At 46.9% G+C, this 57,671-nt stretch carries 51 protein-coding genes and 1 pseudogene (1 of these 52 cut by a window edge); 33 read left to right on the forward strand and 19 right to left on the reverse strand.

From position 1 onward, the window contains the following. Positions 1–295 carry the 3' portion of a DUF2301 domain-containing membrane protein gene (locus tag UF05_RS07270; protein ID WP_029832773.1) on the forward strand. 257 nt of this gene lie to the left of the window's left edge, so only the last 295 of its 552 coding nucleotides appear in the window; its start codon lies off the left edge, out of view; it ends in the stop codon at positions 293–295. A gap of 35 nt (positions 296–330) precedes the next feature. Here UF05_RS07270 and UF05_RS07275 read toward each other — a convergent pair whose 3' ends face one another. The 5 genes from UF05_RS07275 to UF05_RS07295 all read right to left on the reverse strand — a co-directional run bounded on the left by UF05_RS07275 (position 331) and on the right by UF05_RS07295 (position 5,374). Further along, entirely contained in the window at positions 331–1,233 is a 903-nt protein-coding gene (locus UF05_RS07275; RefSeq protein ID WP_045546075.1) for a hydroxymethylglutaryl-CoA lyase, read from the reverse strand. Further along, positions 1,230–2,075, reverse strand: coding sequence for an enoyl-CoA hydratase-related protein (locus UF05_RS07280; protein WP_045546074.1), 846 nt, complete (start codon positions 2,073–2,075; stop codon positions 1,230–1,232). The genes UF05_RS07275 and UF05_RS07280 overlap by 4 nt, the downstream gene beginning before the upstream one ends. A 37-nt stretch (positions 2,076–2,112) precedes the next feature. After that, the gene (locus UF05_RS07285; RefSeq protein ID WP_045546073.1) at positions 2,113–3,717 is read right to left on the reverse strand and encodes a carboxyl transferase domain-containing protein; all 1,605 of its coding nucleotides are present in this window, start codon (positions 3,715–3,717) and stop codon (positions 2,113–2,115) included. A 34-nt stretch (positions 3,718–3,751) separates the two neighbouring features. Beyond that, entirely contained in the window at positions 3,752–4,921 is a 1,170-nt protein-coding gene (locus UF05_RS07290; protein WP_020842258.1) for an isovaleryl-CoA dehydrogenase, read from the reverse strand. A 78-nt stretch (positions 4,922–4,999) separates the two neighbouring features. Further along, the gene (locus UF05_RS07295; protein ID WP_005455792.1) at positions 5,000–5,374 is read right to left on the reverse strand and encodes a MerR family transcriptional regulator; all 375 of its coding nucleotides are present in this window, start codon (positions 5,372–5,374) and stop codon (positions 5,000–5,002) included. A gap of 258 nt (positions 5,375–5,632) precedes the next feature. Here UF05_RS07295 and UF05_RS07300 point away from each other — a divergent pair, with 258 nt between their 5' ends. The 19 genes and pseudogenes from UF05_RS07300 to UF05_RS07390 all read left to right on the forward strand — a co-directional run bounded on the left by UF05_RS07300 (position 5,633) and on the right by UF05_RS07390 (position 26,202). Continuing rightward, positions 5,633–6,859, forward strand: a complete 1,227-nt coding sequence (locus tag UF05_RS07300; RefSeq protein WP_045546072.1) for a thiolase family protein — start codon at positions 5,633–5,635, stop codon at positions 6,857–6,859. A gap of 29 nt (positions 6,860–6,888) precedes the next feature. Continuing rightward, positions 6,889–8,382: a CoA-acylating methylmalonate-semialdehyde dehydrogenase gene (locus tag UF05_RS07305; protein ID WP_045546071.1), complete on the forward strand. Its 1,494-nt coding sequence runs from the start codon at positions 6,889–6,891 to the stop codon at positions 8,380–8,382. A gap of 20 nt (positions 8,383–8,402) precedes the next feature. After that, positions 8,403–9,557 (forward strand): acyl-CoA dehydrogenase family protein, encoded by a 1,155-nt coding sequence (locus UF05_RS07310; RefSeq protein WP_045546070.1) that lies wholly within the window; start codon positions 8,403–8,405, stop codon positions 9,555–9,557. A gap of 41 nt (positions 9,558–9,598) precedes the next feature. Next, complete coding sequence (locus UF05_RS07315) at positions 9,599–10,384, forward strand: enoyl-CoA hydratase (RefSeq protein WP_045546069.1); 786 nt, start codon at positions 9,599–9,601, stop codon at positions 10,382–10,384. A gap of 8 nt (positions 10,385–10,392) precedes the next feature. After that, positions 10,393–11,529 (forward strand): enoyl-CoA hydratase/isomerase family protein, encoded by a 1,137-nt coding sequence (locus UF05_RS07320; protein WP_025630952.1) that lies wholly within the window; start codon positions 10,393–10,395, stop codon positions 11,527–11,529. Positions 11,530–11,555: 26 nt separating this feature from the next. Beyond that, positions 11,556–12,458 (forward strand): 3-hydroxyisobutyrate dehydrogenase, encoded by a 903-nt coding sequence (gene mmsB, locus UF05_RS07325; RefSeq protein ID WP_045546068.1) that lies wholly within the window; start codon positions 11,556–11,558, stop codon positions 12,456–12,458. A gap of 75 nt (positions 12,459–12,533) precedes the next feature. Then, positions 12,534–13,292 (forward strand): SDR family oxidoreductase, encoded by a 759-nt coding sequence (locus tag UF05_RS07330; RefSeq protein ID WP_025630953.1) that lies wholly within the window; start codon positions 12,534–12,536, stop codon positions 13,290–13,292. A 640-nt stretch (positions 13,293–13,932) separates the two neighbouring features. Further along, a complete protein-coding gene (cyoA, locus tag UF05_RS07335; RefSeq protein WP_074534207.1) occupies positions 13,933–14,814 on the forward strand; it encodes a ubiquinol oxidase subunit II in 882 nt (293 codons plus the stop codon). Between the two features lie 4 nt (positions 14,815–14,818). Then, positions 14,819–16,855 carry a cytochrome o ubiquinol oxidase subunit I gene (cyoB, locus tag UF05_RS07340; RefSeq protein ID WP_005483356.1) on the forward strand — a complete coding sequence of 679 codons (2,037 nt, stop codon included), beginning with the start codon at positions 14,819–14,821 and terminating at the stop codon, positions 16,853–16,855. Next, entirely contained in the window at positions 16,845–17,447 is a 603-nt protein-coding gene (gene cyoC, locus UF05_RS07345) for a cytochrome o ubiquinol oxidase subunit III (RefSeq protein WP_020842250.1), read from the forward strand. The genes cyoB and cyoC overlap by 11 nt, the downstream gene beginning before the upstream one ends. Further along, positions 17,447–17,758 carry a cytochrome o ubiquinol oxidase subunit IV gene (gene cyoD, locus UF05_RS07350; RefSeq protein WP_020842249.1) on the forward strand — a complete coding sequence of 104 codons (312 nt, stop codon included), beginning with the start codon at positions 17,447–17,449 and terminating at the stop codon, positions 17,756–17,758. The genes cyoC and cyoD overlap by 1 nt, the downstream gene beginning before the upstream one ends. Next, entirely contained in the window at positions 17,719–18,633 is a 915-nt protein-coding gene (gene cyoE / locus UF05_RS07355) for a heme o synthase (protein ID WP_195157113.1), read from the forward strand. Before cyoD ends, cyoE begins: the two co-directional genes overlap by 40 nt. Positions 18,634–19,205: 572 nt before the next feature. After that, the gene (locus tag UF05_RS07360; RefSeq protein WP_025499713.1) at positions 19,206–20,309 is read left to right on the forward strand and encodes an NADH:flavin oxidoreductase; all 1,104 of its coding nucleotides are present in this window, start codon (positions 19,206–19,208) and stop codon (positions 20,307–20,309) included. Positions 20,310–20,809: 500 nt separating this feature from the next. Then, positions 20,810–22,195 carry an FAD-binding oxidoreductase gene (locus tag UF05_RS07365; protein WP_045546067.1) on the forward strand — a complete coding sequence of 462 codons (1,386 nt, stop codon included), beginning with the start codon at positions 20,810–20,812 and terminating at the stop codon, positions 22,193–22,195. 348 nt (positions 22,196–22,543) lie between these two features. After that, complete coding sequence (gene artP, locus UF05_RS07370) at positions 22,544–23,272, forward strand: arginine ABC transporter ATP-binding protein ArtP (protein WP_005483352.1); 729 nt, start codon at positions 22,544–22,546, stop codon at positions 23,270–23,272. An 88-nt stretch (positions 23,273–23,360) separates the two neighbouring features. Further along, positions 23,361–24,104 (forward strand): arginine ABC transporter substrate-binding protein, encoded by a 744-nt coding sequence (locus UF05_RS07375; protein ID WP_005483358.1) that lies wholly within the window; start codon positions 23,361–23,363, stop codon positions 24,102–24,104. A 1-nt stretch (position 24,105) separates the two neighbouring features. Further along, a complete protein-coding gene (gene artQ / locus UF05_RS07380) occupies positions 24,106–24,795 on the forward strand; it encodes an arginine ABC transporter permease ArtQ (protein ID WP_020835106.1) in 690 nt (229 codons plus the stop codon). After that, positions 24,792–25,460, forward strand: a complete 669-nt coding sequence (gene artM, locus UF05_RS07385) for an arginine ABC transporter permease ArtM (protein ID WP_020842245.1) — start codon at positions 24,792–24,794, stop codon at positions 25,458–25,460. Before artQ ends, artM begins: the two co-directional genes overlap by 4 nt. Before the next feature lie 170 nt (positions 25,461–25,630). Further along, a pseudogene (locus tag UF05_RS07390) lies at positions 25,631–26,202 on the forward strand (protocatechuate 3,4-dioxygenase). Positions 26,203–26,217: 15 nt separating this feature from the next. Here the strand turns inward: UF05_RS07390 and UF05_RS07395 are convergent. Further along, positions 26,218–27,051 carry a LysR family transcriptional regulator gene (locus UF05_RS07395; RefSeq protein WP_020835108.1) on the reverse strand — a complete coding sequence of 278 codons (834 nt, stop codon included), beginning with the start codon at positions 27,049–27,051 and terminating at the stop codon, positions 26,218–26,220. Positions 27,052–27,179: 128 nt separating this feature from the next. Between UF05_RS07395 and UF05_RS07400 the strand changes: the two genes are divergently transcribed. Further along, complete coding sequence (locus tag UF05_RS07400; RefSeq protein WP_031854676.1) at positions 27,180–27,827, forward strand: glutathione S-transferase family protein; 648 nt, start codon at positions 27,180–27,182, stop codon at positions 27,825–27,827. Between the two features lie 67 nt (positions 27,828–27,894). Here UF05_RS07400 and UF05_RS07405 read toward each other — a convergent pair whose 3' ends face one another. From UF05_RS07405 to pdhA, 4 genes are all read right to left on the reverse strand, one after another. Continuing rightward, positions 27,895–29,556, reverse strand: a complete 1,662-nt coding sequence (locus UF05_RS07405; RefSeq protein ID WP_045546065.1) for an electron transfer flavoprotein-ubiquinone oxidoreductase — start codon at positions 29,554–29,556, stop codon at positions 27,895–27,897. A gap of 234 nt (positions 29,557–29,790) precedes the next feature. Continuing rightward, on the reverse strand, positions 29,791–30,945 hold the full coding sequence (locus tag UF05_RS07410; RefSeq protein ID WP_021486956.1) for a dihydrolipoamide acetyltransferase family protein: 1,155 nt from the start codon (positions 30,943–30,945) through the stop codon (positions 29,791–29,793). Beyond that, positions 30,942–31,925 carry an alpha-ketoacid dehydrogenase subunit beta gene (locus tag UF05_RS07415; protein ID WP_031428989.1) on the reverse strand — a complete coding sequence of 328 codons (984 nt, stop codon included), beginning with the start codon at positions 31,923–31,925 and terminating at the stop codon, positions 30,942–30,944. Before UF05_RS07415 ends, UF05_RS07410 begins: the two co-directional genes overlap by 4 nt. Continuing rightward, positions 31,918–33,012: a pyruvate dehydrogenase (acetyl-transferring) E1 component subunit alpha gene (gene pdhA, locus UF05_RS07420; RefSeq protein WP_005483380.1), complete on the reverse strand. Its 1,095-nt coding sequence runs from the start codon at positions 33,010–33,012 to the stop codon at positions 31,918–31,920. Before pdhA ends, UF05_RS07415 begins: the two co-directional genes overlap by 8 nt. Before the next feature lie 685 nt (positions 33,013–33,697). Between pdhA and UF05_RS07425 the strand changes: the two genes are divergently transcribed. The 3 genes from UF05_RS07425 to yegD all read left to right on the forward strand — a co-directional run bounded on the left by UF05_RS07425 (position 33,698) and on the right by yegD (position 36,413). Then, positions 33,698–34,018: a DOPA 4,5-dioxygenase family protein gene (locus tag UF05_RS07425; protein WP_005455725.1), complete on the forward strand. Its 321-nt coding sequence runs from the start codon at positions 33,698–33,700 to the stop codon at positions 34,016–34,018. A 330-nt stretch (positions 34,019–34,348) separates the two neighbouring features. Continuing rightward, positions 34,349–34,975, forward strand: a complete 627-nt coding sequence (locus UF05_RS07430) for a hypothetical protein (protein WP_005483333.1) — start codon at positions 34,349–34,351, stop codon at positions 34,973–34,975. Between the two features lie 85 nt (positions 34,976–35,060). Beyond that, the gene (gene yegD / locus UF05_RS07435) at positions 35,061–36,413 is read left to right on the forward strand and encodes a molecular chaperone (RefSeq protein ID WP_045546064.1); all 1,353 of its coding nucleotides are present in this window, start codon (positions 35,061–35,063) and stop codon (positions 36,411–36,413) included. A 106-nt stretch (positions 36,414–36,519) separates the two neighbouring features. Here yegD and UF05_RS07440 read toward each other — a convergent pair whose 3' ends face one another. Beyond that, positions 36,520–36,993, reverse strand: a complete 474-nt coding sequence (locus UF05_RS07440) for a copper chaperone PCu(A)C (protein WP_029802989.1) — start codon at positions 36,991–36,993, stop codon at positions 36,520–36,522. Between the two features lie 90 nt (positions 36,994–37,083). Continuing rightward, complete coding sequence (locus UF05_RS07445) at positions 37,084–37,545, reverse strand: hypothetical protein (protein ID WP_029802990.1); 462 nt, start codon at positions 37,543–37,545, stop codon at positions 37,084–37,086. Positions 37,546–37,924: 379 nt separating this feature from the next. Here UF05_RS07445 and UF05_RS07450 point away from each other — a divergent pair, with 379 nt between their 5' ends. After that, positions 37,925–38,968: a hypothetical protein gene (locus tag UF05_RS07450; RefSeq protein WP_045546063.1), complete on the forward strand. Its 1,044-nt coding sequence runs from the start codon at positions 37,925–37,927 to the stop codon at positions 38,966–38,968. A gap of 96 nt (positions 38,969–39,064) precedes the next feature. Here UF05_RS07450 and UF05_RS07455 read toward each other — a convergent pair whose 3' ends face one another. Both UF05_RS07455 and UF05_RS07460 read right to left on the reverse strand, forming a co-directional pair. Continuing rightward, complete coding sequence (locus UF05_RS07455) at positions 39,065–39,361, reverse strand: hypothetical protein (protein WP_020842237.1); 297 nt, start codon at positions 39,359–39,361, stop codon at positions 39,065–39,067. Between the two features lie 158 nt (positions 39,362–39,519). Continuing rightward, positions 39,520–40,713, reverse strand: a complete 1,194-nt coding sequence (locus tag UF05_RS07460; RefSeq protein WP_045546062.1) for a DUF5666 domain-containing protein — start codon at positions 40,711–40,713, stop codon at positions 39,520–39,522. A 90-nt stretch (positions 40,714–40,803) separates the two neighbouring features. Here UF05_RS07460 and UF05_RS07465 point away from each other — a divergent pair, with 90 nt between their 5' ends. From UF05_RS07465 to UF05_RS07480, 4 genes are all read left to right on the forward strand, one after another. Then, positions 40,804–41,472: a response regulator transcription factor gene (locus UF05_RS07465; protein WP_005463721.1), complete on the forward strand. Its 669-nt coding sequence runs from the start codon at positions 40,804–40,806 to the stop codon at positions 41,470–41,472. Next, positions 41,444–42,685, forward strand: coding sequence for a sensor histidine kinase (locus UF05_RS07470; RefSeq protein WP_045546061.1), 1,242 nt, complete (start codon positions 41,444–41,446; stop codon positions 42,683–42,685). Before UF05_RS07465 ends, UF05_RS07470 begins: the two co-directional genes overlap by 29 nt. A 140-nt stretch (positions 42,686–42,825) precedes the next feature. Further along, a complete protein-coding gene (locus UF05_RS07475; protein ID WP_045546060.1) occupies positions 42,826–43,755 on the forward strand; it encodes an SRPBCC family protein in 930 nt (309 codons plus the stop codon). A 131-nt stretch (positions 43,756–43,886) separates the two neighbouring features. Further along, entirely contained in the window at positions 43,887–45,176 is a 1,290-nt protein-coding gene (locus tag UF05_RS07480; RefSeq protein WP_045546059.1) for an alkaline phosphatase, read from the forward strand. A 116-nt stretch (positions 45,177–45,292) separates the two neighbouring features. Here UF05_RS07480 and UF05_RS07485 read toward each other — a convergent pair whose 3' ends face one another. The 5 genes from UF05_RS07485 to UF05_RS07505 all read right to left on the reverse strand — a co-directional run bounded on the left by UF05_RS07485 (position 45,293) and on the right by UF05_RS07505 (position 51,985). Then, positions 45,293–45,748: a hypothetical protein gene (locus UF05_RS07485; protein WP_005463738.1), complete on the reverse strand. Its 456-nt coding sequence runs from the start codon at positions 45,746–45,748 to the stop codon at positions 45,293–45,295. A 12-nt stretch (positions 45,749–45,760) separates the two neighbouring features. Continuing rightward, positions 45,761–47,539 carry a S8 family peptidase gene (locus tag UF05_RS07490; protein WP_029856069.1) on the reverse strand — a complete coding sequence of 593 codons (1,779 nt, stop codon included), beginning with the start codon at positions 47,537–47,539 and terminating at the stop codon, positions 45,761–45,763. Between the two features lie 281 nt (positions 47,540–47,820). After that, on the reverse strand, positions 47,821–48,162 hold the full coding sequence (locus UF05_RS07495) for a hypothetical protein (protein WP_005463744.1): 342 nt from the start codon (positions 48,160–48,162) through the stop codon (positions 47,821–47,823). A gap of 28 nt (positions 48,163–48,190) precedes the next feature. Continuing rightward, the gene (locus UF05_RS07500; RefSeq protein WP_045546058.1) at positions 48,191–50,104 is read right to left on the reverse strand and encodes a tetratricopeptide repeat-containing diguanylate cyclase; all 1,914 of its coding nucleotides are present in this window, start codon (positions 50,102–50,104) and stop codon (positions 48,191–48,193) included. 624 nt (positions 50,105–50,728) lie between these two features. Continuing rightward, a complete protein-coding gene (locus UF05_RS07505) occupies positions 50,729–51,985 on the reverse strand; it encodes an aromatic amino acid transport family protein (protein WP_025536564.1) in 1,257 nt (418 codons plus the stop codon). A gap of 366 nt (positions 51,986–52,351) precedes the next feature. On the opposite strand from UF05_RS07505, the gene UF05_RS07510 reads away from it, so the two are divergent. From UF05_RS07510 to UF05_RS07525, 4 genes are all read left to right on the forward strand, one after another. Next, the gene (locus UF05_RS07510; protein ID WP_005499071.1) at positions 52,352–52,786 is read left to right on the forward strand and encodes a GNAT family N-acetyltransferase; all 435 of its coding nucleotides are present in this window, start codon (positions 52,352–52,354) and stop codon (positions 52,784–52,786) included. 307 nt (positions 52,787–53,093) lie between these two features. Continuing rightward, the gene (locus UF05_RS07515) at positions 53,094–55,757 is read left to right on the forward strand and encodes a nitrate reductase (RefSeq protein ID WP_045546057.1); all 2,664 of its coding nucleotides are present in this window, start codon (positions 53,094–53,096) and stop codon (positions 55,755–55,757) included. A 20-nt stretch (positions 55,758–55,777) separates the two neighbouring features. Next, a complete protein-coding gene (gene cobA, locus UF05_RS07520; protein ID WP_045546056.1) occupies positions 55,778–56,683 on the forward strand; it encodes a uroporphyrinogen-III C-methyltransferase in 906 nt (301 codons plus the stop codon). Next, entirely contained in the window at positions 56,680–57,633 is a 954-nt protein-coding gene (locus tag UF05_RS07525; protein ID WP_025551189.1) for a glycosyl transferase family protein, read from the forward strand. The genes cobA and UF05_RS07525 overlap by 4 nt, the downstream gene beginning before the upstream one ends. Positions 57,634–57,671 lie beyond the last annotated feature (38 nt).

Raw genomic sequence — 57,671 nt, forward strand, 5'->3', positions numbered from 1 at the left:
GGTGATCTTGATGGTCTGCGACCCGGAGTTAAATCGAGTGTGGCTCGCATTAGGCTTTATCTTTGTCACCTTTTCTGGGATTGCGTTGAAAGAGTCGTTCTGTTTCAAAGTCCTTGGCTTGAAATTGGTACCTATGCTGTTGGTTGTGACGACATTTGCGTTGTGGTTTGAACAGTCAACCATTGTTGCAATCTCTGCGCTTCTTGCGGGTTTGATCATGACCTACTTATCTATAGCAAAATGGCGCATGCCACTGCACTTTGATATCGGCATCAAAGCGAATTATGAAGTCTAACGGGCGGGTTAGTTGAGCCCGTCATGCAAAGTGCGTTATTCCATTCTATGACGTAATGTCTGTGAAACTTTCGATGTTGGTTGGCGTTGCAGTTCATCGCTTATCATCCATCCTGCTTTGGCTAACAGCTCCAAATCCACGCCAGTTTCAATGCCCAAGCCTTGGCATAAATACAACACGTCTTCTGTAGCAACATTGCCAGATGCACCATGTGCGTAAGGACACCCTCCCAATCCTGCGACACTGCTGTCTACCGTGTTGATGCCCATGCTTAAGGCCTGGTAGATATTTGCCAGCGCTTGTCCCCACGTATCATGAAAGTGTACGGCTAAACGTTGGCTTGGAATGCGTGCTAGCACCGATTCCAGCATTTCTTTTACACGATTAGGCGTACCGGTCCCGATCGTGTCGCCCAAGGACACCTCATAGCATCCCAACTCGATCAACGCTTGCGATATGTTGGCTACTTGTGTTGGAGATGTCGCCCCATCGTAAGGGCAATCGACGACGCACGATAGATATCCACGAACTGGAACATGGTACTTATCGGCCTGAACCATTAATGGCTCGAAGCGTTTCAAGCTCTCTGCAATTGAACAGTTTATATTATGCTGGCAAAAACCTTCAGAAGCCGAAGTGAAAATGGCGACCTGATTGGCGCCAGCATCTAAGGCTTGCTCTAACCCTTGGAGGTTGGGGGTGAGTGCCGAGTAAGTCACCAAGGCTCTTCGCGTGATATTTTGCATGACTTCTTTGGAATCTGCCATTTGCGGAACCCATTTGGGGGAGACAAATGAGCCTGCTTCGATGTGACTCAAACCCGTGTCAGAAAGCAAATCAATCAGCCGGATTTTAGTGCGAGTCGAAACTGGAGATTCATTTTGAAGTCCATCTCTAGGTCCAACTTCAACAATGTTTACGTTAGTAGGCAGTGTCATTCTTCCTCCGCATCAGGTTGATGGACCCAGCTCGGAGGCCGTTTTTCTAAGAAAGCTTGTAAACCGTCTTGCCCTTGAGGCGATACACGGATATCGGCGATCAATTGGCTGGTGTAGCGGATAAGCTGAGAATCAATGGGATTTTGGTGGCATTGTTCGCACAGTGCTTTCGCTTTTCTCATCGCATCTGGGCTATTGAGTAGCAAAGAAGCGACGACTTCGCTTACGCATGATTCAAGCTCGTCATCTTTTTTCACTTCATGCACGATGCCAAATTGTTGCGCTTTAACCGCAGGGATGACTTCACCACTGAGGATGTAACGACGTGCTTGTCGATTGCCCATCGCACGCATCACGTATGGGGCAATGGTGGCGGGCACCAATCCCAGTTTGACTTCACTCAAGCAAAACTGAGCGGAGTGGCTGGCGATAGCGATATCGCTGCAGCAAATTAGCCCCAATGCGCCACCAAAGGCTGAGCCTTGTACGACAGCGATGGTGGGTTGAGGGAAGGCATCCAACGTTTCCATTAAGCGAGCGAGGCTTTGTGCATCGACTAGGTTTTCTTTTCGGGTACTATTTGCCATCGATTGCATCCAAGCTAAGTCCGCACCAGAGGAAAAGTGTTTGCCATTACTGCGCAGCACTAAGCAACGCACATCGGTTCTTAGTGCAAGATAATCTAAGCGATGGATGATCAAATCAATCATGCAGGCATCAAAGGCATTGTGTTTCTTTGTCCGATTCAGCGTCAGCGTTGCAACACCAAATTCGTCAACCTGCCAAAGCATATCATTGTGTCGTTGAGCGTTTGGAACAATGCTTGGTTGTCTTTCCTGCATAATGATTTCCTTGTGAACGTTTATTTCAATTGCGCGGTTACATTCTAAAGATGCCAAATTCGCTATCAGGTATTGGCGCGTTGAGCGCGGCCATTAACGCTTGTGCAAGCACGTTTCGCGTCTCTTTGGGGTCAATGATGCCGTCGTCCCATAATCTTGCACTGGCAAAGTACGGATGCCCTTGGGTCTCATACAAGTCTATGATCGATTCTTTGAAAGTGTGTTCTTCTTGCTCGGACCATTCTTCGCCGCGACGTTGGTTTATCTCTTTGCGCACCTGAGTCAACACGCCAGCGGCTTGCTCTCCGCCCATTACGGAGATGCGTGCGTTTGGCCACATCCACATCATGGTTGGGTCATACGCTCGCCCGCACATGCCGTAGTTTCCTGCGCCGTAAGATCCGCCAATGATCACCGTGAATTTAGGCACATCAGCACACGCCACCGCCATCACCAGTTTTGCACCGTGTTTGGCGATGCCTTCTTCCTCGACCTTTTTGCCGACCATGAATCCGGTGATGTTTTGCAAAAAGAGTAGGGGCGTTTTGCGTTTGGCGCACAGTTCGATAAAGTGCGCCCCTTTTTGTGAGGAGTCAGAAAACAAAATGCCATTGTTCGCGACAATACCAAGCAACTGACCATGAATGCGCGCAAAGCCGCACACCAGCGTGCGTCCGTAGAGGGCTTTAAACTCATCGAAATCCGAATCATCGACGATACGCGCAATGATTTCACGTACATCAAACGACAAACGCAAATTGGCGTTGACGATACCGTACATTTCTTCCGCATCGTAACGTGGTGGTAAGATGGCACTGTCTGATTTCGGCGGCTTTGGACGGTTTGCGTTGGCAATCGCCTCGCGCGCTAAGTCTAAGGCGTGCTCATCGTTTTCGGCGTAATAATCCGCCACCCCCGATTTTCGACAATGCACATCTGCGCCGCCGAGTTCTTCACCAGTCACGATTTCGCCCGTTGCGGCTTTTACCAATGGTGGTCCCGCTAAAAAGATGGTGCCTTGTTCTTTCACCATTATCGACACGTCTGCCATTGCTGGGACATAAGCGCCGCCTGCGGTGCACAGCCCCATAACAACGGCGATTTGAGGAATGCCTTTGGCCGACATTCTGGCTTGGTTGAAGAAGATACGGCCGAAGTGATCTTTATCGGGAAAGACTTCAGATTGATGGGGGAGATTTGCGCCGCCAGAGTCGACAAGGTAGACACACGGTAGTTGGCAACGCTGAGCTATCTCTTGTGCTCGAAGGTGCTTTTTCACGGTGAGAGGATAATAGGTGCCGCCTTTGACCGAAGGATCGTTGGCAATCACCATGCATTGAACTCCTTCGATCATGCCGATGCCAGCCACGACACCCGCGCATGGGATGGATTCATCGTACACTTGCCAAGCGGCAAACTGACCGATTTCAAGGAAGTTGCTGCCATCATCGAGCAAATGTGAAATTCGTTCTCGAACCGGGAGTTTTCCTTTTTGTCGCTGATGAGCAATGGCACGTTCACCGCCACCGAGTTTGATGGTGGCGATGTCTTTTTGCAGCTTTTCAACCAGCATTTCCATCGCGGCTTGGTTAGAAAGAAACAGCTCGTCAGTTGGCTTGGTTTTGCTTTTTATGATGGCCATGATGACTTCCTTTTCCTAGCGAGTAAATCAGGAGCTAGCGTGATTCCTCAAACAATTCGCGCCCGATGAGCATTCGGCGAATTTCGGAGGTTCCTGCGCCAATTTCATACAGTTTTGCGTCACGCAGAAGGCGTCCGGTTGCGTATTCATTGATGTAGCCATTACCGCCGAGTAGCTGAATGGCGTCGAGCGCCATTTGTGTTGCCAATTCTGCGCTGTACAAAATCACCCCAGCGGCATCTTTGCGCGTGCATTCACCACGATCACAAGCCGCCGCGACGGTGTAGACGTACGCTTTGGCAGCATTCATACGTGAGTACATATCGGCCAATTTGCCCTGCACAAGCTGAAACTCGCCGATGGATTTGCCGAACTGTTTGCGCTCATGCACGTAGGGGACGACGATATCCATACACGCTTGCATAATGCCGAGTGGGCCAGCAGCTAAAACAACGCGCTCGTAATCAAGCCCACTCATCAATACTTCGACGCCAAAATTGAGTGCTCCGAGAATGTTTTCTCTAGGTACTTTGCAATTGTTGAAGACGAGCTCAGATGTGTTTGAGCCTCGCATTCCCAACTTATCGAGCTTTTGCGCGTCACTGAATCCGGTAAAACTGCGCTCCACGATAAACGCTGTGATCCCGCGCGATCCCGCATCAGCATCTGTTTTGGCGTACACCACGACCACGTCCGCATCGGGGCCGTTCGTGATCCACATTTTTGTGCCATTGAGTAAGAAGTGGTCGCCTTTGTCTTCGGCTTTTAGTTGCATGCTGACGACATCCGAACCCGAATTGACTTCGCTCATCGCCAGAGCGCCTATGTGCGAACCATCAACTAATTTAGGCAGATACTTTTCTCGTTGCGTTGGGGTGCCGTTTCGAAAGATTTGGTTTACGCAAAGATTGGAATGTGCGCCGTAGCTGAGCGCGACGGAGGCTGATGCTCGGCTTATCTCTTCCATTGCTACAACGTGGGCGAGATAGCCCATTTCAGCACCACCATATTCTTCGCTGACGGTCACGCCAAGCAAGCCCATTTCGCCAAGAAGTGGCCATAAATGGCTAGGAAACTGATTGTAATGGTCAATATCGGCGGCAATAGGAGCTATATGCTCACTCGCGAACGCATTGACGTGATCTCGGAGCATATCAATGGTTTCACCGAGCCCGAAATTCAGCGGGATGTAGCTCGTTTTCATAACGTCTCCCTGTTGCAGGTGTGTGACTGTGAAAATCGTGCACTGCTTGAGTGAGGGAAATTTGAGTTAGTGGCGTTGTTACTTTTCGTTGTTTTTTAGTGTTTGAAGGCAGCGTTCTTTTGCTGCATTGAGCTCGCCCATGACGACACCAATGTCATTTAACTGCTGTTGCAACACGGCTTGCTTTTCTTCAATGATATTGAGCATTTTGAGCAGCTGTTCATCCGTTTGTTGCATGTCGTAAAGTTCGAACAGTTCACGTATTTCTGCCAGCGAGAAGCCGAGCCGTTTCCCTCTAAGAATCAGTTTAAGTCGGATTTTGTCCCTACGCTGATAAACGCGCATATTGCCTTTTCGCTCTGGCTCAATCAGGCCGACGTCTTCATAAAATCGAATGCTGCGCGTCGTGATGTCGAACTCTTTGGCGAGATCACTGATTTTGTATTTTTCCATAACACACTTACCTCGAATAAAAATCCAGCTTCTCGAAATCTGACCATGACTGAATAAAAATTAGGTTGTTATCAATGTGTTTCTTTACCTCACTGTAAAGGCTAGTGCTATGCTTACGTAAACGTCAAGAAATCACAGTGCGATAATTTCGTTGCCGGATAAGGGATAGAGCTTCATCGTTTGAGGTGAGAAAACCTGAATAGGCAATTGTGGTGGGTAAGTTCGTACGCTGTGATACACCGTTAGGGAACGCGAATCATGGGAAACGACATTTGGATTGTCAGTGCGAAAAGAACGCCAATTGGGCGCTTTCAAGGGCTGTTGCAACCGTACTCCGCACCGCAGTTAGGCGCCTTTGCCATAAAAGCCGCGATGAAATCGCTGGGTGAAAACGTACTTTCTGAGACTGTAATTGATGAAGTGTTGATGGGCTGCGTACTACCAGCCGGATGCGGACAAGCGCCGGCTAGACAGGCAGCGCTCGGTGCGGGTTTTCCACCCAGTACAGGGTGCACAACCATCAATAAAGTTTGCGGTTCGGGAATGAAAAGCATCATGCTTGCTCATGACTTGATCAAAGCTGGCACCATTCGAACGGCTGTTGCTGGAGGTATGGAAAGTATGACGAATGCGCCCTATTTGTTGAAAGAGGCGCGCAATGGCATGCGATTAGGGCATCACTCCACTTACGATCACATGTTTCTCGATGGATTGCAGGATGCCTACGAAGGGCACTTGATGGGCGTCTATGCTCAGAAAATTGCAGACAAGCTCAAATTCAGCCGTGAGAAAATGGATGAGTGGGCAACCATGTCTGCAAAACGAGCGTTAGAAGCGCAAGAGCGTGGTTTGTTTGATGATGAAATTGCACCCATTGACATCCGGACAAAAACTGCCACAACCCATCTCGATTATGATGAGCATCCTCGCTCCATCGATCTAGAAAAAATTCCTCAGCTCAAACCCGCTTTCGATAAAAAAGGCTCAGTGACTGCGGCGAACTCCAGTGCCATTTCCGATGGTGCAGCCGCGTTGATTTTGATGGATGAAGAGACGGCGCGCCACCAAAATCTTACCCCGCTTGCCATCATCAAATCGCACGCGACTCATGCGAGAAAACCGGATGAGTTTACGTTGGCTCCGGTCTACACCATTGAACAATTGTTGTCGCAAATGGATTGGTCGATTGACGAAATTGATCTCTGGGAAATCAACGAAGCCTTTGCGGTAGTGACACAAATTGCGGTTGCGGAATTAGGGCTTGATTCAAGCAAGGTCAATATTAAAGGCGGAGCTTGTGCGCTCGGGCATCCAATTGGTGCCAGTGGGGCTCGCATTTTGGTCACATTGATCCACAGTTTACGACAGCTACAAGCACTGGGGATTGATGGTGATACAAGCAACAAGAAAGTGATGCGAGGCGTTGCGTCACTGTGTATTGGCGGTGGCGAGGCGACAGCGATAGGTATCGAGATCCCGCTGTAATTTCTGCACAGTTAACAAAGGAGTAAATGATGACTCGTTTGGTTCCCTTATTTATTGATGGTGAGTTTCGTGAGTCTCAAACCTCAGATTGGGTTGAGGTCACCAATCCCGCCACCAATGACGTAATCGCGTATGTGCCATGTTCGACAAATGGTGAGATGAAAGCGGCCATCGAAAGTGCGCAAACGGCTTTTCAATCTTGGAAAGAGGTGGCGGTATCAGAGCGAGCGCGTTTGATGCTTCGCTATCAGCATCTTTTGAAAGAACATCATGATGAAATCGCAACCTTGCTTTCGCACGAAACGGGCAAAATTTTTGCCGATGCCAAAGGCGATGTTTGGCGCGGCATAGAAGTGGTTGAGCAAGCGGCCAACATTGCCAGCAACCTGATGGGAGAAACGGTCGAAAATGTCGCGACTGACATCGACAGCTACTCGATAATCCAGCCTTTGGGTGTGTGCTGCGGTATTACTCCGTTCAACTTTCCTGCCATGATCCCGTTGTGGATGTTTCCCATCGCAATCGCGAGCGGTAACACTTTCGTTCTTAAGCCTTCCGAGCAAGTGCCTTTGACCTCGATTCGCTTAGCTGAGCTTTTTGAAGAGGCGGGAGCGCCAAAAGGTGTGTTGCAGATTCTTCATGGCCGCAAAGAGCAAGTCGATTTCTTGCTTGCTCATCCCCATATTCGCGCGGTGTCTTTCGTCGGCTCAGTGCCTGTCGCGCAGTACATTTACACCACGGGAACTCAATACTTTAAACGCGTACAAGCCTTTGCTGGCGCTAAAAATCACATGGTTGTCATGCCTGATGCTAACAAAGATCACGTCATCAACAACTTGGTGGGATCATCGGTTGGTGCTGCAGGGCAACGTTGCATGGCGATTTCAGTCGCGGTGTTTGTTGGCGAGTCAAAAGCCTGGATTGCGGATCTCAAACAAGAAATGGCGAAAATCCATCCCGGCGCTTGGGATGATGAGGATGCAGCGTATGGTCCGTTGATCAGTGAGCAAGCCAAGCAGCGAGTTTTGGGTTTGATTGAGCTAGGCAAACAACAAGGCGCGGTGTGTGAACTTGATGGCAGCCAATGTGAAGTTGAAGGGTTTCCCGATGGTAATTGGGTCGGGCCAACGCTGTTTAGCGGCGTAACGCCGAATATGTCGATTTACACCCAAGAGATTTTTGGCCCAGTTTTGGTCTGCATTGAAGTAGAGACGTTGCAAGAGGCGATCGAGCTCGTCAATCGCAATCCTTACGGTAATGGCACGTCGATATTTACCGCTAATGGCGCGGCAGCACGGAAATATCAGCACGAGATTCAAGTTGGTCAGGTCGGTATCAATGTTCCGATTCCGGTGCCTTTGCCATTCTTCTCCTTCACGGGTTGGAGGGGCAGTTTCTATGGCGATTTGCATGCTTATGGCAAGCAAGCTGTGCGTTTTTACACCGAGACCAAAACGGTAACGGCAAGATGGTTTGATGATGACATCCCAACAGGGCCGAATTTGACCATTCAACTGCGCTAAGTGAACAGCAAGGAGCTTTTATGGACTTTGAACTTAATGAAGATCAACGTGCATTTGCCGATACGGCTCAGCAGTTTTCGTTAGAGCGTTTAGCACCAATGGCCGCAGAGTGGGATGAAAAACAGAACTTTCCTAAAGACGTATTGAGAGAGGCGGGAGAACTGGGTTTTCTCAGCCTCTACACGCCAGAAGCACATGGTGGTTTGGGGTTAAGCCGTTTGGATGCGTCGATTGTTTTTGAGCAGCTCTCCATGGGGTGCACGTCGACGACTGCTTTCATGACCATCCACAATATGGTGAGTTGGATGGTGGCGAGTTTCGCCACCGAAGACGTGAGAGCCAAATATTGTCCTAAGCTCGTCACTGGCGAATGGTTGGGGTCGTATTGCTTGACGGAACCCAATGCGGGGTCGGATGCCGCCTCGTTGACCACAACCGCGAGCAAAAAAGGTGATACATATGTGTTGAATGGCGGCAAAGCATTTATCTCCGGTGCAGGAGAGACGGATGTTTTGGTCGTGATGGCGCGAACGGGCGAAGCGGGTGCCAAAGGTGTGTCTGCATTTGTTGTTCCTGCTCAAGCTGACGGCATCAGTTATGGGCGAAAAGAACCCAAAATGGGCTGGAACAGCCAACCAACACGCGCGGTTACGTTTGAAAATGTCGTTATTCCAGCAAGTCATTTACTGGGCGAAGAAGGGCAAGGCTTCATATTTGCCATGAAAGGATTGGACGGTGGGCGCATTAATATCGCGACCTGTTCCGTTGGTACGGCGCAACAAGCTCTGAATCAAGCTACGCAATATATGCAGGAGCGAAAGCAGTTCGGAAAATCGTTAGCGCAATTTCAGGCGCTGCAATTCAAGTTAGCGGACATGGCGACAGAGCTTGTCGCAGCACGGCAATTGGTGCGTTATGCCGCCAGCAAACTCGATCTAGGCGATTCCGATGCGACGACGTACTGCGCGATGGCGAAACGCTTTGCAACCGATGTCGGTTTTCAAATTTGCGACCAAGCGTTGCAGATCTACGGCGGTTACGGGTACATAAAAGAGTACCCCTTGGAGCGTTATTTCCGTGACGTTCGCGTACATCAAATTCTTGAGGGCACTAACGAAATTATGCGTCTGATCATCGCGCGTCGTCTGCTCTCAGAAACGTCAGCGTTGCTCTAACAAGTTATCGGGTCTGCGCCATCAAAAGGGGAAGTCACATTATGCCATCAACGCCACAAGCCATTGAGCACACCATTCAAAATCACGTCGCAGTGATTACGATGAATAATCCCCCCGCGAACACGTGGACAGCAGATAGCCTTCACGCTTTAAAAGCGTTGGTGTGTACGCTTAACCAAAATAAAGACGTATATGCCTTGGTCATTACTGGCAGTGGTGACAAGTTTTTCTCGGCAGGTGCGGATCTCAAGTTGTTTGCTGATGGTGACAAAACACGCGCGTTAGAGATGGCGCGCTGCTTTGGTGAAGCATTTGAAACTCTCTCCGAGTTTCGAGGTGTATCTATTGCTGCCATTAATGGTTATGCCATGGGTGGTGGGCTAGAAGTGGCGTTGGCGTGTGATATTCGAGTGGTCGAAGAGCAAGCCATACTCGCGCTGCCAGAAGCGAAAGTTGGGCTACTTCCTTGCGCTGGTGGCACACAAAACCTCACCGCGCTTGTTGGCGAAGGATGGGCCAAACGCATGATTCTTTGCGGCGAACAAATCAGCGCCTCTCTGGCAAAAGAACTAGGCTTAGCGGAGGAGCTAGTGCCAAAAGGGGAAGCCTTAAGTAAAGCGATTGCGATGGCTGATTCGGTTGCAAATCAATCGCCTTCTTCGGTCGCCGCGTGCAAAATTCTGATTCAAAACATGCGCTCTGCGCCACTCAAACACGGCTTAATGAAAGAGCGTGAATTATTCCTCGATTTATTTGATACCGAAGATCAAACAGAAGGCGTACGCGCCTTTCTTGAAAAGCGTCGACCTAACTGGAAGAACCAATAGGAGGCTTCATGGTAGGAACGGTCACCATTACAGAAATGGATTGTGTCGATGGCGTACATCGCATCGGCGTCGCGACGTTGGATAACACGCCATCACTGAACGCATTGACGTTCGATATGTTGCTTCAACTTCACGATCAATTGATCAAATGGCAACACGATCCGCACGTGGTTTGTGTGGTGTTAAGTGGTGCGGGAGAAAAAGCATTCTGTGCTGGCGGGGATGTGCGGGCGATGTATCACGTCATGCACAATGAGAGCAAAGAAGCGACCGTAGAATTTTGCACAAAATACTTTGCGTTGGAATACGAGTGTGACTACTTAATCCATACCTACAATAAACCCATCATTGGATGGGGTGAAGGCATCGTGATGGGTGGTGGCATGGGGCTGTTTATGGGCACAAGCCACAAGGTTGTTACGCCAATATCGCGTTTAGCCATGCCAGAAATCAACATCGGTCTATATCCAGACGTAGGTGGTACTTGGTTCCTTAGTCAAATCGATCCCGAAGTGGGTTTATTTCTTGGCTTGACCGGTGCGCTCGTTAATTCGAGTGACGCTGTCACTACTGGTCTGGCGGATTGGCTGTTGCTGGAAGAGCAACATCCCACTTTGTTAAAAGAGCTACAAAAAGTGCCATGGGGGACTTCTGGTGCGAAGGAACTGGTTAGTGCGCTGTTGGCGTTGTTGGAAGAACAAATCATCGACAGCAAACCAACCACGCAAATCTGCCCTCATCTCGAGCAAATCAAAGAAGCTTGCAAAGGCGTAGACCTAAACCTCATTGCTCAACGCATTATGGCGATGGAAGACAGCAGCCCGTGGATTGCAGGTGCGAAAGAAACATTTTCGTCAGGCAGCCCGATTACTGCTCATATCTGCTTTCGACAAGTCAAAGAATATCACCGCTTACCGCTTGCAGACTGCTTCCGATTGGAGCTGAGCCTGTCGGTTCGTTGTGCGCTCTTAGGGGAATTTGAAGAGGGCGTTCGCGCTCGCCTTATCGACCGAGATGGTGAGCCAAACTGGATGTTTAAAACGGTCAGTGAAGTCGATGAAGATGTCATCGACTTATTGTTTACCTCGCTTTGGGCTGACGATGAACACCCGCTCGCCAAGCTCGGTGAACAGCCGCTAGGTTAGCCGTTAGGTCAATAAGGAGAATAATCATGAGTACCATCGCATTTATTGGGTTGGGTCGAATGGGAAATCCAATGGCGCAGAACTTGTTAGCGTCAGGGTTTAACGTGCAAATATTTGACGTGGATGTGGAAGCCGCAAAACAACTGATGCCATTTGGGGCCGTGGTTGCGAGCTCGCTCGAAGAAGTGGTGGATGGTGCAAGCACTGTGATCACCATGCTTCCTGCGGGGTCTCACGTTCGGTCGGTGTATTTGGGGGACTTACACGGGGGCGTTGGCGTGATGAACCTTGTCGCACCGAATACGCTATTGATTGACTGTTCGACGATCGATCCCGATTCAGCAAGATTGGTTGCCAATGAAGCGGCAAACAAGCGTTTGTTATTTGTCGACGCACCGGTTTCGGGTGGCGTCGCGGGAGCTAAAGCGGCAATGTTGACGTTCATTGTCGGTGGCTCGGATGAGGCATTCTCAAAAGCGAACGCCATTTTGCAGTACATGGGGAAAAACGTTTTTCATGCGGGCAAAGCTGGCGATGGGCAGATGGCTAAAATCTGTAATAACCTGATGCTGGGTATTTTGATGTCAGGCACGTGTGAGGCGCTGAACTTAGGCATTGATCATGGGCTCGATCCAAAAGTCTTGTCCAACATCATGCTGCAAAGCTCAGGACGAAACTGGGCCTTAGAGCTTTATAATCCATGCCCGGGCGTGATGGATAGCGCGCCAGCCAGCCATGATTATCAGCCGGGCTTTATGAGCAAGCTGATGCTAAAGGATTTAGGTTTGGGATTAGATGCCGCATTGCAAACCCACTCCTCGGTGCCTATGGGAGCGTTGGCGCGTAACCTCTATGCATTCCATAACTCGAGCGGTCATGGCGAACTCGATTTCTCAAGTCTGTTTGAATTCTATAAGAACAACAAATGACCATTGTGCTGGGAGCAATAAGCTCCCAGTTTCGATATTTCGTGTCTGAGCATCGACAAGTTTGGGAGAGCAAATATGGACATAAAAAATAGCGTTATTGCGATTACAGGTGCAGGGCAGGGGCTGGGCCAAATGATGGCGATTACCCTCGCTCAATCCGGAGCTGATTTGGCTTTGCTCGATGTGAATGAAACCGGTTTACGAGAGACACAATCACAATGTCAGATGTTAAGTGCGAAAGTGTTCACTTATCCGGTTGATGTGACAAATGAATCGGATGTGGAAGCGACATTTGACGCCATTCTTCAAGATTTCGGGCAGCTTAATGGACTCATCAACAATGCGGGAGTGCTGCGAGATGGTTTGCTTGTAAAAGCCAAAGATGGCGTTATCAACAAAATGTCGTTGGAGCAGTTTAATCTCGTCATGAATGTCAATGTCACGGGAACATTTCTGTGTGGGCGTGAGGCTGCTGTAAAAATGATTGAAAGTGGCTCTCAAGGGGTCATCATCAATATCTCCAGCGTTGCGAGAGCTGGGAATATTGGTCAAACCAACTATTCCGCCTCCAAAGCGGCGGTCGCTACCATGGCAACAACGTGGGCACGCGAGCTTGCTAGGTATGGCATTCGAGCCGCTGCGATTGCGCCAGGGGTTGTACATACGGCGATGGCTGATCAAATGAAACCAGAGGCGATCGAACGTCTAGAAAAGATGATTCCGGTAGGGAGAATGGGGGAAGCGAGTGAAATCGCTCATGCCGTCAAATACATTCTTGAGAGTGATTACTTCACTGGCCGCGTGCTTGAGGTGGATGGCGGAATCCGAATGTAAATGCTTTTTGTCAGAGAATGATTGCCTCAGGGAGGCATATTTGTCGGCTTAGTGACGAGTTACATTGAGGGCAGGATCTGCTTTCTTTTTTAATACCGACACACACATTCATATAGTAAATAATATTCGTGACATATTTAATTAAGAATAAATACCATTCAAATATTACGTGAAATCATTAATTTGATGTTGGTCACAATTCTTTGGTTTGATTTTTAATCATCTTATAACTATCACCGGATTTATGATCAATTCATCAGTCCGTTCTTTCCTGTCTATCTAACACCTTATTAAATATGGCTTTTACTCTGTGGCACGTCAATTTTACGCGAGAGTTTTAGCTGGTGGTTTACATACCTAAATTTCATTATTGGAAGGTTAGTTTCCAGTTGTGACTAATGAGCTTTAACTTTTTACTCCTCATAATGCGCCAAATGTAACATTGTGTTTCAAAGTGTAACATTAAACTCACACTGTAAGTGTGGTTTTAACCATGCTGCAATCCCGTTTGATACTCGATGATTCCAATGTTGCACATGCTCAACACATAAACATTCTAATGACTATAACAACTGGTTCTTAGCTTGATACCAAGCGTAATGGCATTTGCTTTGAAACCAGACAACCATCGAGAAAGTTAATGGAAGCCTCAAGATATAAACGCATCTTGTCGAGGGGGAGTTTGGCGTGCGTCATACTTTTGCTCTCAGGATGTAATTCTGCTTTGCTTGACCCGAAAGGTGCCATTGGTGTCCAAGAAAAAGAGCTGATCATCACCGCTCTTTTGCTGATGTTAATTGTCGTGATCCCTGTGATTCTGATGACGATTTACTTCGCTTATCGATACCGAGCAAGTAACACCGACGAAGAGTACGCACCAGAATGGTCGCACTCGACCAAAATCGAAGTGGTGGTATGGACAATTCCCATCATCATTATCGCCATTCTTGCCACCATCACTTGGCGTTCTACCCACGAACTAGAGCCATCCAAACCTCTGGTGAGTGATGTCAAACCGATGACGATTGAAGTGGTTTCGCTTGATTGGAAATGGCTGTTTATCTATCCGGAAGAAAACATCGCGACCGTAAACTATGTGGCGTTTCCGAAAGATGTGCCTGTGACCTTTAAGCTGACGTCAGACAACATCATGAATGCGTTCTTTATCCCGCGTTTGGGTACTCAGATTTACGCGATGCCAGGCATGGTGACTAAGTTGAATCTGATCGCTAACCACGAAGGGGACTACAAGGGCTTTGCGTCGAACTACAGCGGCGAAGGTTTCTCGCAGATGAAGTTCACCGCATCCGCAATGCCGGACCGCGCTGCGTTCCTCAACTGGGTGCAAAAAGTGAAAGCGAGCCCTGATCGAATCGAAGATTGGGAGCAATACAGCTCGCTGGCTGAGCCAAGCGTTGCTGCGCCTGTCACTCTGTTCTCAAGTATTCCTCCGTTTCTGTTCAGCAACGTCGTGACCCAACATCCGGGTTCCATGAACTGTTTGCCTGAAAACCAAGGATAATCACATGTTTGGAAGATTAACTCTGGATTCAATTCCATATCACGAGCCGATCATCATCATCACGCTGGCTATCGTCGCGTTGGTGGGATTAGCCGTGGTGGTTGCCGTGACCAAAGCTGGAAAATGGCAATACCTATGGAATGAATGGTTTACTTCGGTAGACCACAAAAAACTTGGCTTCATGTACATCGCAGTGGCGATGCTGATGCTTGTACGTGGCTTTGCGGACGCGGTGATGATGCGTAGCCAGCAGCTACTTTCCTCTGCGGGTGAAGCAGGCTATTTGCCGCCGCATCACTACGACCAAATCTTTACCGCACACGGCGTAATCATGATTTTCTTCGTTGCGATGCCGCTCGTGATTGGTCTGATGAATATTATCGTACCGCTGCAAATCGGCGCGCGTGACGTGGCGTTCCCGTACCTGAATAACTTAAGCTTCTGGCTGTTTGTGGTTGGTGTGATCCTGACGAACATGTCGCTAGGTTTAGGTGAATTTGGCCGCACCGGTTGGTTGGCGTATCCACCGCTATCTGGCATTGAAGCGAGTCCGGGCGTCGGGGTCGACTATTGGATTTGGGCGCTGCAGATATCTGGTGTCGGTACCACGCTAACGGGTGTGAACTTCTTCGCCACCATTTTGCGTATGCGCACACCGTCAATGCCTATGATGAAGATGCCAGTATTCACGTGGGCGTCGCTATGTGCCAACATTCTGATCATCATTTCGTTCCCAATTCTGACCGTCACCATCGCACTGCTGACGCTCGACCGTTACTTGGGGATGCACTTCTTTACCAATGATCTTGGCGGCAACGTGATGATGTACGTCAACTTGATTTGGGCATGGGGCCACCCAGAAGTGTATATCTTGGTGCTGCCAATCTTTGGTGTGTTCTCAGAAGTGACGGCAACCTTCTCGCGTAAAAAGCTATTCGGTTACACCTCATTGGTGTGGGCGACGATCGTCATCACCATTCTGGCGTTCGTGGTTTGGCTGCATCACTTCTTTACCATGGGTTCTGGCGCGAACGTGAATGCCTTCTTCGGCATCGCGACGATGATCATTTCCATCCCAACTGGGGTGAAGATCTTCAACTGGCTGTTCACCATGTACAAAGGCCGCATTCGCTTTACCACACCGATGATGTGGACGGTTGGTTTCCTAATTACCTTCACCGTTGGTGGTATGACGGGCGTACTGATGGCGGTACCGGGTGCGGATTTCGTTCTGCATAATTCTGTATTCCTAATCGCACACTTCCATAACGTGATTATCGGTGGTGTGGTGTTCGGCTGTTTTGCGGCGATCACTTACTGGTTCCCGAAAGCGACCGGTTTCACCATGAATGAAACTTGGGGCAAACGCGCATTCTATCTGTGGATTGTCGGTTTCTTGATGGCGTTCCTGCCGCTTTACGCGTTGGGCTTTATGGGTATGACCCGTCGTCTGAGCCAAGACATCAACCCAGAATACTTCCCGCTATTGGCTGTTGCGGCGGCGGGCACGGTTGTGATCGCTCTGGGCGTATTGTCTCAGTTCATCCAAATCTACGTGAGTATTCGTGACCGCGAGCAAAACCGTGACCTAACGGGTGACCCGTGGGGCGGCCGTACATTGGAATGGGCAACGTCTTCACCTCCGCCGTTCTACAACTTTGCTCATCTGCCAAAAGGCGATGTACTGGACGCGTTCTGGTACCAGAAACAAAGTGGCGAATTCGACCCAATGAAAGAAGTGGAGTACGAACGCATCCATATGCCGAAGAACACGGCAACGGGCATTTATGTGTCGGCTTGGGCGCTGGTCTTTGGCTTTGCGATGATCTGGTACATCTGGTGGTTAGCGGCAGCAAGTTTGGTGGGTATCGTTGTGACGTGTATTCAACACAGCTACAACGATGACGTGGATTACTACGTTGAAGTGGAAGAGATCAAGGCGATCGAGGCCGCTCGCCGAGCTCAGCTAGAAGAAGCGAAGAAAGGAACCGTGAAAGACAACGAAAACAGCGATGATCTGGAGGTGACTTATGCAAACTAATGTCGCAGTTCATCATGACCACGATCACCACCATGACACGAATGGCAACAAGCTGTTTGGTTTCTGGGTTTACCTGATGAGTGACTGCGTATTGTTTGCGACTTTGTTCGCGACATACGCCGTGCTGTCTAGCAACTCGATTGCCGGTCCTACAGGTAAAGAGATTTTCGAACTGCCGTTCGTGTTTGTCGAAACCATGCTGTTGCTATTTAGTAGTATCACTTTCGGTTTTGGCATTATCGCGATGAAACGCAACGACGTGGCGGGTCTCAAGCGTTGGATGTTAGTGACCTTTGCGCTAGGTCTTGGCTTTATCTGCATGGAAGTCTACGAGTTCCATCACCTGATTAAAGAAGGCTATGGCCCGCAGACCAGTGCGTTCCTATCGGCATTCTTTACGCTGGTTGGTACGCACGGCCTGCACGTGACATTCGGTCTGATTTGGTTAGTGGTGGCTTATCACCAGCTTTCAACCAAAGGACTGAACGACAACATGGCAATGCGTTTTAACTGCTTGAGCCTGTTCTGGCACTTCCTAGATATCGTTTGGATTTGTGTCTTTACCATCGTTTACTTAATGGGGGTGATGTAATGGGTCAATATGTTGAAACCAGCTCGTCGGATTACGTAAAAGGCTTCGTTGCGTCGCTGATCTTAACGGTGATTCCGTTCTACTTCGTCTGGGCGCAAACCTTGCCAGCGAGCACCACCTACGTTGTGATGTTTACTTGTGCTTTGGTGCAGATTTTTGTGCACTTCAAGTACTTCCTACACATGGAAGCGAAAACGTCAGATGGGCGTTGGAACTTGGTGTCGTTGATGTTTACCGCCATTGTTGTGCTGATCCTGATCGCTGGTTCGATCTGGATTATCTACAACATGAACGTCAACATGAAGTTGTAGGCACGGGTATGCTGAAAAGTTATTTGTCTATCACCAAACCGGGCATTATTTTCGGCAACCTGATCTCAGTTGCGGCGGGGTTCTTCCTCGCCGCAAAATCAGAACCGGCGAGCCTGATGTTGTTTCTGACAACCTTGGCTGGCGTGGGACTGGTGATTGCTTCAGGTTGTGTGGTGAACAATATTTTTGACCGCGATATCGACCAAAAGATGGCGCGGACACAAAATCGTGAGACCGTAAAAGGGAACATCAATATTGATGTCGCCTTTGTCTATGCCTTGGCGATGTTGCTGCTGGGGACGGCACTGCTGTTCCAATTAGTCAATCCGCTTTCGGCGGTCGTGGTGCTGCTCGGCTACGTCTACTACGTGTTCTTCTACACCATGTGGTACAAGCGTAACTCAGTATACGGCACTCTTGTTGGCAGTATTTCTGGCGCCGTGCCACCATTAGTGGGCTACTTGGCGGTGACCAACTTCATCAGCCTAGAAGCAATTCTGCTGTTTATCATGTTCTGCTTATGGCAAATGCCACACTCCTACGCGATTGCGATGTTCCGTATGCAAGACTACCGAGAAGCGGGGATTCCGGTTTTACCCGTTAAAGAGGGTATTCATAAAGCGCACCGACACATGAAAGCATATGTGGTGGCCTTTGGCGCAGTATCGTTGGGATTATTTTTACTTGGTGAAGCTGGGTATGAATACTTAGCGGTTGCGGCTGTGGTTTGCTTTATGTGGACGAAAGTGACCTTTCGCAGTATTGACGACAGTAATTACGTCGCGTGGTCAAAATCAGTATTTAAAGTCTCGCTGCTGGTGGTGATGGGGATAAGTGGTGTGCTTGGCGTCGAGTTGATACCTCTTGCTCTTTAGCTTCAGGTTAATCTCTTTAGATAAAATCAAAGCTTACCTCCCTGCAAATACAAGAATGGTCTTACTTGAGAGTAAGGCCATTTTACTTTTATGAGTTTTTCGCGTTACAGGCCTTTTGGAACCCCCTCCAGTTTTGCCATCACGTATTCATATCTAGCCATGGTAGAAAAAGTACAAACGGCCAGTGTGTAAAACATAGTGGAACGAACGACTTCATCAGACGTGTGATAATGCCAGCACATAGCAACATTCAACTTTGCGACGAGAAGGTTTTATATGAATTACAGGTCAGTGAAACTTTAAAGTTGGGGGTACTAATAAGAGTCAGACAGATGTTTAATTTCATTGGGATGAGTTCCTTGAACGTCACCCACTTTAGAAGCAGTAATCCCACTAAACCTTAACCCAGATTAAAGTTTTGTCCTGCTCAAAACAGTAAGGTGCGCCTTGTTGATGTTAAGTCTCAAGGATTCAGAGAAGGAACAGCCATGCATTATGTATCGCTGTTCCTTTTTCGTTCTTGTTGATTTACAAACGCGTCAAACAATAAAAACGAATTAAGAGGACTGGTTTTGAGTATTTTGTTTTCCGAAGCCCGCATTGGCAGCATGACCCTAAAGAACCGCTTTGTGCGTAGCGCAACGTGGGAAAATATGGCGACTGAAGATGGCCACATGACGGCAAAGCTTTACGATATTTACGAAGAGCTTGCTAAAGGTGAAGTCGGGCTAATCGTCACAGGTTACGCCAATATCGTTGAAGAAGAAAAGCCCAACGCAGGGATGATGGGTATTTACAACGACTCTTTCATCGAAGAATACAAAAAGCTCACAGAACTGGTTCATCAGTACGATTCTAAAATTGTGATGCAAATTGCTTATGGCGGTACTAAAACCACCTACAACGTCGGTGAGCGCGTGATTTTTGCACCGAGTGATGTGCCTGAGCGCGGCACGAATACTCAAGGCAAAGCGATGACGAAGGATGAAATCGACTACATCGTAAAAGCATTTGCATTAGCGAGTAAACGAGCTCAAGAAGCCGGTTTTGACGGTGTCGAGATTCATGCCGCGCACACTTACTTAATCAACCAGTTTTTAAGCCCGTACTACAACCGACGCGAAGACGAATACGGAGGCAGCTTAGAAAATCGTATGCGTTTGCTTTTGGAAATTTATTCTGAGACCAGAACGTTGGTGGGGGATGCGTTTCCAATTCTTGTGAAGCTAACCGCGACTGAATTCTTTGACGGCGGTTTAACATTCGATGAAACACGCATCGTGTGTAAGAAACTCGAAGAAGTGGGCGTTGATGCGATCATCGTCTCCGGCAACATTCACGGCAAAGCAAACGAACTTGTTGGTGAAAGATTCGATGGTTACACACTGCAAGAAGAAGGCTATTTTCACGAATACGGGCAAGTGATCAGTCAAGATATTCATATCCCCGTGATTACGGTTGGCGGGTTACGCGATATTGATGCGATCGAGAACATTGCTGACAATACCAACATCCAGTTTTTTGCTGTTTCACGTCCTCTACTCGCTGAGCCACAGTTGATTAAACGTTGGAAAGAAGGCAATCGCGCACCAGTAGACTGTGAACGTTGCTCTAAATGCCGAACTAAGCGCGGTAACTTCTGTGTGGTTTATAAGAACCGAAACCGCCGCAGTTAGTGAGTTTACATAACCAATGAAGAAGCCTCCTCATATCTAAGGAGGCTTTGTTTTATGGCCGTCTTACCGTAAACACTCGACAGCTGAGTTTGGTTTGGCTTTTCTCATCAACTAAGTCCTATCGATTTTTTAATTCCATCTCATTGATAAAAAATGGGAATAATATTAATCGTCAAAAATATCAATAATAAGACAGTGTTTCATAGATGAAACTCAATGGCGTTCTAAACTTTAAGCGTTTTTATTTCAAACTAGGCACGAGGGTAAGGTAAAGGATCTGCAATATTGAACGCTCAATGGATTGCCGATTCTGCACTTTAGGTTTCCAAGCTTGTGCCGGAAGTGAATGATGACGCTCGAATGCGGTTTGTGGTGATGCGTGTGTTGTTTACTAGAAAATGACTACTAAAACGCCACGTTTAACAGTGAGGAAGCTTGTACAAGCTCGTAGTTGCATCACTTTTTACAAGCGCTCATGTAAAACGTGAGAGGCAACTAATATGAAGAGTTTAGAAAACACAACCATTGAACATTTCAAAAGTCACTTTCAAGGTGACGTCGTTTTACCTACCGATTCTAATTACGATGAAGTGCGCCAAATCTGGAATGGCATGATTGATCGCAAGCCAAGTTTGATTGCTCGCTGTAAGTCGACAGATGACGTTGTGATGGCGGTTAACTTTGCGCGAGACAATGGTCAGCTACTTTCTGTTCGAGGTGGGGGACACAATATTGCGGGCAACGCTGTCTGTGATAATGGGGTCATGATCGACCTGTCGCTCCTTACCCAAGTCCGAGTCGATGAAAATGCAAAAAGAGCGTTTGTTGAGCCGGGCTGTACCTTGGGCGACTTAGACGAAGCCACTCAAAAACACGGGTTAGCGACCCCGGTAGGAATTAACTCTACCACTGGTATTGCTGGTCTTACTTTAGGTGGTGGTTTTGGTTGGTTGAGCCGTAAATACGGTATGACGATAGATAACTTAGTCTCTGCAAACGTCGTTACTGCCGACGGACGCCAATTGCTTGCCAGTGAAACAGAAAACGAGGATCTTTTCTGGGCGCTGCGCGGAGGCGGCGGTAATTTTGGAATCGTTACGCAGTTTGAATTCCAATTGCATCCCGTTGGCCCTGAAGTACTGAGTGGTTTGATTGTCTTCCCGTTTGAACAAGCCAAATCGGTCATCACGCAGTTTGCAAAATTCACCGAATCTGCGCCAGAAGAGTTAAGTGTCTGGATGGTGAGTCGTAAAGCTCCGCCACTCCCATTCTTACCTGAAAGCGTTCACGGTAAAGAAGTAGTCGTACTGGCGATATGTTATGCAGGCGACCCATCCGAGGGTGAAAAGCTAATTGCACCACTCAGAGATTTTGGTGACGCACATGGTGAGCATGTTGGCGTACAACCATTTGCTGCATGGCAACAAGCGTTTGATCCCTTGCTTACTCCGGGCGCACGTAACTATTGGAAATCGCATAACTTTAACTCGCTAAGCGAAGGTGTCATTGATGCGGCGATAGAATACGCAGAGAAGTTACCATCGCCTCAATGCGAGATTTTTATCGCCTCTCTTGGCTGCGCGGCATCTAGACCAGAACCTGAATCTATGGCTTATTCTAGCCGTGACGCTAATTACGTATTAAATGTGCACGGAAGATGGGACTCCGCAGAAGATGACCAAGCTTGTATCGCGTGGGCGAGAGACTTTTTTGCCAAAACCAAACCGTATGCCAGTGGCGGTGCGTATATCAACTTCCTTACACAAGATGAAGCCGAACGTACAGAGTCTGCCTATGGTCCAACCTTTGCGCGCTTACAAGAAGTGAAGAAGAAGTTTGATCCAAATAACTTGTTCAGAATGAATCAAAATATCAAGCCAGAGTGAGTGACTCGATATTCTGTTCTTCGTTATGTTGTATCTGTTTGGTAACTCAAGAATACGTAGCCACGGTCAAAGCTACGTATTCTTGTCCGGTATTCAATCCTGAACTATTTCATAATTTTCTGGGGGTTATCGATATATGCAAGGTTAGATAAGTGCCAGCAAGTAAGCTGGCTTTTTTGATCAACAAATTCTGTAAAAACCACACTCATCAAACCAGTCATATTCTCTATCTCGCTGTTCGTTTCTTATACAAAAAGTTAACAAATTAAATTTTTATACATTTTTATTGCATAAAAATTCCTTGTTGGTAATATGAATGCCAAGTGACAATTAATGCGGTATTGCAGCATGAGTATTCAGGTAAGCGGAATCAATAAATCCTACGGTGATACACAAGTTCTTCACGATGTGAGTTTCAATTGTGAAAACGGTGAAACGCTAGTGTTACTGGGCCCAAGCGGCGCGGGGAAGAGTTCTTTATTACGTGTTCTAAACCTTTTAGAAGGGGCGGATAACGGCAAACTAAACATCGCTAATGACGTCTTCGATTTCTCGGCTGAAATCAAAGAAAAGCAAGGTTTAGCGCTTCGCCGTAAAGTGGGCATGGTATTTCAGCAATACAACTTGTGGCCTCACATGACGGTCATGGAGAACTTGATTGAAGCGCCTATTAAAGTGTCTGGAATGGATAAAGAAGAAGCTAAAACCCAAGCGATGCAAATTTTGTCTACGTTGCATTTGGCTGATAAGGCTGACGCATGGCCGATGCAGCTTTCTGGTGGGCAGCAACAACGTGTGGCGATTGCTCGTGCATTGATGATGAAACCGGAAGTCTTGCTTTTTGATGAACCGACCGCAGCTCTTGATCCGGAAATTACGAACCAAGTCGTTAAGATTATTAAAGATTTAAGCGAAACTGGCATCACCCAAGTCGTAGTGACGCATGAGGTCGATTTTGCTAAGAAGATTGCTAGCCACGTTCTGTACCTCGAGAAAGGACACATCGTAGAGCATGGTACGCACGACGCTTTTGCTAACCCGCAAACCACACAGTTTGCTGATTATCTAAAGCACTAAAAACAACACCAATAAATTCAGTCAACTAACAGATAAGCTCGGCTGTCATTGCGAGTGTCAGCCCAAGACGTACACACGGAGTATTGCAATGAAAAAGATTCTACTAACTTCACTAATCGGCCTTATTTCTGCAAACGTGGCAGCAAACGCAGTGGCACAAGATGAAATCAAATTCGCGATGGAGGCGACGTACGCACCATTCGAATACATGGATGAAAACAATCAAATCCAAGGTTTCGATGTGGATCTGGCGAATGCTCTATGTAAAGAAATGGACGCAAAATGTAGCTTCCACAACCAATCTTTCGATAGCCTGATCCCTGCATTAAAATTCAAACGTTATGATGCGGCTATTTCTGCAATGGACATTACTGAAGCGCGTCTTGAGCAAGTCAATTTCTCGAATGCTTACTACGACAACTCAGCAGCGTTTGTTTCTATCAAAGACAAAGTCGCTGACCAAAACGCGTTAGAAGGTAAGCGTGTAGGCGTTCAAAACGGTTCAACTCACCAAAGCTACCTTATCGAGCAAATGCCGGGTGTAACGTCGGTTCCTTACTCAAGCTACCAAGATGCTTTCATCGACATGAAGAATGGCCGTATTGATTCTGTATTTGGTGACACAGCGGTAGTGGCGGAGTGGTTCAAGAAGGAAGACAACCTTGCGTACGTTGGTGAGCGCGTTACGAATCCTAAATACTTCGGTAATGGTTTTGGTATCGCAGTAAACAAAGGCAACGATGAACTTGTGAACAAGCTAAACACAGCGCTAGAAGCCGTGAAAGCGAACGGCGAATACGACGCAATCTACAACAAGTACTTCGGTAAGTAATATGGCGTTAACGGGTTACTCTTTATCGCTTGTACAAGCTAGCTGGATGACGGTTCAGCTAGCCTTCACAAGCCTTTTAGTCGGTTTAATTCTGGCAGTGGTATTCGCCAGTGGTGAAATGTCTCGTCGCGTATTCGTGAAATGGCCTACAACGGCGTTTGTTACAGTGGTGCGTGGCTTGCCAGAAATCCTTGTCGTGTTGTTCATCTATTTTGGTTCGACTCAGGTTCTGTTTTTAATCACCGGAGACTTTATTGAGGTTAGCCCGTTCTTGTCTGGTGTGGTGGCGTTATCGTTGATCTTCGCTTCCTATGCTTCTCAAACTCTGCGCGGCGCATTAAAAGCCGTAGGCAGAGGACAGAGAGAAGCTGCAAGCGCACTCGGTATCAGTCAGTTTCACGCGTTTGTGCGCATTGTGTTGCCACAAGCCGTGCGACATGCGCTTCCTGGTTTAACCAACCAATGGCTGGTTTTGCTAAAAGACACGGCGCTGGTTTCTTTGATTGGCGTGACGGATCTGCTGAAACAAGCTCAGCTTACGTCGGCAGCAACGCACGAAGCGTTTACTTGGTATGCGACGGCAGCGGCGATTTACTTAGTGATCACGCTTATCACGCAGCGCGCGGTCAAAGTGATTGATAAGAAATTCTCAATCCAAGGCATGAGTATGGGGCAGGAGGCGAGCGCATGAACGAACAACATGTATGGCAAATGCTGGATGGTTTAGGCACTAGCCTTCAATTAACGGCTGCGTCTTTGGCTGTCGGCTGTATTCTTGCACTATTGATGACCTTGACGTTGATTCTACGTACTCCGGGTTTGCACTGGGTAAGCCGTGGCATCATCACGCTGTTTACTGGGACACCGTTGCTGGTTCAGATTTTCTTGGTCTACTACGGCCCGGGTCAATTTGATGCAGTTAGAGAGAGTGTGCTGTGGACTTGGCTGAGCCAACCTTGGTTCTGTGCCATGTTAGCGTTGGCATTAAATACTGCCGCGTACAGTACTCAGCTTTTCAAAGGTGCGTTTAATGCGATTCCTTCAGGTCAATGGCAAGCGTGTCGTGCGCTGGGTATGAACAAAAGTGCCACGTTACGTGTGTTACTTCCTTATGCGATTCGCCGCGCGGTGCCTGCTTACTCAAATGAAGTGATTTTGGTGTTCAAAGGCACGTCTTTGGCAAGCACTATCACCATCATGGACTTGATGGGCTATGCTCAGCGCATTAATGCTCAAACCTACGATACATTAATGGTCTTCGGTGTAGCAGGCGCGTTTTATCTGAGCGTGAACGGGATTCTGACGCTTATCTTCCGCCAAGTTGAGAAGAAAGCTCTGGCTTTTGAAGCCGTATAAATACGAAACCATTGTTGATTTAAGTTCATCACATCTTCAATTTCACCATGCCTCTGCGACTGACTCTCTGGTAGGGGCATTTTTTATTTCTCTTCTCTTGTTTTACCCGGAAGTGGAAAACTGCGCATCTTTCACCAAACTTAAGTGAGTAGATTTTTCTGGGTTGTAACATGGAACGACGACATTTTCTTGCGCTATGGACATTGATGTTTGCGCCATTTCTTAAAGCGGAAAGCTCGATGCGTCGACGCCCTCTCAGACCGAAGGGCCATTTTATCCCGTGGTGAAGATTCCACTTCGCCAAAATTTAGTATTGAAACCGGATACTTTGATCGGAGAGGCGATAACATTGCAAGGTAAAGTGTTGGATGTGTTTGGTCGTCCTATCTCTGGCGTAAAAATAGAAATTTGGCAGTGTGATGGCCAAGGGATTTATGACCATCCGAATCAACCCAGCCAAAACAAGTTTGACCCAAGTTTTTCAGGTTTTGGCGCGACAGTAACTGAAGAAGATGGACGCTATCTTTTCCAAACGCTGTTTCCTGTCCCATACAGCTCAAGACCTCCTCACATTCACGTCAAACTGTGGCGTGGCGACCACGAATTGTTGACCACCCAACTCTATTTGAAAGGACAGACGGGCAACGAATGGTGGGGTGGTAAAGCTCGTGACCATTTACAGTTTGAGCCGGTAAAAATTGATGGGCGAATAGTCGGAACGTTCGATTTCGTGATTGCTTAATCTGTTTGATGTTCGCTAGTAAGGCATCAACTCAGCCAGCTGCGACAAGCATTCTTTGTCTAGTATAGGATGCGGTTCGACACCAGTTACCAAAACAATATCCACCGACGGTAGTGGAGGCAGATCTTCTAAGATCTTCAGATCATCTGTGACACTGATTCTTCCCATCGCGCCAATCGCCATGCCAGAGCGAACAATGGCTCGCTGCGCAGAAGAGGTGTTACAGCAAGCTAAGAGTTGATATGGCGTTCCTCTTTTGGTCAGCGCATTAATAGCGGCGGCGTGGTATTTACAATCGGTTTGAAATAGCGCGAGAGGGACTGGCTGTGATTCGTCGATAGCGAAATCGGGGTGACTGATCCACACGCCTCTATCACTTGCGAGCCAGTATCCTTCTTCGCTATCGGGTGCACGAGTCACGATGGCGGCGTCTAATTTGCCTTCATCTAGCCATTCACGGAGCGTCACGCTTGGCTCACTGTACACCTGGATAGAGCAGGTCGGTTCGGTTTGCTGCAATACGCGGATGACTTTAGGCAGCAGACTATCGTTATAGTCTTCTGGACATCCTAAACGCAGTGGGCGTTTGTTTTCGTAGCGTTTTACTTGCTTGACGGCTTGATTGTGCAAACTTACGAGTTGCTCTGCATGCGCACGAAGTGACATACCCGCTTCGCTCAGTACAAGGTTGCGACCTTCCTTTTCGAATAAGCTGACATGGAGTTCATCTTCAAGCTTTCGCATTTGAGCACTAAACGCGGATTGGGTGCGATTAATTTGTTTTGCAGCACGAGTGAAGCTGCCTGTTTCAACAAACGCAAGAAAGCTGCGCAGTGCGTCAATATCCATATTCTTTTCTATCCATCGTTTTTGTTGAAGTGTCCCATCAAAACTATCCGTTAGTTTGAAATAAAACAATCAGATATTGTGATTTCACGCTTTAATTAATAACAACACCATTTGGCATGGAGGCAATAATGCAACTCTTTATCGGGAATCAAAACTACTCAAGTTGGTCATTGCGAGCGTGGCTCATTTTTTCTCAATACGATGTAAAAGTGGATGTGATTAAGCTAACGCTGTTTACTGAAGACTTCTACGACAAGCTGGCGAGCGTAACACCAACGGCCAAAGTGCCAACATTGGTTGATGGCGAAGTCACGGTTTGGGATTCCTTAGCGATTTTGGAATATGTAAACGAGCAGTACCTACAAGGAAAGGCGTGGCCAAGCCATGTAGCGGACAAAGCGAAAGCGCGTGCGATTTCGGCTGAAATGCATTCGGGCTTTTTTGATTTGAGAAACGAGTTACCGATGAACTGTCGCGCATGTCGAAAAGTAGAACTGAGCGATGGAGCACTAAAGGATATTGCACGCATAGACGCAATTTGGTCTGAGCAAATGGCAAAGTTCCCAGACGCTTTTTTGTTTGGAGAGTGGTCGATTGCCGATGCTATGTATGCACCGGTTGCGTTGCGCTTTGAAACTTATGGCATTGAATTGTCCCAAGACGCTAAAGCTTACCAGCAAAAAGTGCTAGCAAGCCAAGCGGTACAAAAGTGGCTAGCGGAAGCAAGTCAAGAAACAGATATTGTGCAAGAAGATGAAGCAGGAGTAGAGGTTTAAGTCCTCGATTTTGTTTCATCCTTGAAAGACAGAGCATGATAGACACGGTGCTATCATGCTCTATTGACTACATATTCTGATAATTAGGCCCGCCACCGCCTTCAGGCGTCTTCCACGTAATGTTTTGTGACGGATCTTTTATATCGCACGTTTTACAATGTACGCAGTTCGCAGCGTTGATTTGAAACTTCACTTTCCCATCAATTTCGACAACTTCGTAAACCCCGGCAGGGCAGTAACGCTGGCTTGGCTCATCAAACAACCCGAGGTGCACATCGATGGGGATGTGAGGATAAGTCAAAACAAGATGGCACGGTTGGTTTTCTTCATGTTGTGTGCTAGATAAAAACACCGACGATGGTTTATCAAAGCTGATTTCTCCATCCGGTTTTGGATACTCAATCGGCGGGCATTCATTTTGGGGTTTTAACTGTTCGTGATCGTGGGAATGGTCTTTCACTGTCCACGGTATTGGCTTTTTAATCAAAGGAAGCCACAAGTTGTGCTCGAAGGTAGAAAGAGCTCCGCCAAACAGGCTACCGAATTTATGCAGGTTTGCTCCAAAGTTACGCGTTTCGGCGAGTTCATCGTACAGCCAAGAGGCTTCAAATCGCGTTCGATAATCAGGTTCACACCTTGAGTCTTGTAATGCTTGATGAATGGCTTCTGCTGCTAGTAAGCCTGATTTCACCGCGGTGTGGCTGCCTTTTATCTTCGCAACGTTAAGTGTTCCTGCATCACAGCCAATTAATAAACCGCCGGGGAATTGTTGTTTCGGTAAAGAAGATAACCCACCTTTTGCGATGGCTCTTGCGCCATAAGCGATACGCTGCGCCCCTTTTAGGTATTGTTTGATTGCAGGGTGGTGTTTAAAGCGCTGAAACTCATCGAATGGGCTCAAGTGGGGATTGCGATAGTTAAGATCGACAATCAACCCGATTGCAATTTGGCGGTTTTCCATGTGATAGAGGAATCCACCACCAGTTGTGTTGGTTTCGCTCAATGGCCAACCGGCGGAGTGGATGACGTTGCCAGTAAAATCTTTCGCATCAGCTGGCAGCTCCCAAATCTCTTTCAAGCCTAATGCGTAATGCTGAGGTTGTTTGCCTGCATCCAAATCGAAATGACGAATGAGCTCTTTTCCTAAATGCCCACGGCACCCTTCAGCAAACAGCGTGTATTTGGCTTTAAGTTCAATGCCCGGTTCGAAATTGGCTTTCTCTTGTCCGTTTTTATCCAGCCCCATATCGCTGGTGGTGATACCAGTAACGGCACCTGATTCATCGTAGTTAATGCTCGCAGCGGCAAAACCAGGAAAAACTTCAACGCCAAGTTGCTCAGCTTGAGTAGAAATCCAGCGACAAAGATTAGCAAGGCTAATAACGTGATTGCTTTCGTCATTATGCATGGGTTTAGGCGTGAGGAAGTGGGGCACACGTATATGATTAAGCTCCGTCGTTAGATAGAGAACATCATCATGTTGAACGGGGGCTGAAACGGGCGCTCCCATTTCCTTCCAATCTGGGAAAAGCTCTTCTAAGGCGCGAGTTTCAAATACCGCGCCAGATAATATATGTGCGCCGACCTCAGAGCCTTTTTCTACCACACAAATTGACAGCGCTTCGCCTTCACGATCTTGGTTCAACTGTGCTAATCGACATGCCGCACTTAACCCCGCAGGGCCAGCTCCGACGATCACCACATCAAACTCCATGCATTCACGTTCCATTTTTGTGCTTCCTTTTTATTTTCGTCATCTGGGTGACATTTTTCGTTTATATAGAAAACTATAGCTCAGTTAACGTAAACGTGAATTCGATGAGAGGTGGTCAGGGTTTTGAAATATGAAAGAGTGACATGAGTATGAAAATCAAACCGTTAGTGATGATTGTATCTGTTCGGTTGGTGGGTTTGAATTAGTGCGTAACGCAAAAAAGGCTTCCATTTAGGAAGCCTTATGTCGTTATGACTTAGTTACACTTGGCCTTTGCAGATGTTCTGCAAGCACCTTGGTAAAGCGCGCGGCTTCACCGCCGGTACAAGCTCTGTGGTCAAAGGTAATGGACAGCGGCATTGCTTTTACGGCCACGGCTTGACCGTTACGGATCACGACTCGGTCCACAATTCGTCCTGCACCGACAATCGCGACTTGCGGTGGCGAAACCACTGGTGTTGCGAAAATGCCGCCAATGGCCCCAAAGTTGGACAAAGTAATGGTTGCGTGTTGTAAGTCTTCTCGGCTGATCTTTCTGTCTCGGATGCCTTTGACGGTTTGATCGAGCCAGCGACGAACGTCTTGCGGTTCATACTCATCCGCGTGGCGAAGCACGGGGACATACAGTCCGTGACGGCTATCCACCGCTACACCAAGATTGACGGTAGGATGAACACAGCGCGTCATGGTTTCGGCATCGAACCAAGCGTTGAGAGCTGGCTCTTGCTGGCAAGCATAAACGATAGCTTGTACCAGACGAATGCTGATGTCCTCGTTTGGCAACCAATCTTCCAATAACGCTTCTTCGGTAATGGTCACCGCTGCGACATTTTGATGGGATTCTGCCATGGTCGAGACCATCGTACGGCGCGCTCCTTTGAGCACTTCAGTGCCAGGAACTTGTTTGCCTGCTTCTTCGTAAACATCGGCATCGACGATCAAACCGCTTGGTCCGCTACCGACCATCGTTTTCAAATCTACGCCTAGCTTTTTCGCTAGCAAACGCGCGGAAGGTAAAGCGGTGATGAGTTTGTCTGCCGATTTGTTGTGGCTGCCGCCCACCCAAAAATCATCAACATTTACGTTGTGAGATTGGTGAGATACGGTGCCAACAACGGTTGCGGCATCGGCGGTTTGTCGTTTTTCCGCAGAGACAGTGTTTTCTGCGCCACTTTCGTCGATTTCTAGAAGTAGGGCGCCAATATTAATAACGTCGCCTTCTTCACCATGGCGGCTGACAATTCTGCCTGCGTACGGAGCAGGAACGTCTACGGTTGCTTTCGCCGTCTCAACAGTGAGGATCACTTGGTCGAGTTTGACCATGTCGCCCACATTGACATGCCATTTTACAATTTCTGACTCAGCGAGACCTTCGCCGAGATCGGGTAAGTTAAACGTCTTCATTTCCAATCCTCCACGAGCTCGCGCGCTGCGATCACAATGTCTTCTTCCTGAACCATGAAATAATCTTCGTTACGGTAATAAGGCATAATGGTATCCATACCTGTGACTCGTTTAGGTGGCGCTTTTAGCAAGCACATCGCGTGCTCGGCGGTTCGAGCCAGCAGCTCAGAACCCACACCACACGTTTTACTGGCTTCATGTACAACCAGCAGGCGTCCGGTTTTCTCTAGTGAACGGAAAATCGTCGCGGTATCAATCGGCTTAATACTTGCCAGATCAATAACTTCGACTTCGATCCCTTGGCTTGATAGGGTTTGCGCAGCTTGGAGAGATTCAACAACACATGCTCCCCATGTCACGAGCGTAATATCTCGGCCTTTGCGCAGCGTAAAACAAGTGTCTAGTGGCAATGCTTCCCCGCTATCAATCACTTCGGATTTAACGGTGCGATAGATGCGTTTGGGTTCAAAGAACATCACTGGATCGTTACTGCGAATGGCAGCAAGCAGCAAACCGTAAGCACGCTGAGGGGAAGATGGAATCACCACTTTAAAGCCTGCGGTATGTGCAAACAGTGCTTCAATGCTTTCTGAGTGGTGTTCCGGCGCGTGAATGCCGCCACCAAAAGGCGCGCGGAATACAGCCGGACAAGTGAGGCGTCCGCGAGTACGGTTACGCATCCTGGCAGCGTGACACATTAGGTGCTCCATAGCCGGGAAGACGAAACCTTGGAACTGAAATTCTGCAACAGGGCGTAAACCTTGAGTTGCCATGCCCACTGCAACGCCGCCGATTAAGGCCTCTGCAAGCGGAGTATCGATGACGCGTTTTAGTCCATACTTTTGTTTGAGCCCGACGGTTGCGCGGAATACGCCGCCGTTATCACCCACGTCTTCGCCAAGTACGACGACGTTTGGATCGTGTTCCATTTCATGATGCAGAGCGAGGTTTACTGCTTCAACTAACGTAAGTTCAGCCATGTTTGCCTCCTTGCATTCGCATTGCTTTATTGATCAATTCATCGCGTTGAGCGTGAAGCTCTTGAGGAAGCGATTCGTAGAGGTAATCGAATCCAGTTTCAGGCGCTTGTTGAGGCAAGTTTAGGTAGCGTTCAACCGCGAGTTCGACTTGTTCCTTGCAGTCGCTTTGCCATTGTTGCTCTTGTTCATCGCTCCAAGCACCTTGATTGATCAAAAAGGTTTTTAGTCGGCTCACGGGCTCGAATTGCCATGCGGTTTGCACGTCATCTGCATTACGATAACGCGTCGCATCGTCGGCGGTGGTGTGGTCACTTAGGCGATAACTTACCGCTTCGATCAGTGTCGCCCCTTTGCCTTTTCGTGCTCGCTCTAATGCGGTCATGGTGGCGTCATACATAGCAACAACATCGTTGCCATCGACGGTAATCCCTGGAATGCCAGCACCTTTTGCTTTTTCAGAAAGGAACTCCGCCGCGCATTGCAAACTGCGTGGTACAGAAATCGCCCACTGGTTGTTATTCACCACAAAAACCAACGGAATGTTCCATGTCCCTGCGCAGTTGATGGATTCGAGAAAATCTCCTTTGGATGTCCCACCGTCGCCACACATGACCAGAGCCGCTTCGTGATTGCCTTGAATTTTCAACGCAGAAGCAACGCCGACCGCATGTGTGCATTGTGTTGCGATTGGAACGCAAAATGGCAAGTCTCGGCTTGGGATTGGGCTGCCTTCTGGCGCGAAGTCACTGCCGCGCTCATCGCCGCCCCAATATTGAAGATTTTTTTCCATACCAATGCCACGACACCACATCGCAGGCATATCGCGATAATAAGGGACGAAGACGTCATCGGTTTTTAATGCCCGTCCTACCGCTATACCAATGGCTTCTGAGCCAAGGTGTGAAGGGTAGGTACCTAGCTTACCTGTTCGTTGCAACGCAACGGCTTTCTGATCGTAGGTGCGAGTTAATACCATGTCGCGGTAAAACCCGACCAAAGTTTCAATGTCAGCCCAGTTGGGTAGTTGGCCGACTAGGTTCCCATCATGGTCGATAAACCGATGCATGGGTAACGCCTGAACGTTCATCTCAAGCTCCTTTTGACGCTGCGGGTCTTTTGGACTGCAGCTGTTCATTATTAAACCAAAGTCTGTATGGGTACTCAGTCTTTGATATCAGCGCAAAAGGCCATACCTAGGGTTGCGAATGTCATCGAGCGTTTGAGGCATCTATTTGTCCTTTAAACGATTGGTCTCTCACACCGCTGCTTGTTTGAAAAACACATTGTTTTAAAACGCAAGACCTCGTGTTGACTGCTATTCACTTGGCCCAACCCTCTGATTCAATCTTGGTATAACCAGATACAGTAAGTGTAAACAAAATGTTAAATTGTGCTTTAATTCGACTTTAACCCATCAGTAAAGTTTTGCTTACACCCCATTTTTGCAGAGTAAAATACTGGTTTTTTATATTATTCGTTTCAAAAGCTGAATTTAATCACTTTCATATGTTACAAAGTTGCAACAAAATTGGGCTGTGAAATTTGACAAACAAAGCTAAAGTATTTGAGTGTCGTAGATTTATTTGTTGCAGAAAGATAACTTCTTCCCAATCAGACGGAATCAAGGTAGGGTGGCAGTCAATTGAAGAAGTTTGGATTCCAACGTGCCTAAGCGGCGTTAATTCGAACCTAGTGTGGCTCAGTGTTTAGATGACTACACAGGCTTTGAATGACGGGGGAGTGCAACACTTAGAATTCAGATTGGAGAAGTTATGTACCACGTTCACGTTTACTTTCCTTTGCAACAATTGGAAAAAGCACAAGCTCTGAATGAGATCATCCGCCAAGAGCGTCAAGATGTGTTGCGCGTGTATCCATTGGTCGACAGATTAGTCGGTCCGCACAAGATGCCGATGTTTGAAATGCACCTTGAGTCGATCAGTGAAGAGTTTTTGGCTTGGTTAGATACCATTCGTGGGGATTTTTCTGTGCTTATTCACCCGGTCAGCGAACGAGAACTGCGTGATCACACAGAGAGCGCGATTTGGTTAGGTCGCGAACTAGGTGTTTTCGAAGAAAAGCTAGAAAATTAACGATTTTTGCCCAAATGGTATAGACGTAAGACGTCGATATCATTTGGGCGCGTTCCCTCTCTTCCTATTTCCTTCCCTGCAATCCGTCCCGTAGTGTGCTAGACCTAAAGGTGTGCCTTCGCACGTTTAAAACCGTTAGCGTGCTCGTTTTTAAAACTAACATTACTCGCTGAGTAAACATATAAGATAGAAAATCATCGCAATTCTAATCGCTTAGAAAGGCTTAAATACGCGTTAAACGATTTGTAACGTTAGCGATGACAATTAGGGAAGTGCAGTTTACGACCTCAATAGCAACGGCAGTGGCACAGACATTTCTAAGGGGGGAGTATGTTGACGATACTGTTGATTGCATTGGCGCTGTATATTTTCTGGCTGTTGTTTCGAAATGGCCCTGCATTTGCCGAGCGACTCCCAGATCACAAACGCAATTGGGTTGGCCCCACCGCTAATCAAGAAGAATGGCGCGGCTATTGTGCGGACGTATTTCAACCTTTTAGTTCCCGCACGACTTTCTATGCTATTGCCTATTTTGCCAATTATATTGCAGTGGCGAATGCGATCTCTTGGTCCATCGTCTACGAAGGTAATTATCCTGTTATGATGAGCCGTTTCGGCAGCTACTTTATTGTTAGTACGCACGACGCCATGCTGGTAGCTGGGTTTGTTTCTCTGGCTTTTTTTATCATCAACTGGCAACTGGCGATGCATTGCGCGAGTTTACTCAGCCAATATTTAGTGCGAATCCTCATCATCAATCGCACACGTTTTGTCGCCATGAGTTTAGTGTTCAGCAGCTATTTTGCTTACTTGTTAACGATAGGAATTTTTTGGCTGTTTCACGACACGTACTCAATTTGGCAAGGGTTGAAACTCACGCCTGCTTTTCTTTTATTAGCGTTATTGTTAGCCGTCGTGTTACCTGCCATGAAAAAAGAAACGTCCGAAAGCGAATAAGCGAGAATCGCTCTACCGTTTGAGTAGTAATTCATGTGCCATTGAGTTAGCATTGCCGACCTTTTTTTCGTCAGTGGGAGGACTCATGTATATTGGCTTTGACTATGGCACTGCAAACTGTTCAGTGGCAAAAATGGAATCAGGCGAGCCTGTTTTGCTAAATCTTGAAGGGGATAGCCGGTTCATTCCTTCCACCCTTGCAGCTCCGACTCGTGAGTCTGTGTCTGAGCATCTGTTTCGTCACCGTGACATCAAACCGTTTGATCAAGTTGGAGAGCAGGTACTGCGCCGCGCAATCAACTTGAACCGAGAAGAGAGCATCGAGCTGGAGCCAGAAGACATCGCGTTTGGTCAGGCAGCGTTGAACCGCTATTTAGAAGATCCACGCGATATCTATTACGTGAAGTCGCCAAAGTCGTTTCTTGGTGCATCTGGCTTGCGTGATGTTCAGCTGAGCTTCTTTGAAGATCTGGTTTGCGCCATGATGGACAACATCAAAGCTCAGGCAGAAAACCATGCTCAGCAAAGCATTACGGATGCGGTGATTGGTCGACCAATCAACTTTCATGGTCGTGGTGGAGAAACGGCGAACATTCAAGCGGAGAATATTTTGCTTCGCGCTGCCAAACGTGCCGGTTTTCAAAATATCGAATTTCAGTTTGAGCCCGTCGCCGCTGGATTAGAATACGAGGCGACGCTTAGCGAAGACAAACTGATTTTGGTGGTGGATATCGGTGGTGGTACAACCGACTGTTCTTTGATTCAGATGGGGCCATCTTGGCGAGGAAAAGCAGACAGAACGGCAAGTTTGTTGGCTCACAGTGGTCAGCGTGTCGGCGGTAACGATCTGGATATCGCGTTGGCTTTCAAACAGTTGATGTTCCCGTTTGGGATGGAAAGCAAGATGGAATCGGGCATTGTGATGCCGACGACTCAGTTTTGGAATCCGATTGCTATCAATAACGTTGAAGCGCAAAACGACTTTTACTCACGTGAGAACTTAGCGGCGTTAAAACTGTTGCATAAACAGGCGCAAGAGCCAGAAAAACTAGCGCGCTTGCTTGAGGTTTATCACGAATCATTAGGCTACAACATTGTCCGCCGTGCAGAAGAAGCGAAGGTGGCACTCTCTGAGCAAACGGCTTACCGTACTGGCATCAACTTATTGTCGGAGCTGATTGAAGTGGACGTTCAGCGCGATGAGATGATTGAAGCGATTGAATCACCAAAGAACAAGATGACGGCGCTGGTAACAGAAGCTGTTGAGCAAGCAGGCATAAAACCGGATGCGATCTTTATGACTGGTGGTTCCGCTCGTTCGCCGATTTTACGTGACGCGGTACAAACCGTGTTGCCAAATATTCCTGTCGTCAGCGGTAACTATTTTGGTTCGGTAACCGCAGGCTTGGCACGCTGGGCGGACGTTTGCTTTAAGTGATCTTTAGTTCTGAGCGAGTTACTGATGTCACGCGCTAAATAGAACCTTTTTCTAATAAAAGAGCCCGGCAGTATGACCGGGCTCTTTTGCATGAAATGAAAGGAGCTTAGTGGTGCATGTGTTTTTCCATATGACCTTTCTTTTCCACCGCCATTTCAACATCGATTTTGCCTGCGTTTTTGAACGTCAGCGTCATTGGGAAGCGATCGTCTTCTTGCAATGTTTGCGTTGGGTTGAAGATCATTAAGTGGAAGCTGCCTGGCTTAAATACTACGGTTTCGTGTGCCGCTACACGCACTTCATCGATTTTAATCATCTTCATTACACCGTCTTCGTTCGTGTGAGTGTGGATCTCCACGCGACCAGCGATTGGGCTTTCTGCTGCGATCAACGCGTCTTCTGTATCCCCATGGTTGGTCAGCTGAAAGAATCCGCCAATAACAGGAGCATTTGGTGGCGCTTCACGACTCCAAGGATGATCGATGTGAATTTTTCCGGCTTCGTAATCGTGAGCAAGGCTCATAGGGCTAGCAATGAGAGCGATAAGTGACAAAGTGGCGATTTTCATTTGTTTAAGCATGTGTATTTTCCTTTTAAATAGAATGACTTCCCGAGCAAATGCTCAATGGGATAATTGTTGTGATTGTGAGCCTGAGTTCTTAAAGAATCATTAGGCAGGAAAAACACAAGGAGGGGATTGCTTTGGTGCGATATGCTGGTAAACCAATCTGCCGCATTGAGCAAAATGGTAAGGCGTGAGCGCGTGTTTAACGCGGCGTAACCACTGAATGGTGGCAAGATAAAGCCCAACCGCGACAAGCAAGAAAAATTGCACGGCTTGCAGCAGTGGACATTCAAACTGGAAACCGTCGTGTAGCTTCAAGTCATCAATAAATTCGGAAGAAGGTTGAGCGTTTGCAGCGATGAGTGTATTGATGTCGACCCACTTAAAACCTTCAGCGGTACAGAGCAACACCTTTTCATTCTGAACTTTGTTAAGCCAGCTTTTATTGTGCACTTGCGTGGGATTGAGCGCCGCAGTGGAGGCCAAATACAGCTGAAACAGTACCGCGAAAATAACCGCAATAGCGGCGACGCGTTGTTTCTTAGGTTGTATTTGAGTGGTTTCCATACGATTTGATATCTGGCTGATTCGGCGCAGGATACTAACAAATAACCCTAAAAATGTAACTGCAAGATTTCCAAAAAGTGATGCAAGTGTATTTTATTTGTGTGCATTACCCACCGCGCGAAAATGTGCAAAAGGAAAAACCAGGTGAGTCGTGAACCCAAGGCCATGAACGACGGGCGATAGCGAAAATTGACTGGCGAGTTAGTGTGCAAAATTTGAGGGATAAAGGATCAAACTGAACACTGATTCTGCACTTGTTTTACGTTAACGGAATTATGACAGTAATTTAATAAAGGATACGGTATTCTCTCGCTCCTTTGTGTATTCCTGAGCGTTTCTTGCTGTGGCAAGAGAGGCGTCATCTTAAGAAATTTCTCCAATGAAATACGAACAACAGATCGAATTTCGATACCCTAAAGGTCGATTCGCGATGGTGAGTGTTTATACATTCACAGGCGCCGCTATTTTAGCGTCGACGATTTTTTCTCTATTGCTGTTTTTATCAATTGACGACAACCCAATGATGCAGGCGCTGTTTGGTGGTTTGGCCATCATCTTTGAAGCTGGCAAATTTTATGCGTGGTATGAATACGGCGAGCGTCGCGCCCACAGAAATTACGGTGGGGCAATTACGGCCTTGGTGTTTTACTCTGTGCTTGCCGCTATCTCTATTGGCGGCAGTATCGGCGGCATTAACAGCGCGACTAACAGCGCACAAAGCCATATTTCTGTCGAGCAAGCAAAAATCGAAGCGTTTAACCGCCAGATTGCGTCTATCGATAAACAGATCGAGCTGAACAACATCGCGGCGCAGAAGTACATCGAGATGGAGCGCATCGCAACGGGGGTGACGCGAATTCAAGAGCAAAACAAAACCCTGCGCGAAGAGCAGCAGAGATTGGCGATGGAGCGAGACAGCTTGCCTCCGGTGACACAAGGCTCGGTCATCGGTCTGATCGATAGCCTTGCAAATGCGTTCGGTACGACACCGCAACAAGCTCAGTTATGGCTGGTGGTGTTCTTATCCATCCTGCTCGATTTCTTTGCGGCGTTTTTTGTTGGCTTGATTGGTGAAGAACAACGTTTCCGTCATTATTACCGTCGCTACGCAGGCATGACCGTGGCATCAATTCGCGATATTGACCCAGAGCCAGCGGGTTATCTTCCACACATTAAGGATGAAGATGAACCTGCCATTGAGCAAAAAATTGAAGAACCGGAAGAGCCAAAAACACTGCTAGAACAGGTGAGCGATGCCCTTAAAACTCATCAAATCACGTGTACGAAAAAAGCGGTAGCGAAGCAATTTAGACTTTCTGCGGAAGAGGTAGACAAAGTCTTCGAAGAGCTTGCAGAGCTTGGGCTGGTAGGTAAAAAAGCCAACCACCATTACCATTGGATTGGTCAAGCTGAAGCCGCTTAGTGGGCCAGACTCTGTAAACTATTAAAGAGCGTCGAAGGACGCTCTTTTTCTGTTTCCGCAATTTATTTTCCATGCTTAAACTTAATCGCTTAAGCCTTAATCTTTATTGAGCTTTTTGGTCACGTCTTTCACCGTTTTCTTCTCTTTTTCTGGTGTCATTGCATCAACTGCTTTGCCCGCCATCCCTTCATCCGGCAGTTTGTCTTTTCCTGCATCAACTGCGGTATCTTTCAATGCTTCTTTAGGCGTACAGCGACCGCCAACACCAACCACGGCTTTTGTTGCTGCGGCTTTGGCTGCTTTTTCTGCATCGCAGTCGGGGTCCATCACGCTAGCTAAGCTGGTGGTTGAACCAAAAAGCAAGATAAGCAGAGCGAGGTTACGTTTTTTCATGGTGGTCACCGATGTTGTGAAACATAGGTAAAGTGTAATTGAGGGAAAAGAGTTTAGCTGAGAATTTGCTGGTTTAAGCTAGGGATGCAAAGTAAGAAAAAGTGCCACCGAAGTGACACTTTTATTGGGCTTTGTTTAAACGTGGTGGCAGACCTGGTTTAGTCGTCGTAGCCTTCTCGCTCGATTTCGCGAGCGACGTTTTGATTATTGATGATCACACCATCGACTTCGACACGAGCACCATTCAAGTTCAGTTCTTCAATGCCTTGGAATTGAGTTTGCGCATCGATAACCACTAATTTGTTATTTAGCAGTTGATCAGCATCATTCTCACAACGTTCGATTTCAAATGTTCTTGCATTCGCATCATAATTTGACACATAACCTTCGCATTCAAACTCTTTGCCTTGCCATTGATGGTTGTCATCAAAATCTGGCGCTTCAAACTCAACGACGGTGGCAATGCGTTTGCCATTTCTCAAGACAGAAGAAACGTCGACTTCTTGGCCTTGTTTTAAACTCATTTTGCTACCGTCTTCGAATCGAGTTGCGTTATCAACAAAGAACGCACCGCGGTAGTTTAGTGAAAACTCGCTGTAATCGTTCGCAACCCAAGTGACGATGCCTTCCACATCGCTGTCGTTTTCTAGGTTGTCATAGCCTTCTATTTCGACGTCAGAGGCGACAAAAGTACCCCCCTCCATTTTGCCTTCCGCTTCTACCCATTGACCTACTTTTAGTTGGTCAACACTGTGGTAAGACACGGTGATGTTTGCGCCCAGTTTGAAGGTGCTTTGGTTTGCATCAATGCTTGCGATTCGGCCTTCAATTTCGTACATGTCGCCTATGCTTGGGTAGTGGTCAACGTCAATTTCCACCACAGATAAGACTTTGTAGCCAGCATCAGCAGTTGGAAGTGCAGACACCATCACCCAATCACCTAAACCGATCTCGTTACTTAAGCCATCAAACTGCAGTTCTACACCATTTACGGTGAAGGTTTTCTTTGCGTAATCAATGGCAGTCACTCGACCTGTGATGGTTGGTTCTAGTGACACAACGGCATGCGCATCTGCTGTTTTTGGGATGTTTTTATCCACTTTTACCATCATATTTGGTTGCACGACAGTCAACGCTAATGGAGTGTTACCGTAAACTACCTTTGAAACGCGGTAAGTGTATCCATTGACGGTTAATGTACTTTCTTTAGCATCTACAGATTCAACAGACCCAATAGCCGCACTTGGTTTTGCTGCTGGGAGTGTTGATGAGCTGTCGTTATTGTCGCTGCCAGAACCACCACAACCAGACAATGCCAAACCTACGACAGAAATAAGAGCCAGTTTTTTCATTGTATTAACCTCAATTTACGAGCTAGTTTAGGAATTTGGCGGTATCTTATGAGGCATACCGTGAAGAGATCGTGAAGAAATGTGAGTCGTATGAAAATTTTAATTGTTGATGATAACCACAATGTTTCCGAGACCATTGCTGATTACCTAGAACTCGAAGGTATGACGATAGATTGCGCGTATCACGGAGAGGCTGCGCTGGCGTTGTTGGAAGATAACCATTACGACGTGATCATTATGGATATCATGATGCCAAAACTCGATGGCATCAGTACCGTACAAAAGCTGCGTCAGGAACAGTTTTGCGGAACGCCCATTCTTTTTCTAACCGCAAAAGACACATTAGATGACAAAATAGCGGCATTTAAAGCGGGTGGGGATGACTACTTAATGAAGCCGTTTGCGATGCAAGAGCTCAGTTTACGTATTCATGCTTTAGCTAGTCGTGGCCCACGCCAAGACATTGGTACGCTGACGTTCGCTGATATCTGTTTAGATGCGCGCACTGGTAAAGTCACGCGCGATGGTAAAGAGATCAAGCTAAGTCGCATCCAAACCAAAATCTTAAAGCTGTTGTTGAAGTACGCGCCTGCGTCAGTATCACGAACGGAAGTGATCGAAAGTGTTTGGGGCGATGAGCCACCTAGTAGTGATGCATTACGCAGTCATATTTATGGTTTGAGAACTGCACTCGATAAAGGTTTTGAAGAATCACGATTAGAGACTATTCATGGACAAGGCTACCGACTTAAAGCATAACGAATACCCAAGTATTTATCGCAAGATTCGCTGGGGTTTTGGCGTAATGACGTTCGTCATGTTTACGCTGTTTTGGTCACTGATTTATGTCGCAGAAAACAAACTTGAGGTATTGAGCCTCCATCACTGGCTCGATACAGAAGCGGCACTCTACACCGAAAATTTTCAAAAGCAGGGTTGGAAAGCCCCGTTACCAAACAAGTTGGAATTTAACTCCTATTGGAGTAAAGCACCGACGCCAAGTTGGTTGCTCGCGTTCAAATCTCCAGGCTTTTATGAATACTTGTTGGGCGAAGAGGATAAGCACTTTGTAGTGTTTGATCATCCTTCTGGCGAAGGCTTGATGTACATCGTCTTCCAAGATGACTCGGACGATTATCTGGATGAATATGAAAGCTCATTGCACCAGTTCACTCTGTTATTGGGCGGGTTGTTTTCATTGATTATGCTTGGTTACGGTATTTATATGGTGAAAATTTTGTCTCGACCGCTCGCTAAAATCGAGTCAAAAATCAGCCAGATGCCACCCGACCAGCCTGCATTTGAAGTGGAAACGAAGTTCAGTGAAACGCGCCATATTGAGCAGACGTTGTTAGACAGTAAGAACGACATCGCGGGCTATTTCCGCCGCGAACAAGAGTTTAGTCGTTTTGCCTCTCACGAGCTTCGCACGCCTATTATGGTGATCGCAGGCTCAACAGACATTTTATCTCGAGTGCCTGACCAGCCAAGGGTGGCACAAAAAGCGATTGCGCGAATGCAAGCTGCGTGTGAAGACATGCGCGTTTTGACCGAGGCGTTTTTGTTGTTAGGCAAAGAGAAAATTGAGCCGCAGCACTTTGGCGAACAAACGCTTTTAGTTTGTTTACACCAGCAATTGGAAGAGCTTGCTCCGTTGTTTGCAAAGCAAGATGCGCATTATCAGCTTAACGAACAAAATAGCGGCGAAGTGTATGCGCCAGCAAGCTTCGTGACGATAGTCATCAACAATTTAATCAAAAATGCATTCAGTTATAGCGTTGGAGACATCGAGATCGATCTACAGCAAAACACGCTGATTATCACCAATCGTCATGATGGTAACGAAACGTATAATGCGGGTTATGGTTGCGGCTTAGTGATTGTGCAACGCATTTGTGAACGGATGGGGTGGCCGTTTGAATTAAACGATGATGGCGTCCGATTTCGCGCGAAAGTGACGTTTGTTTCTTAACGTCCAAATTTGCCAATGAAGCCAGAGTTAACGTTCTGGCTTTTTTGTCTCACTTTTTACCTCTAACTCACAGTGAAACAAGAAAAAACTGGGATTTGATTTAGAATAAGTAGAGCGAAACAGAAACTTAAGGAATGGTTATGCTTGCTTATCAGGTCAGCAAAAGTATTGAAATCAACAAATCTCAAAGTGAGATCATCGATTATCTAAAGGATTTTAAAAACTGGCCTGAGTGGTCTCCTTGGATCATTTTGGAGCCAAGCTGCGAGCTGACTTACAGTGACAATCAAGGCCACGTTGGTGCTGGTTACCAATGGAATGGGCAACGAATTGGAACGGGGGCGGTTGTTCTGGAAAGCACACAAGAACATCGTTTAGACATGGAGCTGCATTTTTTTCGCCCCATCAAAAACCACGGAAAGGTGACGCTCATCGTGACGCCGTCACAAGATGGTTGTACCGTAGAATGGCAAATGCAGTCTCGTGTTCCTTGGTATCTGTTTTTTCTGAAAACGATGTTCAAATCCATGGTTGAAATGGATTACGACCGTGGACTCAAGATGCTAAAAAGCCAGTTAGAAACTGGGCAAATATTGTCGCAGTTGAGCGAAATCGGCACTCGTCATCAAGATTTGATTCATTACGTTGGTTTGCAAGGTTCAGGCACAATTCCTGAGCTTGGTCCAATCATGAAAAAGCAAACTCAAAGTCTGTACGAACTGATGCAGAAAGAAAGTCTGCCCGTCAGCGGTGAACTGTTCTGCTATTACCTTTCAATGGACATGAAGCTCGGTCATTTTGAATTTGTAACCTGCTTGCCCGTGAGTGAAATGGTAGAGGTACCAAATGGTTTTGTGTTTGGCACGATTCCAGCGTGTGAAACTTTTGTGATTGAGCACAAAGGTGACTACCAGTTTTTGGGCAATGCGTGGTCGTTAGGGGTGAATTTGACACGCCAAAACGGCATAAAAGTGAAGAGCAAGCCTTTGGGGATTGAGCGCTACTTGAATAACCCGAATGAGACACCTAAAGCTGGCCTACGTACAGAAGTGATCCTATTTAAGAAATGATTTGGGTTGCAAAACCATGATGTAACACGCGGTTTCATCCTAACTGAATGATAGTATTGATGAATACTTGTAAGCAAAACAGTAATTAAAGTGACGGCTTATATTCGCAGTCACTTTTTCATGGATGAAATATGACAATCAGATACTCTTTACTTGCGGCCAGTTTACTGGCCGGGTTTGTTCACGCCAATGAAGCACCGAAAAATATTATTTATATGATCGGTGATGGAATGGGCCCTGCCTACACAACCGCCTACCGTTATTATCAAGATAACCCAGAAACTAAACAGATTGAGCCTACAGTCTTTGACTCGATACTGGTTGGCATGGCTCACACCTATCCCGATGATGATACTTATGTCACTGACAGTGCAGCAGGCGCGACGGCCTTAAGCAGTGGTATAAAGAGTTACAATGGCGCCGTCGCTGTCGATACCCATAAAAAGCCAGTTAAAACGATGTTGGAAGTAGCGAAAGAGCAGGGCATGACAACCGCTTTGGTGGCGACTTCGCAAATTAACCACGCGACGCCCGCAAGCTTTGCCGCGCACAACGAATCTCGTCGTAATTATGATCAGATAGCAGACGACTACTTGGATAACAAAGTAAATGGAAAGCTGCCCGTCGATCTGTTACTTGGTGGAGGTGTTCGATACTTTGAGCGTGAAGACAGAAACCTGATTGAAGAATTTAAAATGCAGGGTTACCACTACCTAACGGATTTTGATACCTTGCCTTCGTTGCAAACATTGCCTGCGATTGGGTTGTTTGCCGACAAAGCATTTCCGTTTGCTTTGGATGAGAATCCAAACCGACTCGAGAAGATGACGAACAAGGCGCTGTCTTTATTATCGCGCTCTAAGCATGGCTTTTTCGTTATGATCGAAGGAAGCCAAATCGACTGGTGCGGTCATGCTAACGATATAGCATGCGCGATGGCAGAAATGGATGATTTTGCTAAGTCGATTGCTTTAGCCAAGGCGTATGTTGATGCTCATCCTGACACTTTGCTCGTTGTCACCGCCGATCACTCCACGGGAGGTTTAACTATCGGCGCAAATGGAGAATACGACTGGAAAACGGATGTGATCAAAGGCGTGCATCAAACGGCGTGGCCATTAGCGACGTCACTTGCAAAGGGTTCAGATATCAAACAAGTGTGGTCAGAATTAGTAGATTGGGCGCTATCAGATGTGCAATTTGCGCTCCTCATTGACGCGAAGAAGAGTGAAGAGCCCGCGAAAGCGCTTTATCAAGCCGTAAAGTCAATCATCAACGATCAAAGCCTCACAGGTTGGACGACAAAAGGGCACACCGCGGTGGATGTTCAGGTGTTTGCTTATGGTAAGGGAGCACAAGCATTCGTTGGTTCTCAGAACAATACCGATATCGCAAACAAGTTGATTGGTTATCTTCAATAAGAGACATTTTTTAGCCGAAGATAAGTTAGAAGTTGCTCTGTAAACGAAAGAACAAAGAAAATGCCTCAGCAATTGCTGAGGCATTGTTTTAGAAGCCAACTTCTCTTGCTAGAGAATTATTGTGCACGATATTTACCGCTGTTTAGTTCAATTTTAGACGCTTTGACGCGACTGTCAGCATTCAAGTAATCGCTGATGCTAAGCAAGTCTTGTCCTTCAGAAGCTTTTAGCACCGCAGATTCACCATCTGCAAACACAACGTCTAGCTTTAACTCTTTTGCTACTGCTTTGGCATCAGCGGCGTTGTTTACGGTGATGTAGATAAGTCCCGTCGCTTTAGACACATTGCCAAACGCGTTCTTAAACACCTCGTCACCGGCTTGCAGTTTAACTGCTTCAGAGAGATTGCTCACTGTGTTCGTTTGCACTTTACGATACGCTTCACCATTCACCTCAACGGCATCAGAAGGAACAAACAACTCGGGATTCGGTTGTTGCGACAACTGCGTTTCGGCATAGGCTGCGTTGGCTATTAGTGAAAGAGCCAAAATAGAAAATGTCTGATATTTCATGTGATTGACTCCTTAGTGGCCAAAGATACGCATAGACCAGTTTTTGATAACTCCTGGTTTTGCGTTGTTCGCCATCGGTACATCATAGATAGCGGATGAGTTGAAGTAAGCGATAAATGAGAAGACTTCATCACCGTTTGTATCGATAGCTCTCAGTGTCCATTCTCCCTTAGCATTCTCGCCGTAGAATTGGTTAGACAACATCAGTTGGTTTTCGTAACCCGTAATGTTTGGATCAAGAGACTGACCAACAAGGCCGTTACGTGGTGTTTGCAATACGGAGCGAGTGCCTGATGGGGAAACAAGCTCGATTGCCAAATCAGGTAGACGCGAGTGCTCTAGCGTCAGCTGCACCTGTACAGACTCAACGGTAATGTCGTCAGTAATTGCGATGTTTGACGAACCACCAGCAAGGCTTGCATCTGGCACACTGACTTCTGTTGCATTGTTTGCCCACGGTGTGATGATTTGCGCTGGCAGAACATTATTTGTCATGCGAGCGCGTTTCATCGCTTCATCCAAATCAACGGCACCAAAACCATAGAAGGTATGGAAGTTCACGCCAGCCGCGTTTTTCTGCCAAGGTGAGATCGCTTCGTAGCTCACCAACTCGCCTTTATCATTGGTAAATTCAAGTTGAACACCCGGATGCTCGGCATCGGTAACGCGTGCGGTTTCTGCCAGCAACGCACGAACATCACGGGCAGATAGAGCGTGGTTGGTTGACATGATAGCGGCGATTGCACCAGAAGTGTTCGGCGCAGCCGATGATGTGCCGTTCATGGTGCTGGTGTAATTACAGTTCGGGTCAAGCTCTGTACCACCGTGTAGACCATTAATACCAAGGCCGTCACTGGTATTTTGTCCTTCTTCACATCCCATCAGGTCAGTTGTGACCATCGCAGGGAAGTCTTGCCCGTATTCCCCTGCTGGCGCGGCAACCCACACGTTAGCGCCAACAGAAGAGTAACTTGCTCGGGTGCCATCTGCGCGTAGCGCGCTGGTGACAAGGTTGAAGTAACTAGAGTTGTCGTAAGATTGCGCCGAGTTGTGCATCGGTAAACCTTGGTTTCCGCCTCCCGCGAAGAAATCGCTAGGAAGAACGAAGAATCGTCCAGTGTTGAAATAGCGGTAACCATTTCCCGCAGACTTGACAAACAGTGCACCGCGGCCCCAAGCGTTCGTTTCGCTGACATTCTGCATGACATCCATTTCAAGCTTGAACTGTGGGTCATTCTCATCAAACGCGATTGGGTTGATCGGACTAAAGCCATAGCTTTGGTTAAATACGCGTACATCTCGCGTCGCTGGGTCCATACCGTGAGAAATTAACCAACCTTCTAATGTTTGGTTTGCAAGCCAGTTAAAACCAACAAGCGAAGAGCGAGAAGCAACGCCGCGTCCACCTTCACCATTGTTACCTACCGCACTAATCAAACCAGCAACGGCAGTACCGTGGCCGTTAGTGTCGACGGGATAACTGGATGGGAATAAAGAGTCTTCAACGAAGTTTCTGCTACCTGTGACTACGTTACCTGCAAGGTCTGGGTGATCGATCTGCACACCAGAATCAATGACCGCAACTTTAACGCCAATACCGGCAATGCCCATGGCTTGCGTAAGCTTGGTGTTTAAGTCATTACCCGCAACAGCAGGGTTTGCTGCGAATGCAGTTTGGCCAGTGTTGTCGAGATGCCATTGTTCTGAATAGAGCGGATCAAACGCCGAGACGGCAGGTGCAAGGCCCACAGCCAACATAGCGGCAAATAGGCGATTAAAGCGTGTTTCCATTTGTGACCTCATGTCTTTGTTTGGAATTTTTGTCCCTGTTCGATACTCCTTTAAACAGGAATGAATAAAACTAGCGGCAAAGAATGAGGACGCAAACTGTTTACAAATTGTTTACGTTGTTTTTTCGACGGACTGCGTAAATTGATGTTAACTCACTGAAGTAAAGGAAGGTTTTGGCTGATCTTGATCATTGTTAGATGTAAAAAAGCAGAAAGTTGGTAAGGACTTTCTGCTTTCTATCTCATCTGTTAGCTAGAGAGAGGTGATAGCTACTACAGTTACTATTTGGTGGAGGCCGGCTGAATGGTTGCCATCGGTTTGCGCGGTGCTGGCTTTTTCTTTGGTAGCACGCTATCGACAAACTTCTCCAAATACCACTTATTCAATTCGTTATCGCACCATTTTTTATTGAGTCCACGGCGGTTGAATTCTGCACCAATCGCGACTTTGGTTTGGTTCGTTGAGCGATTGTAATACAGCGTCTCACACAGTTGAGTATTGCTCATTTGTTGAGCGTACATGTTCACACTGCTGCTACGCATGCCCATTTGCGACGCTTGTTGATTACTACAAGCGGATAAAACAACAGGAGAAAGTAAGGCGAATATTAATTTTTTCTTCATGGAAGTATCTATTTACTCGTGGACGCCATTAAGACGTCGAGTGAATCTTAAATTGGTTTCTGCCCGCTTGTTTTGCGTCATATAACGCTTGGTCGGCCAAGAAGAACCATTGGTCCCACTCTTGTTTGATGGTTTGGGCTGATAACCGGTCGACCGCACCAAGCGAAATTGTGGCGTTTATTGGCTTAGAGTCAATTATTAATGGCGTATTTTCAATGACATGTCTCAAACGCTCTAGCGATTTCGCACAATCATTTGGATCGTTCACCTCCACCAACAACACAAATTCTTCACCGCCCCAACGAATCAGCAGGTCACCTGAACGAGTAGATTCGTTGAAGATAGAGGCAATGTGCATCAACATTTGGTCGCCGATGTCGTGACCATAAGTGTCGTTAAAAGCTTTGAAATGGTCGACATCAAGAACCGCAAGCGCGAAGGTTCTATCTGGAGTGCGGCGGGCCATCTTCTCTAACCACACTTCTAAATAGCGGCGATTGTGAAGGCCAGTCAAAAGATCTGTAGTACTTTCTTGCGTCAGTGCTTTATTGATCTTTTTGACTCGCAAAACATAACGGAAACCCACCACACCAATGGCTGCAATAGCGATAAAGTAGAACATTTCGCGGTAACGTTGCGAGCGCAACTCAGAGGCTTGAAGTGCGTTTTTCGTCTCAAGCAAATTCAACTCTTTTTGAGCCAATTTCGCTTCAAGGTCAAACTTAATGTTGATCATTTCTTCGCCGTGAATGTGCTCAGAAAATTCTTCTTCAAGTGCTCTCAACTGAGACAAATAGCGGAAGGCGGCTTCATAATTTTGCAGCACTTGGTTGGCGTTAACCAAAACCGACAACATATCGATACGCTGTTTTAGCTCAAGCTCATTGGTTGATTTGGTTTGTTCTAGGACGAGGAGAGCGGTTCGAATCGCTTTGTCGTATTGCTTGTCGGCCAGATACGCTTCGGCAAATGCTTCATAGCATGGCATCTTAATGATTTCGATGCCGTCTGGGTTAGGTAACTCAACACAGCGTTGTGCGAGCAGTAGGGCATCGTCTGTTTTACCGATGCTGCTTAGCATTTGAGAAAAGTTGGACAATGAATGATGTTTAATGACATCCGACCCTGTTTGCATTGAGAGCCGAATCGCCTCATGGAAGTAGTATTCGGCTTTCTCACTGTCTCCTAAGCCAAGATGAACAATGCTTAAGTTGGCATAGATTACGCCAATAAAGAAACTGTTGTCGTACTCATATTCACTGCTCTCATATACATCGAGTGCTTGTTTTAGATAGTTGCTTGCGCGATTCCAATCGGAGGAGTCTAAATAGACAGTACCGATGTTGTTAAGCGTCATCGCAACTTGAATCTCAAACACTGTATTTTCGAGTAACTCGTAGGCGGTACGATAATGTTTCAATCCGTTGTGGATTTGGTTACGCGCAATTTCTAAATTTCCCATCCAGCGATAAGCGCGGCCTTGCAGCGCCAGATAGCCAATATCACGAGACTCCCCAATTACATCGTGGAGCAAAAGCTCTGCGTGCCAATCGTCATCCAACTCAATCATTCGAATCGCTTTGTTCAATTTTGCTTCTGCAACAACCCAAGGCATATTGTGTTTTCGACCAAACTCGACCAAATCTGGCATGTCGTCAGGTAGGGGAACACCTTCATAGCGTTCTAAATAAATACGAGCAAAATAGTAGAGGGCGAGCGTTTCGGGCGAAGCATCTTGCGGAACCGTGAGCACATTTTCTTTGATTGAGCGAGGTTTACCCATAGAACGGAAGTAGGTACTCAACATGGGTTGGCTTTCGGGCGAAATGTGTTCTTCGAGATAGATATGTTTATCTGTATTGGCGAAGACATAACCAGTCTGGAAGAAAAGTCCAATCACCGCTAATAGAGCGCAAGACAGCGTTTTAATCGGAAAGTGCATGAGCTTATTAATAAATTGTGATCTCGTTAAGTAGCAGTACTTGCTAAGTCTATCACTTCTTATCTATTAAGTGCTTATGGATTCCCCAAGAATAAGGGAACTTAAGACGAATATAATTGTTTGATTTGTTTTAATTTTTTGATTTATAAAGAAAAGTGCTTTTTATAAGTTGGGAAATAATTTTAATCGCAATATAAGGGAACCGGAGGTTTTGACTGAGAAATAGCGATAATCGATGAAGATATTTCCATGTGAATTATGTGTGATACTGCTCCCAAAAGTAATCCCGATCTCCAAAAGATGATTTTGGTGTCATAAATATTTAATGTTTGTATGGGTTGTTAAAAAAATGGATATTCGACATAGTGTTATTAAGCCAAAGTAAATTGGCTGTTCATAACAAACAGGAGATTATTTATGCATAACGAAATGATTCAACCGTCGCACTTCGGCATCATTGCTCGCACTTGTATCGCCTCAGTAGTAATGTTGGCGGGTGTTTTCGCTCTTATTTAGTGGAGTGACGTAAGCTAGATTACGTTTTAGAAAACAAAAGCAAAATTCAGGGAATTACCTTCAGTTGTAAACGGTATTCCCCTGAAAATCACTCAAAGTAACCCCTTCTTAGCTGAGTAAGCTAAAAACCAAAGCACTTACCGCAACAATACCTGTGATCAGAACAAAATAGGTAGAGAGCTTTCCACGATACTGCTTCATCGACTCAATCTTATGTACCGCCAACATCGGCATAATGAACAAGATCATTGCGATAACTGGCCCAGATAACGCTTCCATCATGCCTAAAATACTTGGGTTCATGATTGCTGCAGCCCAAATTGACAAGAAAAGAACCACTACGCTAATACGATCAACACGTGTTTCAGACAAATTTGAGTGCTTTGTGATTAAGCCGTTCAAGCTTTCACGTGCGCCTAAGAAATGACCAAGGAAAGAAGAAGTGATCGCGACAAACGCCACCAAAGGACCAAGTGTTGCGATGAATGGGTTATCCGTTGCGTTTGCAAGGTAAGAGAGTACGGATACGTTTTGCGCTTTTGCCTGTGCAAGTTGCTCTGGCGAAAGTGCTAATACGCACGAGAAAACAAACAATAGTACGAATGCGATAAGCATGATGCTCGTGCGACGTAAAATCAGTTCGGCTTTTGCATCGGCATCATCACCGTAGTGTCGGCGCTGAACATTGGCAAAGCTAGAGATCGCTGCTGCATGGCTAAACGAGAAAATCACAACAGGAACGGCTAACCACATTGTGCTCGCAAACGCACCCATGTCCGGTGTATCAAGCACGGGCATTGTCCAGTTTGGCATTAAGTAGAATGAGAGGAAAGCGAGAATCGCAACAAGCGGATACACCATAATGGCAAACGCGCGCAGCATCACTTTTTCGCCCGCCATCATAATGGCAATCAAAGCGAACACTAATACGCCCGAAAGTAGCTCGCGTGGTAAGGCTTCCATTCCCGCTTGGTTCACCATAAAGCTGTCTACAGTATTGGTGATGCCCACGCCGTAAATTAACAGGATTGGAAAAATCGATAGAAAATAAAGCAGAGAGATTGAACGTCCCGCTTTTGCGCCAAAGTGTTCTTCAACCACATCGGTAAAGTCGGCATTTTTGATCTTAGAAGACAATACAAAGCGCGCTAAACCGCGATGGGCGAGGTAAGTCATTGGAAATGCCAAAAACGCCATTGCGACTAGTGGCCAAAATCCACCAATGCCCAAGTTGATTGGCAGAAACAAAATACCGGCACCAACGGCGGTCCCGAATAGGCTAAGTACCCAATGTGTGTCATGTTTTGACCAAGAGGTTGTTGTGTTTAATTCACTAGAATTTAACGTATTTCGAGATTCTTTCACTTAAGACTCGCCTTTATAAAAATAATAATGTGGCGGATGGTATCTGTTTTAGTGATTGTTATCACATCAACTATGTGGTGAATCGTGCTGATAAAAAGACAACTTTGTAAATTATCAAACTATGAATATTTTTAAAAACTAGATTTATATTCTGAATTTTAATGTATAAGTTGAAGTTATTTACCAAATTTTCAATATTTTTTGGTTTTAGATTTTGTGGTTAAAATGTATCCATGGTGGTATTTGCTATGGATGAGGGCAAGGAAAGTGTTCCGCTCCAACTGTTTGAGTTGACAGCAAAAGTTGGGTTTAACGAAGGATTCCTCTATATTGCCGCAAACAAAGGAGTTTAGGAGTAGAGTTGAGATGGACATTTTGTCTGCGCGTAAAGAAGATTTAGCCGCCGTTTATGCTTTAGAAAACAAGTTGTTTGGAGAACATTCGTATCCTCAGTTTTTTATACGACAAGCGTACGATTGTTGGGGTGAAAGCTTGTTAGTTGCAAAGGAAGGAGAAGCAGTTGCTGGTTATGTGCTTTTAACCACCAGCAATGTCGCGAAGCACTATTGGATAATGTCGTTAGCCGTAAATTCGGAATTTCGCGGTCGAGGAATTGCGAGATCGTTAGTTGAACGGGTGATGGCACCTCTGGCCGAAGGTTCTAGTGTTAAACTGACGGTTGATCCTCTCAACCAACCTGCATTGTCTCTCTATCAATCTATGGGTTTTACCGTACTAGAAGAAGAAGCGAATTACTTCGGTGATGAAGAATCCCGCTTGGTAATGGAATTCGTAAAGTAGGCCTGCACAGAAATGAGTCTAATCTGCACTTAAAATGTGCGGATTTAAAAATACCCCGTTCATCATTTTTCATAATGCCTTGTAATTAAAGCATTTTCATTATTGGCACTTTGTTTGCTATTTGTAGAATGTTCATCGTTAACTCGATGACCGCTCTCCAGAGCAGGAGGAGATGCGGGTTAGGGTATTACTTTTTAAAAATGTACTTACAGCGTTAAAGGTATTGCAGCCTCTCCAGTTTGGAGAGGCTTTTTTTTGCTCGCATGGTTGGGTTTGTAAGTCGTGTTGGTCAATAGCAGGAGGCGTAATGTCGCAAGGATGCAGAAAAACGACCTGTCCTTATTGCGGGGTAGGATGCGGGGTTGAAGTAAACTCAAAAGGAATTATTGGGGACGATAACCATCCTGCGAACGCGGGAGCCTTATGTGTGAAAGGTGTTGCGTTGGCTGAAAGCTTGAACATGCCATCACGCCTTTTGTATCCGAAGCTTGTCACCAAGGAGCGGCCACAAGGTAAAGAAATTCACTGGTCGCAAGCCACAAACATGATTGCTGAAAAGATCCATCAAGCTAAAGCGGAGTTTGGGCCTGATTCTGTTGCGATGTACGTTTCTGGTCAGTTGTTAACGGAAGACTATTACGTTGCTAACAAGCTGATGAAAGGGTACATCGGCAGCGCTAATATCGATACCAACTCGCGTTTGTGTATGTCATCGGCAGTTGCCGCACACATTCGCGCTTTTGGAGAGGACGTTGTACCGGTCAATTATGACGACATTGATAGCACGGAATTACTGATTATCTGCGGAGCGAATACAGCATGGACGCACCCGGTGTTATTTCGTCGAATTCAACAAGCGAGAGAGAAAAATCCAAGCCTCAAGTTAGTGGTGATCGATCCACGAGAAACTGTTACGGCGCAGCAAGCCGATTTACATTTAGCGATAAAAAACGATGGGGATGTGTCTCTTTTTAATGGGCTGCTCAAGTTTCTTATTGAGCAGCAATACGTTGATTCTCAATACATAAATTCCTATACCGACGGGTTTGATACGCTTGCAGAAGAAGTTTCCGACTTGCGTTACGATGTCACTAATCTAACGTCTTCCATTGGTATTTCAGAAGAAAAGCTCACGACATTCTTCCAATGGTTTGCGCAAAGCCCAACCGCAATCACGCTGTTTTGCCAAGGGGTTAACCAAGCCGAAAATGGCGTCGACAAAGGCAATGCAATCATTAATGCACACTTGGCGACAGGTAAAATTGCCAAGTCAGGTTGCGGGCCGTTTTCTATTACAGGTCAGCCGAATGCGATGGGTGGGCGAGAAGTCGGTGGTTTGGCAAACCAGTTAGCGGTTCATCGCGCTTTTGACGCAGGGTCTATCAAGCAAGTGCAGGCGTTTTGGGATTCACCAGAAATTGCCACTCAGCCCGGTTTAAAAGCCGTTGAACTGTTTGAGGCGGTAGAACGTGGTGAGATTAAAGTTCTGTGGATCATGGCGACCAACCCTGTTGTCTCTTTGCCAGACAATCAGTTTGTTAAGAGGGCGCTAGAACGCTGTCCGTTTGTGATTGTCTCGGATATTACCGTAGAGTCGGATGTTGCGCGTTATGCCGACTTGTTGCTTCCGGCGGCTGGATGGGGTGAAAAACAGGGGATGGTGACGAATTCTGAACGTAGGATTTCAAGACAGCGTCAGTTCCAAAACCCTCCCGGTGAGGCAAAATCGGACTGGTGGGCAGTGAGCCAAGTCGGGCAAGCATTATGCACCTTAGAAGAGACAAAGAATGGTTTTGATTTTGACTCTGAACACGAGGTGTTTTGCGAGTACGCTGCCATGACAGGCATGAATAAAAAGTCGCCTTTAAAGCTAGATCTGTCTCAATACGCCAATTTGAATGAGCAAGAGTACGAAGAGTGGCGGCCAACCCAATGGGGTGGCGAGCGACCGTTTTCCGATGGCGTGTATTCTCACCCAGATGGTAAAGCGCGGTTTGTAGTAACTCGCGAATCGCCACAGCGTTTAGCCAGAACGAAAGGCTGGTGGCTCAATACGGGTAGACAACGAGATCAATGGCACACCATGACACGTACAGGCCATATTGCACACCTTGCCGCCTCTGAGTTAGAACCAACCGTGTACATGAACACACTCTCTGCCACTCAAAATCGTTTAAAAGCAGGACAACTCACCAAGCTGTTCCAGCCTACTTCAAACACCAGTATTTATGCCAAAGTTGCCATTGATGAAGGTTTAGGTTTTCAGGAGCTGTTTATGTCAATGCACTGGGCGGGTCGATATGGCGGTGAAAGCAGTGTTAACGCGATAGTAAACAGCGCAAAAGACCCTATTTCTGGGCAACCTGCGTTTAAGTCGTCTTATGTTGAAGTGCAAGACGCAGCGGTAAAAACCTACGGTATGTTCATCGGGACACAGTTTGATTCCAGCAAGTTTCTCTACAGCGCATTTCAAGCAGAAAGTAATTTGGGCATCTGGCGCTTTGCGCACGATAAACGACCAAAAAAGCAGAGTTTTTGTCGAACGGAAAAGAGCCGCAGAATTGCGATAGATATTGCCCAAGGTTGGCTAGCGGTGGATTACGACCTTGTTGGAGACGTTCGTATCATTCGTTCGGTTTTGGTGGTGTCTAGCGAACCGATTCAAACCGACTACACCAACTTTACCGGCTTGATTGGCAAGCCGATGGAGCTATCGCAACTGCTTACCATCACTCAATCGCAAAGCAGCGCCAAACTGATCTGTAGTTGTTTCCGCGTCACTGATAAACAAATACATGACGCGATGGAGAAACAAGACTGCACGTCAGTGACCCAACTTCAAAACAAACTCAAATGCGGTACTAACTGTGGCTCGTGCGTTTCTCAAATCAAACAGATGGTCGACAGTCATCAGCATCAAAAGGGCAAACAGCAAGCGAGCCAGCAAAGTCTGGCTATTCAAATAAAGTAAGTCACAAAGAGGATAAGCACATGGAAGCGCCTTATCAAAAGTCTTGGTTTAAGAAAGGACAAGCGAGTCAGAAACAAGAACGCTCGTCTCGCTTTTCTATGCATGACCAAGCAAGCAAACTGAACCAACTTTTAGAAGACCATTCAGTAGACCTCGACGCGAACCACAAAGGTTTTGTCTCGATTGTCGGAGCAGGACCGCACGATCCAGACTTGTTAACGGTGAAGGCAGTGAAAGCGATTATGTCGGCAGAGGTGCTGCTGTACGACCGTCTGGTTAACAAAGATATTTTGGAGTTGGCTTCGCCACAAGCCGATTGGATTTACGTGGGAAAACGATGCGGACAACCTAGCATCGGTCAGGAAGAAATCTGCGGTTTAATGGTGTCATTAGCTCAGCAAGGCAAACGTGTTGTTCGGCTGAAAGGAGGCGATCCGTTTGTGTTTGGGCGAGGTGGCGAAGAAGCGTTAGCTCTAGTCAAACATGCGATTCCGTATGAAGTCATCCCCGGTATTACTGCAGCGATAGGGTGTTCAGCAAACAGCTTAATTCCACTGACTCATCGTGGTGTTGCTCGCAGCGTTACCTTTGTGACAGGGCAAGTGGTCACGGGCGCATTTGAGGCTTGGAGCCAACTGATGCAAAGCGGACAAACGTTAGTCTTCTACATGGGGTTAGAAAAGTCATCGCAAATACAAACGGGTTTAATTAGCTCTGGTTTGAGAGAAAATTTCCCTGTCGCGGTCATCACTCATGGTTGTAGCCCCCAACAGCAAGTGTATGTTACCCAACTCAATCAGCTCAATGAGTTATCGATTACACTCAAAGGCATCAGCCCAGCATTGATTGTGATGGGAGAAGTTGTCAAACTGCGCGAACAACTAATAGAAACCGTACAGTCAGTGACGGAATTCGAGGGAATATGAGCAGCATTTTGGAATGTATCAGAACAGTCGGTCGTGGCGAGCGTGGTAGAAAACCACTGAACTTTGACCAAGCGTTTCGAGTGATGGATGAATACCTAAACGGTGAGTGCGACGACGATCAGATGGCGATGTTATTGATGCTTATCCGCGTACAGAACGAGACTCAACAAGAAATCGCTGGCTTTGTGAAAGCATTCCAATCCCGCATGCCAGCTATTGGTGCAGACATTGATTGGCCATGTTACGCAGGCAAACGTGAGGCGGCAGGTCAGCCTTGGCACCTGTTGGCAGCGAAAATCCTTGCTGACAACGGTCATAAAGTATTGATGCACGGCTATCACGACCGCCAATCTGGTCGTTTACACGCAGAAGATTTCCTCGACAAGTTTGCTATCAAGAAAGCGGAATCAGCAGAAGACGCAAAGCGTGTGTTAGAAACACAAAACATCGTGTATCTACCGCTGAGTGCGTTTGCGCCGCAAGCAGAAACCATGATTGGTTGGAAGAATCGTTATGGGCTTAGAACGCCGATTAATACCGTGGTTCGAGCACTGAACCCGGGGCAGGCGACAGTCGGTATTCGTGGTAGCTTCCATCCTGGTTTTCAGCAGCTCCACGCTGAAGTCGAGTACGAAATTGGCCAAACGGCGCATGCTGTGGTGTCGTTTAAAGGCCAGTCGGGTGAGTCAGAATACAACCCGAAAGTGAGCCAGACAGTATGGCTTAGTCAACCCAGTGGCGTGACATCTCACTACTGGACAGAGCAAATGCTGTCAGAGGTGCCAATGCCTACGGTTTGTCCATTTGGTACAGAAGAAACCGACATGAATCAAATGGCGAACACGGTGTTAGCTACCATAGCGGTTGTCTTGTTTGCTGAAATGCATGACAGAGAACAAGCTTTTGAACGTGCATTTTCGTACTGGGCGTCGTATTGCGCAGCGAACTGATTGCATGACTGCCTAAAGATACAAAGTTGTTGGATCGG

Origin of the sequence: Vibrio sp. S457-15 (assembly GCF_000960545.1) — a bacterium.
In the GTDB taxonomy this organism is placed as follows: Bacteria; Pseudomonadota; Gammaproteobacteria; order Enterobacterales; family Vibrionaceae; genus Vibrio; species Vibrio parahaemolyticus.

Excerpts from the sequence above, each read along its gene's own strand:
- UF05_RS07275 (WP_045546075.1), bottom strand. The coding sequence starts at position 1,233 with ATGACACTGCCTACTAACGTAAACATTGTTGAAGTTGGACCTAGAGAT.
- UF05_RS07280 (WP_045546074.1), bottom strand. The coding sequence starts at position 2,075 with ATGCAGGAAAGACAACCAAGCATTGTTCCAAACGCTCAACGACACAAT.
- UF05_RS07285 (WP_045546073.1), bottom strand. The coding sequence starts at position 3,717 with ATGGCCATCATAAAAAGCAAAACCAAGCCAACTGACGAGCTGTTTCTT.
- UF05_RS07290 (WP_020842258.1), bottom strand. The coding sequence starts at position 4,921 with ATGAAAACGAGCTACATCCCGCTGAATTTCGGGCTCGGTGAAACCATT.
- UF05_RS07295 (WP_005455792.1), bottom strand. The coding sequence starts at position 5,374 with ATGGAAAAATACAAAATCAGTGATCTCGCCAAAGAGTTCGACATCACG.
- UF05_RS07300 (WP_045546072.1), top strand. The coding sequence starts at position 5,633 with ATGGGAAACGACATTTGGATTGTCAGTGCGAAAAGAACGCCAATTGGG.
- UF05_RS07305 (WP_045546071.1), top strand. The coding sequence starts at position 6,889 with ATGACTCGTTTGGTTCCCTTATTTATTGATGGTGAGTTTCGTGAGTCT.
- UF05_RS07310 (WP_045546070.1), top strand. The coding sequence starts at position 8,403 with ATGGACTTTGAACTTAATGAAGATCAACGTGCATTTGCCGATACGGCT.
- UF05_RS07315 (WP_045546069.1), top strand. The coding sequence starts at position 9,599 with ATGCCATCAACGCCACAAGCCATTGAGCACACCATTCAAAATCACGTC.
- UF05_RS07320 (WP_025630952.1), top strand. The coding sequence starts at position 10,393 with ATGGTAGGAACGGTCACCATTACAGAAATGGATTGTGTCGATGGCGTA.
- mmsB (WP_045546068.1), top strand. The coding sequence starts at position 11,556 with ATGAGTACCATCGCATTTATTGGGTTGGGTCGAATGGGAAATCCAATG.
- UF05_RS07330 (WP_025630953.1), top strand. The coding sequence starts at position 12,534 with ATGGACATAAAAAATAGCGTTATTGCGATTACAGGTGCAGGGCAGGGG.
- cyoA (WP_074534207.1), top strand. The coding sequence starts at position 13,933 with ATGGAAGCCTCAAGATATAAACGCATCTTGTCGAGGGGGAGTTTGGCG.
- cyoB (WP_005483356.1), top strand. The coding sequence starts at position 14,819 with ATGTTTGGAAGATTAACTCTGGATTCAATTCCATATCACGAGCCGATC.
- cyoC (WP_020842250.1), top strand. The coding sequence starts at position 16,845 with ATGCAAACTAATGTCGCAGTTCATCATGACCACGATCACCACCATGAC.
- cyoD (WP_020842249.1), top strand. The coding sequence starts at position 17,447 with ATGGGTCAATATGTTGAAACCAGCTCGTCGGATTACGTAAAAGGCTTC.
- UF05_RS07365 (WP_045546067.1), top strand. The coding sequence starts at position 20,810 with ATGAAGAGTTTAGAAAACACAACCATTGAACATTTCAAAAGTCACTTT.
- artP (WP_005483352.1), top strand. The coding sequence starts at position 22,544 with ATGAGTATTCAGGTAAGCGGAATCAATAAATCCTACGGTGATACACAA.
- UF05_RS07375 (WP_005483358.1), top strand. The coding sequence starts at position 23,361 with ATGAAAAAGATTCTACTAACTTCACTAATCGGCCTTATTTCTGCAAAC.
- artQ (WP_020835106.1), top strand. The coding sequence starts at position 24,106 with ATGGCGTTAACGGGTTACTCTTTATCGCTTGTACAAGCTAGCTGGATG.
- artM (WP_020842245.1), top strand. The coding sequence starts at position 24,792 with ATGAACGAACAACATGTATGGCAAATGCTGGATGGTTTAGGCACTAGC.
- UF05_RS07395 (WP_020835108.1), bottom strand. The coding sequence starts at position 27,051 with ATGGATATTGACGCACTGCGCAGCTTTCTTGCGTTTGTTGAAACAGGC.
- UF05_RS07400 (WP_031854676.1), top strand. The coding sequence starts at position 27,180 with ATGCAACTCTTTATCGGGAATCAAAACTACTCAAGTTGGTCATTGCGA.
- UF05_RS07405 (WP_045546065.1), bottom strand. The coding sequence starts at position 29,556 with ATGGAACGTGAATGCATGGAGTTTGATGTGGTGATCGTCGGAGCTGGC.
- UF05_RS07410 (WP_021486956.1), bottom strand. The coding sequence starts at position 30,945 with ATGAAGACGTTTAACTTACCCGATCTCGGCGAAGGTCTCGCTGAGTCA.
- UF05_RS07415 (WP_031428989.1), bottom strand. The coding sequence starts at position 31,925 with ATGGCTGAACTTACGTTAGTTGAAGCAGTAAACCTCGCTCTGCATCAT.
- pdhA (WP_005483380.1), bottom strand. The coding sequence starts at position 33,012 with ATGAACGTTCAGGCGTTACCCATGCATCGGTTTATCGACCATGATGGG.
- UF05_RS07425 (WP_005455725.1), top strand. The coding sequence starts at position 33,698 with ATGTACCACGTTCACGTTTACTTTCCTTTGCAACAATTGGAAAAAGCA.
- UF05_RS07430 (WP_005483333.1), top strand. The coding sequence starts at position 34,349 with ATGTTGACGATACTGTTGATTGCATTGGCGCTGTATATTTTCTGGCTG.
- yegD (WP_045546064.1), top strand. The coding sequence starts at position 35,061 with ATGTATATTGGCTTTGACTATGGCACTGCAAACTGTTCAGTGGCAAAA.
- UF05_RS07440 (WP_029802989.1), bottom strand. The coding sequence starts at position 36,993 with ATGCTTAAACAAATGAAAATCGCCACTTTGTCACTTATCGCTCTCATT.
- UF05_RS07445 (WP_029802990.1), bottom strand. The coding sequence starts at position 37,545 with ATGGAAACCACTCAAATACAACCTAAGAAACAACGCGTCGCCGCTATT.
- UF05_RS07450 (WP_045546063.1), top strand. The coding sequence starts at position 37,925 with ATGAAATACGAACAACAGATCGAATTTCGATACCCTAAAGGTCGATTC.
- UF05_RS07455 (WP_020842237.1), bottom strand. The coding sequence starts at position 39,361 with ATGAAAAAACGTAACCTCGCTCTGCTTATCTTGCTTTTTGGTTCAACC.
- UF05_RS07460 (WP_045546062.1), bottom strand. The coding sequence starts at position 40,713 with ATGAAAAAACTGGCTCTTATTTCTGTCGTAGGTTTGGCATTGTCTGGT.
- UF05_RS07465 (WP_005463721.1), top strand. The coding sequence starts at position 40,804 with ATGAAAATTTTAATTGTTGATGATAACCACAATGTTTCCGAGACCATT.
- UF05_RS07470 (WP_045546061.1), top strand. The coding sequence starts at position 41,444 with ATGGACAAGGCTACCGACTTAAAGCATAACGAATACCCAAGTATTTAT.
- UF05_RS07475 (WP_045546060.1), top strand. The coding sequence starts at position 42,826 with ATGCTTGCTTATCAGGTCAGCAAAAGTATTGAAATCAACAAATCTCAA.
- UF05_RS07480 (WP_045546059.1), top strand. The coding sequence starts at position 43,887 with ATGACAATCAGATACTCTTTACTTGCGGCCAGTTTACTGGCCGGGTTT.
- UF05_RS07485 (WP_005463738.1), bottom strand. The coding sequence starts at position 45,748 with ATGAAATATCAGACATTTTCTATTTTGGCTCTTTCACTAATAGCCAAC.
- UF05_RS07490 (WP_029856069.1), bottom strand. The coding sequence starts at position 47,539 with ATGGAAACACGCTTTAATCGCCTATTTGCCGCTATGTTGGCTGTGGGC.
- UF05_RS07495 (WP_005463744.1), bottom strand. The coding sequence starts at position 48,162 with ATGAAGAAAAAATTAATATTCGCCTTACTTTCTCCTGTTGTTTTATCC.
- UF05_RS07500 (WP_045546058.1), bottom strand. The coding sequence starts at position 50,104 with ATGCACTTTCCGATTAAAACGCTGTCTTGCGCTCTATTAGCGGTGATT.
- UF05_RS07510 (WP_005499071.1), top strand. The coding sequence starts at position 52,352 with ATGGACATTTTGTCTGCGCGTAAAGAAGATTTAGCCGCCGTTTATGCT.
- UF05_RS07515 (WP_045546057.1), top strand. The coding sequence starts at position 53,094 with ATGTCGCAAGGATGCAGAAAAACGACCTGTCCTTATTGCGGGGTAGGA.
- cobA (WP_045546056.1), top strand. The coding sequence starts at position 55,778 with ATGGAAGCGCCTTATCAAAAGTCTTGGTTTAAGAAAGGACAAGCGAGT.
- UF05_RS07525 (WP_025551189.1), top strand. The coding sequence starts at position 56,680 with ATGAGCAGCATTTTGGAATGTATCAGAACAGTCGGTCGTGGCGAGCGT.